The 55,229-nt window shown below is 58.9% G+C and carries 58 protein-coding genes (2 of these 58 only partly in view); 34 read left to right on the top strand and 24 right to left on the bottom strand.

Annotation, left to right across the window (positions count from 1 at the left end; translation table 11 throughout):
* Nucleotides 1–1,039: the 5' portion of an efflux RND transporter permease subunit gene (locus ACR0AI_RS05300; RefSeq protein WP_480672140.1), read on the bottom strand. Its footprint begins 2,753 nt before the window's first position; the window shows 1,039 of its 3,792 coding nt (coding positions 1–1,039); the start codon lies at nucleotides 1,037–1,039; its stop codon lies off the left edge, out of view.
* Nucleotides 1,036–2,268, bottom strand: coding sequence for an efflux RND transporter periplasmic adaptor subunit (locus tag ACR0AI_RS05295; RefSeq protein WP_480672138.1), 1,233 nt, complete (start codon nucleotides 2,266–2,268; stop codon nucleotides 1,036–1,038). The genes ACR0AI_RS05300 and ACR0AI_RS05295 overlap by 4 nt, the downstream gene beginning before the upstream one ends.
* 225 nt (nucleotides 2,269–2,493) lie before the next feature.
* Here ACR0AI_RS05295 and ACR0AI_RS05290 point away from each other — a divergent pair, with 225 nt between their 5' ends.
* From ACR0AI_RS05290 to ACR0AI_RS05270, 5 genes are all read left to right on the top strand, one after another.
* Complete coding sequence (locus ACR0AI_RS05290) at nucleotides 2,494–3,165, top strand: hypothetical protein (RefSeq protein WP_480672136.1); 672 nt, start codon at nucleotides 2,494–2,496, stop codon at nucleotides 3,163–3,165.
* A gap of 42 nt (nucleotides 3,166–3,207) precedes the next feature.
* The gene (locus ACR0AI_RS05285) at nucleotides 3,208–4,530 is read left to right on the top strand and encodes a PQQ-like beta-propeller repeat protein (RefSeq protein WP_480672134.1); all 1,323 of its coding nucleotides are present in this window, start codon (nucleotides 3,208–3,210) and stop codon (nucleotides 4,528–4,530) included.
* Nucleotides 4,531–4,578: 48 nt separating this feature from the next.
* Entirely contained in the window at nucleotides 4,579–6,042 is a 1,464-nt protein-coding gene (der, locus tag ACR0AI_RS05280; RefSeq protein ID WP_480672132.1) for a ribosome biogenesis GTPase Der, read from the top strand.
* A gap of 162 nt (nucleotides 6,043–6,204) precedes the next feature.
* Nucleotides 6,205–7,194: a fatty acid desaturase gene (locus ACR0AI_RS05275; RefSeq protein ID WP_480672130.1), complete on the top strand. Its 990-nt coding sequence runs from the start codon at nucleotides 6,205–6,207 to the stop codon at nucleotides 7,192–7,194.
* A gap of 72 nt (nucleotides 7,195–7,266) precedes the next feature.
* Nucleotides 7,267–7,893 carry a helix-hairpin-helix domain-containing protein gene (locus ACR0AI_RS05270; protein WP_480672128.1) on the top strand — a complete coding sequence of 209 codons (627 nt, stop codon included), beginning with the start codon at nucleotides 7,267–7,269 and terminating at the stop codon, nucleotides 7,891–7,893.
* A 60-nt stretch (nucleotides 7,894–7,953) separates the two neighbouring features.
* Here ACR0AI_RS05270 and serS read toward each other — a convergent pair whose 3' ends face one another.
* A complete protein-coding gene (gene serS, locus ACR0AI_RS05265; RefSeq protein ID WP_480672126.1) occupies nucleotides 7,954–9,246 on the bottom strand; it encodes a serine--tRNA ligase in 1,293 nt (430 codons plus the stop codon).
* 88 nt (nucleotides 9,247–9,334) lie between these two features.
* Nucleotides 9,335–10,849, bottom strand: a complete 1,515-nt coding sequence (locus ACR0AI_RS05260) for a mechanosensitive ion channel family protein (RefSeq protein WP_480672124.1) — start codon at nucleotides 10,847–10,849, stop codon at nucleotides 9,335–9,337.
* A 345-nt stretch (nucleotides 10,850–11,194) separates the two neighbouring features.
* Between ACR0AI_RS05260 and yajC the strand changes: the two genes are divergently transcribed.
* From yajC to ACR0AI_RS05210, 10 genes are all read left to right on the top strand, one after another.
* Nucleotides 11,195–11,482, top strand: a complete 288-nt coding sequence (gene yajC, locus ACR0AI_RS05255; RefSeq protein ID WP_449318587.1) for a preprotein translocase subunit YajC — start codon at nucleotides 11,195–11,197, stop codon at nucleotides 11,480–11,482.
* 33 nt (nucleotides 11,483–11,515) lie between these two features.
* Nucleotides 11,516–13,177, top strand: a complete 1,662-nt coding sequence (gene secD / locus ACR0AI_RS05250) for a protein translocase subunit SecD (RefSeq protein ID WP_480672122.1) — start codon at nucleotides 11,516–11,518, stop codon at nucleotides 13,175–13,177.
* A 2-nt stretch (nucleotides 13,178–13,179) separates the two neighbouring features.
* Nucleotides 13,180–14,148, top strand: coding sequence for a protein translocase subunit SecF (gene secF, locus ACR0AI_RS05245; protein WP_170374075.1), 969 nt, complete (start codon nucleotides 13,180–13,182; stop codon nucleotides 14,146–14,148).
* A complete protein-coding gene (locus ACR0AI_RS05240) occupies nucleotides 14,141–14,887 on the top strand; it encodes a TSUP family transporter (RefSeq protein WP_480672120.1) in 747 nt (248 codons plus the stop codon). The genes secF and ACR0AI_RS05240 overlap by 8 nt, the downstream gene beginning before the upstream one ends.
* 9 nt (nucleotides 14,888–14,896) lie before the next feature.
* Entirely contained in the window at nucleotides 14,897–15,250 is a 354-nt protein-coding gene (locus ACR0AI_RS05235; RefSeq protein WP_480672118.1) for an Mth938-like domain-containing protein, read from the top strand.
* A 145-nt stretch (nucleotides 15,251–15,395) separates the two neighbouring features.
* Entirely contained in the window at nucleotides 15,396–16,010 is a 615-nt protein-coding gene (gene ccmA, locus ACR0AI_RS05230; protein ID WP_480672116.1) for a heme ABC exporter ATP-binding protein CcmA, read from the top strand.
* Nucleotides 16,007–16,663 (top strand): heme exporter protein CcmB, encoded by a 657-nt coding sequence (gene ccmB / locus ACR0AI_RS05225; RefSeq protein ID WP_170676494.1) that lies wholly within the window; start codon nucleotides 16,007–16,009, stop codon nucleotides 16,661–16,663. Before ccmA ends, ccmB begins: the two co-directional genes overlap by 4 nt.
* Before the next feature lie 61 nt (nucleotides 16,664–16,724).
* Nucleotides 16,725–17,498, top strand: coding sequence for a heme ABC transporter permease (locus tag ACR0AI_RS05220; RefSeq protein ID WP_480672114.1), 774 nt, complete (start codon nucleotides 16,725–16,727; stop codon nucleotides 17,496–17,498).
* Nucleotides 17,495–17,653, top strand: coding sequence for a heme exporter protein CcmD (ccmD, locus tag ACR0AI_RS05215; RefSeq protein WP_170374069.1), 159 nt, complete (start codon nucleotides 17,495–17,497; stop codon nucleotides 17,651–17,653). The genes ACR0AI_RS05220 and ccmD overlap by 4 nt, the downstream gene beginning before the upstream one ends.
* On the top strand, nucleotides 17,646–18,185 hold the full coding sequence (locus ACR0AI_RS05210) for a DsbE family thiol:disulfide interchange protein (protein ID WP_480672111.1): 540 nt from the start codon (nucleotides 17,646–17,648) through the stop codon (nucleotides 18,183–18,185). The genes ccmD and ACR0AI_RS05210 overlap by 8 nt, the downstream gene beginning before the upstream one ends.
* On the opposite strand, the gene ACR0AI_RS05205 is transcribed toward ACR0AI_RS05210, so the two are convergent.
* Nucleotides 18,182–18,883: an SDR family NAD(P)-dependent oxidoreductase gene (locus ACR0AI_RS05205; RefSeq protein WP_480672109.1), complete on the bottom strand. Its 702-nt coding sequence runs from the start codon at nucleotides 18,881–18,883 to the stop codon at nucleotides 18,182–18,184. The two genes, ACR0AI_RS05210 and ACR0AI_RS05205, sit on opposite strands and share 4 nt — an antisense overlap.
* A 143-nt stretch (nucleotides 18,884–19,026) precedes the next feature.
* The gene (gene acnA / locus ACR0AI_RS05200) at nucleotides 19,027–21,717 is read right to left on the bottom strand and encodes an aconitate hydratase AcnA (protein ID WP_480672108.1); all 2,691 of its coding nucleotides are present in this window, start codon (nucleotides 21,715–21,717) and stop codon (nucleotides 19,027–19,029) included.
* A 222-nt stretch (nucleotides 21,718–21,939) separates the two neighbouring features.
* On the opposite strand from acnA, the gene ACR0AI_RS05195 reads away from it, so the two are divergent.
* Nucleotides 21,940–22,641 carry a DUF1223 domain-containing protein gene (locus ACR0AI_RS05195; protein ID WP_480672107.1) on the top strand — a complete coding sequence of 234 codons (702 nt, stop codon included), beginning with the start codon at nucleotides 21,940–21,942 and terminating at the stop codon, nucleotides 22,639–22,641.
* Here the strand turns inward: ACR0AI_RS05195 and ACR0AI_RS05190 are convergent, their stop codons facing one another.
* The 4 genes from ACR0AI_RS05190 to purB all read right to left on the bottom strand — a co-directional run bounded on the left by ACR0AI_RS05190 (nucleotide 22,642) and on the right by purB (nucleotide 26,840).
* Nucleotides 22,642–23,565 carry a lysophospholipid acyltransferase family protein gene (locus tag ACR0AI_RS05190; protein WP_480672105.1) on the bottom strand — a complete coding sequence of 308 codons (924 nt, stop codon included), beginning with the start codon at nucleotides 23,563–23,565 and terminating at the stop codon, nucleotides 22,642–22,644.
* Between the two features lie 84 nt (nucleotides 23,566–23,649).
* Entirely contained in the window at nucleotides 23,650–24,735 is a 1,086-nt protein-coding gene (locus ACR0AI_RS05185) for a flagellar motor switch protein FliG (RefSeq protein ID WP_480672103.1), read from the bottom strand.
* Nucleotides 24,736–24,812: 77 nt separating this feature from the next.
* Nucleotides 24,813–25,361, bottom strand: coding sequence for a tetratricopeptide repeat protein (locus tag ACR0AI_RS05180; protein WP_480672101.1), 549 nt, complete (start codon nucleotides 25,359–25,361; stop codon nucleotides 24,813–24,815).
* A gap of 174 nt (nucleotides 25,362–25,535) precedes the next feature.
* Complete coding sequence (purB, locus tag ACR0AI_RS05175; RefSeq protein WP_480672099.1) at nucleotides 25,536–26,840, bottom strand: adenylosuccinate lyase; 1,305 nt, start codon at nucleotides 26,838–26,840, stop codon at nucleotides 25,536–25,538.
* A 117-nt stretch (nucleotides 26,841–26,957) separates the two neighbouring features.
* Here purB and ACR0AI_RS05170 point away from each other — a divergent pair, with 117 nt between their 5' ends.
* From ACR0AI_RS05170 to ACR0AI_RS05155, 4 genes are all read left to right on the top strand, one after another.
* A complete protein-coding gene (locus ACR0AI_RS05170) occupies nucleotides 26,958–27,386 on the top strand; it encodes a DUF6314 family protein (protein WP_480672097.1) in 429 nt (142 codons plus the stop codon).
* Between the two features lie 72 nt (nucleotides 27,387–27,458).
* Nucleotides 27,459–28,046, top strand: a complete 588-nt coding sequence (locus tag ACR0AI_RS05165) for a biotin transporter BioY (RefSeq protein WP_170553029.1) — start codon at nucleotides 27,459–27,461, stop codon at nucleotides 28,044–28,046.
* 140 nt (nucleotides 28,047–28,186) lie between these two features.
* On the top strand, nucleotides 28,187–28,744 hold the full coding sequence (locus tag ACR0AI_RS05160) for a hypothetical protein (protein ID WP_480672095.1): 558 nt from the start codon (nucleotides 28,187–28,189) through the stop codon (nucleotides 28,742–28,744).
* Between the two features lie 9 nt (nucleotides 28,745–28,753).
* Nucleotides 28,754–29,098, top strand: coding sequence for a hypothetical protein (locus ACR0AI_RS05155; RefSeq protein WP_480672093.1), 345 nt, complete (start codon nucleotides 28,754–28,756; stop codon nucleotides 29,096–29,098).
* Nucleotides 29,099–29,110: 12 nt separating this feature from the next.
* On the opposite strand, the gene ACR0AI_RS05150 is transcribed toward ACR0AI_RS05155, so the two are convergent.
* Nucleotides 29,111–30,325, bottom strand: a complete 1,215-nt coding sequence (locus ACR0AI_RS05150) for a bifunctional alpha/beta hydrolase/OsmC family protein (protein WP_480672091.1) — start codon at nucleotides 30,323–30,325, stop codon at nucleotides 29,111–29,113.
* A gap of 216 nt (nucleotides 30,326–30,541) precedes the next feature.
* Between ACR0AI_RS05150 and ACR0AI_RS05145 the strand changes: the two genes are divergently transcribed.
* Nucleotides 30,542–30,733, top strand: coding sequence for a hypothetical protein (locus tag ACR0AI_RS05145; RefSeq protein WP_170553041.1), 192 nt, complete (start codon nucleotides 30,542–30,544; stop codon nucleotides 30,731–30,733).
* Nucleotides 30,734–30,737: 4 nt separating this feature from the next.
* Here ACR0AI_RS05145 and dddP read toward each other — a convergent pair whose 3' ends face one another.
* Nucleotides 30,738–32,081: a dimethylsulfonioproprionate lyase DddP gene (gene dddP, locus ACR0AI_RS05140; RefSeq protein ID WP_480672089.1), complete on the bottom strand. Its 1,344-nt coding sequence runs from the start codon at nucleotides 32,079–32,081 to the stop codon at nucleotides 30,738–30,740.
* A gap of 124 nt (nucleotides 32,082–32,205) precedes the next feature.
* On the opposite strand from dddP, the gene ACR0AI_RS05135 reads away from it, so the two are divergent.
* A complete protein-coding gene (locus ACR0AI_RS05135) occupies nucleotides 32,206–32,949 on the top strand; it encodes a heme-dependent oxidative N-demethylase family protein (protein WP_480672087.1) in 744 nt (247 codons plus the stop codon).
* A gap of 36 nt (nucleotides 32,950–32,985) precedes the next feature.
* Here ACR0AI_RS05135 and ACR0AI_RS05130 read toward each other — a convergent pair whose 3' ends face one another.
* The 5 genes from ACR0AI_RS05130 to ACR0AI_RS05110 all read right to left on the bottom strand — a co-directional run bounded on the left by ACR0AI_RS05130 (nucleotide 32,986) and on the right by ACR0AI_RS05110 (nucleotide 37,463).
* Nucleotides 32,986–33,882, bottom strand: a complete 897-nt coding sequence (locus ACR0AI_RS05130) for a hypothetical protein (protein ID WP_480540898.1) — start codon at nucleotides 33,880–33,882, stop codon at nucleotides 32,986–32,988.
* A 199-nt stretch (nucleotides 33,883–34,081) separates the two neighbouring features.
* The gene (locus tag ACR0AI_RS05125) at nucleotides 34,082–34,873 is read right to left on the bottom strand and encodes a lytic murein transglycosylase (protein ID WP_170676472.1); all 792 of its coding nucleotides are present in this window, start codon (nucleotides 34,871–34,873) and stop codon (nucleotides 34,082–34,084) included.
* 63 nt (nucleotides 34,874–34,936) lie between these two features.
* Entirely contained in the window at nucleotides 34,937–35,581 is a 645-nt protein-coding gene (locus ACR0AI_RS05120; RefSeq protein ID WP_480672085.1) for an MSMEG_1061 family FMN-dependent PPOX-type flavoprotein, read from the bottom strand.
* 103 nt (nucleotides 35,582–35,684) lie between these two features.
* Nucleotides 35,685–37,091, bottom strand: a complete 1,407-nt coding sequence (gene glnA / locus ACR0AI_RS05115) for a type I glutamate--ammonia ligase (protein ID WP_170374049.1) — start codon at nucleotides 37,089–37,091, stop codon at nucleotides 35,685–35,687.
* A 33-nt stretch (nucleotides 37,092–37,124) separates the two neighbouring features.
* Nucleotides 37,125–37,463, bottom strand: a complete 339-nt coding sequence (locus ACR0AI_RS05110; RefSeq protein WP_170325301.1) for a P-II family nitrogen regulator — start codon at nucleotides 37,461–37,463, stop codon at nucleotides 37,125–37,127.
* A 169-nt stretch (nucleotides 37,464–37,632) separates the two neighbouring features.
* On the opposite strand from ACR0AI_RS05110, the gene ACR0AI_RS05105 reads away from it, so the two are divergent.
* The 3 genes from ACR0AI_RS05105 (at nucleotide 37,633) to tig (ending at nucleotide 42,225) form a co-directional block, all read left to right on the top strand.
* A complete protein-coding gene (locus ACR0AI_RS05105) occupies nucleotides 37,633–39,276 on the top strand; it encodes an NAD(P)H-hydrate dehydratase (protein ID WP_480672082.1) in 1,644 nt (547 codons plus the stop codon).
* A gap of 308 nt (nucleotides 39,277–39,584) precedes the next feature.
* The gene (locus ACR0AI_RS05100; protein WP_480672080.1) at nucleotides 39,585–40,709 is read left to right on the top strand and encodes a porin; all 1,125 of its coding nucleotides are present in this window, start codon (nucleotides 39,585–39,587) and stop codon (nucleotides 40,707–40,709) included.
* A 184-nt stretch (nucleotides 40,710–40,893) separates the two neighbouring features.
* Nucleotides 40,894–42,225: a trigger factor gene (tig, locus tag ACR0AI_RS05095; protein WP_480672377.1), complete on the top strand. Its 1,332-nt coding sequence runs from the start codon at nucleotides 40,894–40,896 to the stop codon at nucleotides 42,223–42,225.
* Between the two features lie 94 nt (nucleotides 42,226–42,319).
* Here the strand turns inward: tig and ACR0AI_RS05090 are convergent, their stop codons facing one another.
* The 6 genes from ACR0AI_RS05090 to rpsF form a co-directional block, all read right to left on the bottom strand.
* Entirely contained in the window at nucleotides 42,320–43,174 is an 855-nt protein-coding gene (locus ACR0AI_RS05090; RefSeq protein WP_480672078.1) for an acyl-homoserine-lactone synthase, read from the bottom strand.
* 107 nt (nucleotides 43,175–43,281) lie between these two features.
* Nucleotides 43,282–43,983: an autoinducer binding domain-containing protein gene (locus tag ACR0AI_RS05085; protein WP_209253982.1), complete on the bottom strand. Its 702-nt coding sequence runs from the start codon at nucleotides 43,981–43,983 to the stop codon at nucleotides 43,282–43,284.
* A 220-nt stretch (nucleotides 43,984–44,203) separates the two neighbouring features.
* Nucleotides 44,204–44,689, bottom strand: coding sequence for a transglycosylase SLT domain-containing protein (locus ACR0AI_RS05080; protein WP_480672076.1), 486 nt, complete (start codon nucleotides 44,687–44,689; stop codon nucleotides 44,204–44,206).
* Between the two features lie 149 nt (nucleotides 44,690–44,838).
* Nucleotides 44,839–45,459, bottom strand: coding sequence for a 50S ribosomal protein L9 (gene rplI, locus ACR0AI_RS05075; protein ID WP_170640804.1), 621 nt, complete (start codon nucleotides 45,457–45,459; stop codon nucleotides 44,839–44,841).
* 12 nt (nucleotides 45,460–45,471) lie between these two features.
* Nucleotides 45,472–45,699, bottom strand: coding sequence for a 30S ribosomal protein S18 (rpsR, locus tag ACR0AI_RS05070; protein WP_005608650.1), 228 nt, complete (start codon nucleotides 45,697–45,699; stop codon nucleotides 45,472–45,474).
* 27 nt (nucleotides 45,700–45,726) lie between these two features.
* Nucleotides 45,727–46,080: a 30S ribosomal protein S6 gene (rpsF, locus tag ACR0AI_RS05065; RefSeq protein WP_068332653.1), complete on the bottom strand. Its 354-nt coding sequence runs from the start codon at nucleotides 46,078–46,080 to the stop codon at nucleotides 45,727–45,729.
* A gap of 284 nt (nucleotides 46,081–46,364) precedes the next feature.
* Between rpsF and ACR0AI_RS05060 the strand changes: the two genes are divergently transcribed.
* Both ACR0AI_RS05060 and ACR0AI_RS05055 read left to right on the top strand, forming a co-directional pair.
* Complete coding sequence (locus ACR0AI_RS05060) at nucleotides 46,365–46,883, top strand: hypothetical protein (RefSeq protein WP_170553073.1); 519 nt, start codon at nucleotides 46,365–46,367, stop codon at nucleotides 46,881–46,883.
* 130 nt (nucleotides 46,884–47,013) lie between these two features.
* The gene (locus ACR0AI_RS05055; protein WP_170374040.1) at nucleotides 47,014–47,586 is read left to right on the top strand and encodes a YceI family protein; all 573 of its coding nucleotides are present in this window, start codon (nucleotides 47,014–47,016) and stop codon (nucleotides 47,584–47,586) included.
* A gap of 60 nt (nucleotides 47,587–47,646) precedes the next feature.
* On the opposite strand, the gene ACR0AI_RS05050 is transcribed toward ACR0AI_RS05055, so the two are convergent.
* A complete protein-coding gene (locus ACR0AI_RS05050) occupies nucleotides 47,647–48,873 on the bottom strand; it encodes a cytochrome b/b6 domain-containing protein (protein WP_480672072.1) in 1,227 nt (408 codons plus the stop codon).
* 174 nt (nucleotides 48,874–49,047) lie between these two features.
* Here ACR0AI_RS05050 and fabD point away from each other — a divergent pair, with 174 nt between their 5' ends.
* From fabD to mltG, 7 genes are all read left to right on the top strand, one after another.
* Nucleotides 49,048–49,986, top strand: coding sequence for an ACP S-malonyltransferase (gene fabD / locus ACR0AI_RS05045; protein WP_480672070.1), 939 nt, complete (start codon nucleotides 49,048–49,050; stop codon nucleotides 49,984–49,986).
* A gap of 42 nt (nucleotides 49,987–50,028) precedes the next feature.
* Nucleotides 50,029–50,766 carry a 3-oxoacyl-[acyl-carrier-protein] reductase gene (fabG, locus tag ACR0AI_RS05040; protein WP_170374037.1) on the top strand — a complete coding sequence of 246 codons (738 nt, stop codon included), beginning with the start codon at nucleotides 50,029–50,031 and terminating at the stop codon, nucleotides 50,764–50,766.
* Nucleotides 50,767–50,975: 209 nt separating this feature from the next.
* Complete coding sequence (locus tag ACR0AI_RS05035) at nucleotides 50,976–51,209, top strand: acyl carrier protein (protein WP_008756330.1); 234 nt, start codon at nucleotides 50,976–50,978, stop codon at nucleotides 51,207–51,209.
* 138 nt (nucleotides 51,210–51,347) lie between these two features.
* Entirely contained in the window at nucleotides 51,348–51,887 is a 540-nt protein-coding gene (locus ACR0AI_RS05030; protein WP_480672067.1) for a GNAT family N-acetyltransferase, read from the top strand.
* Between the two features lie 124 nt (nucleotides 51,888–52,011).
* Nucleotides 52,012–52,755, top strand: coding sequence for a 1-(5-phosphoribosyl)-5-[(5-phosphoribosylamino)methylideneamino]imidazole-4-carboxamide isomerase (locus ACR0AI_RS05025; protein WP_480672065.1), 744 nt, complete (start codon nucleotides 52,012–52,014; stop codon nucleotides 52,753–52,755).
* Between the two features lie 188 nt (nucleotides 52,756–52,943).
* Nucleotides 52,944–54,209, top strand: a complete 1,266-nt coding sequence (gene fabF / locus ACR0AI_RS05020; protein ID WP_170458843.1) for a beta-ketoacyl-ACP synthase II — start codon at nucleotides 52,944–52,946, stop codon at nucleotides 54,207–54,209.
* Nucleotides 54,210–55,229 carry the 5' portion of an endolytic transglycosylase MltG gene (mltG, locus tag ACR0AI_RS05015; RefSeq protein ID WP_480672063.1) on the top strand. The gene runs 138 nt beyond the window's last position, so the window shows 1,020 of its 1,158 coding nt (coding positions 1–1,020); the start codon lies at nucleotides 54,210–54,212; its stop codon lies beyond the right edge, outside the window.

The following is a 55,229-nucleotide window of genomic DNA, read 5'->3' as shown; positions in this document are numbered from 1 at the left end:
CCAGCGCAATCGCCGTCAGGACCGAGCCCTCCAACTGGCTGACCATGGACCCAACGATCCGGCTTTGGTCGTTTGAGGTTCCCACGTCCACCGCCGCCTGCAATTCGGCAGGCCATTTGGTTTGCGCTTCGGCAATTGTGGCTTTGACCTGCTCGACCGTGTCGATCAGGTTGAAGCCCTTACGCTTTACCACCTGCAAAGCGACGGTTGGAACATTGTCGAACCGGGCCGTGCCCTCGCGGTCCTCAAACGTGTAGTTGATTTCGGCCAATTCACCCAGAGTGACGACCCGGTCGCCGTTGACCTTGATGGGCAAGCCATACACGTCCTGCGCGGTTTTGAAGGACGAGGGGATTTTGACCGAAAAGGCCCCTTGCGCGCTGTCCACTTCGCCCGCCGCAATCAACTGGTTGTTGTTTTGCACAACCGTAATCAGCTCATTGGCAGTGACGTTGTACGCCTCAAGGCGCAGAGGGTCGATGATGACCTCAAGCAGCTCATCCCGGTTGCCAGCGATTCCGGCCTCAAGCACGGAATCAAGCGCTTCGATGTCGTCCTGCAGGTCCTTGGCGATACGCGCCATGGTTCGTTCGGGCACCGCGCCGGTCAGGTTCACGATGACGATGGGGAATTCGGAGAAGTTCAGCTCGCTCAGCGAATATTGCTCGGCACCGTCCGGGAACTCGGCCTGTGCGCTGTTCATCGCATCGCGGACATCGGCGGTGATTGCTGTCTTGTCCCAGCCGAATTCGAACTCAAGGAACAGGCCTGCATAGCCCTCGGCAGCGGTGGCGGTCATCTCTTTGAGACCATCCAGATCTGCCAGCTCGGTCTCCATCGGTTTGACCAGCAGGTTCTCGGAATCCTCGGCTGAGATTCCGGGGAAGACGACCGATACGAACAGGGCTGGGACCTCGATATCCGGCTCGCCCTCTTTCGGCAGGTTGACATAGGCGAACCCGCCAATGACCAGCGAAATCAGGATGAAGGCCAGAACCATGCGGGCCCGGTCGGCGGCCCAGCTGACGATACCCGTCATTGCATGACCTCCTGATAGGTCGGGTTCACGGTGACGCCCTTGACGACGAACTCTTGCCCCACCACGATGATGTCCGTGGTTTCAGGCAGACCGTCGATCCAGACGCCTTCAGCCGTGTCACGCAACACGCGAACCGGCATGAAATCGACCACATCGCCCGCGCCGACGGTGCGCACGCCCAACTGCCCTTCATTGCTGAGGGTCAGCGCCGATTGCGGCAGCAGATGCGCCTTGGCCCCTTCGGCCGAGATACGGATTGTCGCTGTCTGGCCGTCGCGAATGGTCAGGTCTTCGTTCGGCACGGTGATCTCGACCTCAAAGGTGCGGGTCGTCTCATCTGCCGAGCGGCTGAGGAAGGTTACGCGGCCTTCGACCTGACGACCGGTGACCAGCTGCGCCGAGGCCAGCGCCCCGACCTGAACGCGGTTAACTTCGGTTTCGGGCACGAATCCAACAAGCTTGATCGGGTCCAGCTGGATGATCGTGGCGCAGAGCGTTCCCGGCTGCATCAGGCTGCCCAATTCAGCGGTGTCGCTTTCCAGCAGGCCCTGAAACGGAGCTTCGATCGTCAGCCGATCTATTTCACGTTGGGCGGCTTCGACCTCTGCCGCGGCGGATTCGATGCCGGCGCGGGTGGCTTCCAGCCCGGCTTCAGCCGATTTGATACCTGCCTCGGCGCTGCTCATCGCGGCCTCGGAGGAGACGCGGCGGGTCTCCGAGCCAAAGCCCGTCTCTGACAGTTTGCGGGCCGCTTTCAGGTTGATATCAGCCTCGGCCACAAGGGCATGTGCTTCTTCCAGACGCGCCTCGGCCTCGGGGATGCGGCTTTCGGCCTCAAGCTTGCCTGCCTTCGCTTCGGCTAGGCTGGCGGGGCGGGTGCCGGGATCAAGCTCACACAGCAGATCGCCCGCCTCAACAAAAGCACCGCGGCGCATAGGTTCTGAGATCACGGTCGAGGTCGTCTCGGCCAGCACTTCGACCTGACGGTTGGCTTTTGTTTGGCCGCGCAGCAGGACGGCGCTGTCAATCTCGCGCGCGACCGAGCGCAGGGCAACCACGCGAACAGCATTTTCATTGGCTAGCGAAACCACCGCCTCTTCGGTCTCTGATGGGGTGCTTTCCTCTACGTCACCTCTGCCTGCAAAGGCGAACAGCGCGTCACGCTCAAAAACAAGGAAATACAGCGCGACAATCACCAAGGCGGCATTGATGAATGAAATCAGACGCATAAAGCTGGTCTCCTTAAAAAATTCGCCGGCTTAGACCGGGGTAGTATAGTGAAAGATGGGCGTCGGCTTGTGTATTTTCTACGCTAAACTGATTAGTTCGGTTTATTTTTTTTCGCAAGGGCGCATGCAGTCAGCGGAATTGTGCAAAATCCGGCCCTTGGCTTGGCCGTGGTGCCGGGGTATGACATGGCCCACCAAGACAGGATACACAGCCCGGGGGCAGGTATGAGCGATACCGACAGTTTCATTGATGAAGTCACAGAAGAGGTGCGCCGCGACCGGCTGTATCTGCTTTTGCGGCGTTGGGGCTGGGTCGGTGTTGTTGCCGTCGTGCTGATCGTCGGTGGGGCCGCCTTCAACGAATACCGCAAGGCGCGGGACACGTCGCAGGCTCAGAAGCTGGGCGATGACATTCTGGCCGCGCTGGCGGAAAACGATACGACCGCACGCGTCGCTGGCCTCGAGCAGGTGGATGTACTGACGCCGGGTGGTGAGGCTGTGCGCAACATGCTTCTGTCGGCTTCACAGCTCGATGCTGATTCCCGGCAGGATGCAGTCGACAGTCTGAATGCTGTGGCCGTTCAGGGCGATCTGCCCGAGATTTATCGTGCCATTGCAAGCTTCAAGGCACTGCTGCTTCAATCCGACACAATGCCCGCTGCAGATCGGCGACAACAGTTCGAGGCTTTGGCCGCCCCCGGCGCCCCGTTGCGCCTTCTGGCCCAAGAGCAACTGGCCCTGATCGACATCGCCGAGGGCGAAGTAGACGCCGCGTTGGAGCGATTGCAGGCGCTGCGTCAGGACGCAGAGGTCAGCGTGGATCTGCAGCAGCGCGCCGCGCAATTGATTGTTGCACTGGGCGCTGAGCCCGAGCCATTGGTCGCTCAGCAGGGCTGATCGGGCGGAACACAGGTTAATGACAGGCGAGTTCGGATTAAAATGGTAACAAGACTTTTCTCTCGCGTGGGACTGCCGATTGTGGCGCTGGCCCTGACCGCTCTGGCCGCTTGTGAAGAACCCGAACAGATTTTGCCGGGCGTGCGCGAGGATATCCGACCTGCCTCAGACCTTGAAACGGTTGCCAAAAGCGGCTCGCAACCCATTAGCCTGCCATCGCAGAGCGCAAATGCAAGCTGGCCCCAAAGCCCGGGAACGCCCGCCTTCCGGACGTCAAATGCTTCGCTGCGTGCGACACCTCAACGTGTTTGGTCGGCCTCTATCGGGGATGGCGATTCACGCAAACAACGAATCACGGCCGACCCGGTTGTCGCGGGGGGGCTGGTCTACACGCTTGATGCGGGGGCGACGGTTTCGGCGGTGACACCGCAGGGACAGGTCGCCTGGAGCACTAATCTGATTCCAGCAACCGACGGGGATTCGGATGCTACAGGTGGCGGCATGGCCTATTCGGGGGGCATTCTCTATGTCTCCTCGGGTTTTGGCCGTCTAACAGCGCTGGATGCCAAGACAGGCGCGATCCGTTGGCAGAAACGCCTGAACGCAACTGGCAGCGGCGCGCCTTTGGTGAGTAACGGACTGTTGTACCTCGTCGCTGGGGATGAGACCGGTTGGACCGTCGACACCAAGGATGGCCGCATTCAATGGCAGATCGAGGGCACCCCTAGCGTCGGCAACGTTCTGGGCGCACCTGCGCCGGTTGTGACCTCGGATCTGGCTGTCTTTGCCTTTGGTTCGGGTGATATCGCGGCGACATTCAAGCGGGGCGGGATCAGCCGATGGAATGCCTCGGTGGCCGGTGGCCGCCGCGGACGCGCCACAGCTCGGATTGTCGATGTGACTGGTAGCCCGATGGTGGTGGGCGACACCATCTTCATCGGTAACCACTCTGGCCGTACCGTTGCGTTTGACGCGGGAACAGGTGAGCGCCGCTGGACTGCAGATGAAGGCGCGGTCGATACTGTCTGGCCCGCAGGCAACAGCATCTTCCTGATCAGCGATCGCAGCCAGCTGGTCCGCTTGAACAGCGCCGATGGTTCGGTGATCTGGGCGCAGGACCTAGCGGGCTTTGTAAAGGACAAACCAAACCGTCGCGGTCCGATCGTGGCCCACTATGGCCCGATCCTGGCCGGAGGGCGCATTGTGATCGCCTCGAATGACGGGTTCCTGCGGTTCTTCAACCCGGTGAACGGGGCGCTTGTGCATCAGGTCGAAGTCCCCGGAGGCGCGACCACCGCGCCTGTCGTTGCCGGACAAACACTGTATGTCGTGTCGACCAAAGGTGATCTACACGCTTTCCGTTGACCAAAAGATGCGCTAAAGGGCGCGTCTGAGTCTTGAAAGTTGAGTATCATGTCGCTGACCCTCGCCATCGTGGGCCGCCCGAACGTGGGCAAATCCACATTGTTCAACCGCCTCGTGGGCAAACGTCTGGCCTTGGTCGACGACCAGCCCGGCGTGACGCGCGACCTGCGCGAAGGTGAAGGACGGCTGGGCGATCTGCGGTTCACCGTGATCGACACGGCAGGTCTTGAGGACGCGACCGACGACAGCCTTCAGGGTCGCATGCGCCGCCTGACTGAGCGCGCGGTGGATATGGCCGATGTCTGCCTATTCATGATCGACGCGCGTACCGGCCTCACTCCGACCGATGAGATGTTTGCCGAGATTCTGCGCAAACGCTCCAAACACGTAATTTTGGCTGCCAACAAAGCCGAAGGGTCGGCTGCTGATGCTGGTGTTCTGGAGGCCTATAACCTCGGCCTCGGCGAACCTGTCCGCTTGTCGGGCGAGCATGGCGAGGGGATGACCGACCTTTACGCTCAGCTGATGCCACTGGCAGATGCGGCCGAGGAAGAGGTCGAAGACGACGCCCCCATGGTCGATATCGAGCTGGACGAGGATGGAGAGGGCGAAACCCCTCTGATCACCGCAGCCAAACCGTTGCAGGTAGCCGTCGTAGGTCGACCGAATGCAGGTAAATCCACCCTGATCAATAAAATCATGGGTGAAGACCGCCTTCTGACCGGCCCCGAGGCTGGGATCACCCGTGACGCGATCAGTCTTCGGGTCGATTGGGCCGATCCGGATGGCGAAAGCACTCCGATGCGGATTTTCGACACTGCGGGCATGCGCAAAAAGGCGAAAGTTCAAGAAAAGCTCGAAAAGCTCTCGGTCTCGGACGGTCTGCGTGCTGTGAAATTCGCCGAAGTGGTTGTCGTCCTGCTGGATGCGGCAATTCCGTTCGAGCAACAAGACCTACGCATCGCCGATCTGGCCGAGCGGGAAGGCCGTGCGGTCGTGGTCGCGGTCAATAAATGGGACGTTGAGGAAAACAAGCAGGAGAAGCTGCGAGACCTCAAAGAGTCCTTCGACCGGCTGCTGCCGCAACTGCGGGGCGCACCTCTGATCACCGTGTCGGCCAAAACGGGCCGGGGGCTGGAACGTTTGCGCGCCGCCATCTTGCGTGCGCATGATATCTGGAACCGCCGGGTACCCACCGCCGCGCTGAACCGCTGGCTGACCGCCATGCTCGAGCAGCACCCGCCGCCAGCCCCGCAAGGCCGCCGCATCAAGCTGCGCTACATGACCCAGGCAAAAACGCGCCCGCCGGGCTTTGTCGTTATGTGCTCGCATCCCGACAAGATGCCGGCCAGCTATACCCGCTATCTGGTCAACGGCCTGCGTGAGGATTTTGACATGCCCGGTACGCCGATCCGCCTGACGTTGCGCGGGCAAGGTGACAAGAACCCTTACAAGGGGCGGCGCAAGAAAAACGCCGGTGCCTTGGCCAAACACCTCAAGGGACGCGCGTAACTGCGCCAATTTTCAGCATTTTCAGCGCAAGGGCGTGACAGCGCCCTTTCTGCACGCTAGCATTCAGGAGCGTGCATTTGTTTCCTGTGCGCGGTCCGTCCTGCGGCGGGTCTGAATTCCTTTTGCTTCTCATTTAACCGGGCCATCGTGGGAGAGGGCTTGATGAATCTCAGAGACTACACGCGGCAATACGCGGTTCAGGACAACAGGCTTGCAGCCCTGAGCTATTTCGGAACCTTCGCCGTCTATTTTGCCTCGCTGGCCTTGGCGATTGTGAACGTGGACCACTGGTATGTCATGGTCCCAGCCGGGATTGTTTTCGCGTTTTCCGCAGTGCGACTTTACGTGCTGCAACATGACTGTGGCCATCATTCCCTGTTCGAAACGCGCCAGCAGAATGAATGGGCGGGGCACGGCCTGTCGCCTTTCACCTTTGCCCCTTTCGAGGTGATGAAGCAGAACCACAATCTGCACCATGCGGGCATTGGCAACCTCGAGCATCGGGAGACCGGAGAAATCCACACCATGACCCTGCGGGAATGGAACGAGGCGGACTGGCTCAAACGTCTTGTCTATCGCCTCTACCGCAACCCGTTCATTCTGGTGCCGGTGGGCGCTCTGTTCACGTATTTCATTCGCTACCGGTGGCCCAAAAACACGGTGCGGTTTGGTGTTAAGGGCGTTGTTCTGCACAACCTCTCGATCGTCATTTTTCTCGGGCTGCTTTACCTGATCGCCGGGACGACCGGTATTCTGGTCTGGCTAGTGTTTTCCTTGTTGGGTGGGATGCTGGGCGTATTCCTCGTCTACCTACAACATAATTTCGAGGACACATATTGGGATCGTCGCCCGGAGCTGGATCCGCAGATCGCGGCGCTTCAGGGCTCGTCAGCGCTGGATTTCGGTTGGTGGTTCGACAATGCGGTGGCCTGCATCACCTTGCACGATATTCACCATTTCAACGCCCGTATCCCGTCCTACCGGTTGCGTGAATGCCACTATAACCTGCCGCCCGAATACACGCCGCGTCGGATCAAGTTCCCCGAAGCCGTGGCAGCGTTGAACCTGAAACTATGGGACGAAGACGCCAAACGGCTGGTGCCATTTCCGAAAAAAGGGCAGACTGCTGACTTGGCCCATGGATCGTCATAGGCATAGCTCCGCTTGAAGAGCGTATATCCTGTGTATATACAGGAAACCAGGGAGACAGAGAAAGGACCCAGAATGACCGCATTGACCGAGATAAAAGGCGTTGGCGATACGCTCGCCAAAGGTTTGGCCGAAAATGGTTTGAAGACCGCCGAAGCCGTTGCGAAAGCGAAACCGGACGATCTGGTCAAGGTCCCCCGTGTCGGTGTGGCGCGCGCAGCCGTACTGATTGCCGCAGCAAAAGAGGCGACCGCTGCGAAACCGGCGGCTGCCAAACCAGCCCCGCGCCGTGCTGCGACTCGGAAACCTGCTGCCCGCAAACCCGCTACGCGTAAACCAGCGGCTCGACGCCCCGCTGCGCGCAAGACAGTTGTCGCCGCCGCTGCCGAGAAGCGCGCCGCCGAAGCTGCCCGCAAAGCCGCAGAGGAAAAAGCCGCTGCAGAAGCCGCAGAGGCGAAGGCCAAGAAGAAAGCCAAGGCAAAAGCCAAGGCTGAAAAAGCTGCGAAAAAGCGGGCCGAGATGGAGGCCGCGTTCTCAAAAGCCAAGGACAAGGTTAAAGCCAAGTCCAAGAAGGGGAAGAAATCCAAGAAAGACGACAAGTCCAAAAAGGCCGACAAGAAGAAAGACGCTGGCAAAAAAGATGCCAAGAAGTCGGACAAAAAATCTGACAAGAAGAAGGATAAGAAAAAGGCGAAGAAGTAGCCTTTCTTCGCCCTTTCAAGTGTTTCGGACCGGCACCGCGCAACGCGGATGCCGGTTTTCTTATACCAGCGTGCCGTCCGGTTGCAGCGTCAGCTTGCCACCCAGATAGGGGGCAAGGACATCGGGTAGGGTGACGGTGCCGTCTGCGTTCTGACCGTTTTCAAGCACGGCAATCAGGCAGCGACCCACCGCAAGGCCAGAGCCGTTAAGCGTGTGGACGTATTCCGGTTTACCGCCACCTTCGGGCCGGAAACGTGCATTCATGCGGCGGGCCTGAAAATCGCCGCAGGTCGAGACCGAGCTGATCTCGCGATAGGTGTCCTGACCGGGCAGCCATGCCTCGATGTCAAAGGTACGGCGGGCGCCAAAGCCCATGTCGCCGGTACACAGGATAACGGTGCGATACGGCACGCCCAGCTTTTCCAGAATGCCCTCGGCGCAGCGCACCATGCGTTTTTGTTCGTCATCCGAGGTCTCGGGATGGGTGATCGAGACCATCTCGACCTTTTCGAACTGATGCTGACGCAGCATTCCGCGGGTGTCTTTGCCCGCCGAACCGGCCTCGGACCGGAAGCAGAGCGAATGCGCGGTATAACGGCGGGGCAGATAGCTTTCCTCGATCATTGTGTCATTGACGATGTTGGTCAGCGAAACCTCGGAGGTCGGGATCAACCACCAGCCTTCGCGGGTCTGATAGCTGTCCTCGCCGAATTTCGGCAGCTGTCCGGTGCCCTGCATCATCTCGGACAGAACCAGAACCGGGCCGTTGACTTCGGTCAGGCCGTTTTCGTTGATATGCGTGTCCAGCATGAACTGGGCCAGCGCACGGTGGATGCGCGCAACGCCGCCAGACAACAGCACAAAGCGCGAGCCAGAGAGTTTCGCTGCGGTTTCGAAATCCATGCCGTTTTGAACAGCCTCAATCTCAAAATGCTCTTTCGGAGCAAAGTCCAGTTCGCGCGGGGTACCCCAACGGCTGACCTCGACGTTGTCTTTCTCGTCGGCGCCTTCTGGCACATCCTCGGCGGGCAGGTTGGCAATACGGATCAGTTGGTCCGCCAGCAAAGCGTCTAGATCCTTGGCCTCGGTCTGCATCCGGGCGATTTCGGCCTTCTTTTCGGCCACGAGTGCGCGCAGGCGTTCAAACTCGGCCTCATCACCGCGGGCTTTGGCCGCGCCGACCTCTTTGCTGGCCTTGTTCTGTTCGGCCTGCGCCGTTTCAGCGGCCAAAATCTTGGCGCGGCGGCTTTCGTCCAGCCGCAGCAGGTCTGACGACACCGGCGCGTCCCCACGGCGCGCGAGTGCGGCGTCGAAAGCGGCTGGGTTTTCGCGAATGGCGCGGATGTCGTGCATAGTTCAGATCCTTGAATGCAGTGAATCACTGCGACTGCTTATGCACCATATATCTCGGAGGGTGTAGCGCTGGTTAACCAAACTGCGCCTAACTGTCCGGTTCCTCATCGTGATGAGCCAGATGTCCGTCCCATTCCCCGGGCGGGATCTTTGGTTCGGGCGGATCAGCGATGTATGAGGGGGTCATGATCTGCACGTTATTCTCGTTGAATACGGCCACAATGTTGCGATGCAGGTCCGAGCGGATCTTGGGAATGATACTGCCCCGGGTCGTGTATCCGTTGATCTGGTAGTTGATCGCGTAGTCTGCCAGCGCGGTCCACAGGACAAAGGGTTCAGGCTTGGACTTGATCCCTTTGGTGCGATTGGCGGCCTCGATCAGCATCGCCTCGATCTTTTCGGGTGGCTCTTCATAGCCGATCCCTACTGTTGTGTGCAGCAACAGCCCGCTGCCATCTGTCTTCTTCGAGAAATTCACCACGTCCGAATTCATCAGCTGCGCGTTGGGGATCGAGATCAGCTCGTTCTTGATGGATTTCAGGTGTGTCTCCATCAGCTTGATCTGCACCACGTCGCCGATGTGGTCTCCGATCTGAATACGGTCCCCGATCGAGGTCGAGCGGCGATAGATCACGAACAGCCCGGCCAGCATATTCGACACGACCGAGTTCGCGCCTAACGACAGCATCGCACCGACCAGAATGGTCAGGCCCTGAAACGCCGCCGAATCCGAGCCTGGAATGTAGGGAACGGCAAAGACCAGTGCGATCAGGATCACGACAACTCGGGCGATGTTGAAGGTGGGGTTAACCCAATGCTTCTCAAAATCCCCCATATCGAACGATCCGGCTTCGACTGCGTCGAAGAAGACCCGCATGCCCTTGATAATATACATAGTTACCCATGCGATCAGGCCAAGCATGATCATGTTCGGGATATAGCTGAGGATGCCTTGGAAGATCAGAAGGACCGGCTCGGTCAGATAGGTCAGCAGCAATTGCGCGAAATACCGGGTTTCGGCAAAGGCCAGTAGGACAAAAGACAGGTAGTAGTAGAAACCCAGGAAGAAAATCACCAGCAGAGCGAAATTCAGACCGTAACGCACCAAGGCTGCAATGGCCTCGGCTTGAACGCTCTTGGCCGTGGCGGTTTCCACGTCCTTCAGGTAGCGCTTCACGAATCTCAGTGTCCGCCGCCGGATTCTGCGGTGAAGCCAAAAGATGACAACGACAAAGACAACGAAGCCCAACGTCCAAGCTGCGGCTTCGATAGCGCCAGAAACCCGCGCCTGTTCAGTTCGATTTAAACGGTAGGCCTCAATAGCCTGTTTGATCGCATTGCCGTGCAGAACGCTGACAACGCTGAGTTCCATCTGGTCCAATTCGGCATCGGCTTCGGTGACGATGGAAACCCGCTCACCATCAACCAGAACCCAGGTGCCGAACTCGGTTTCCTCAAAGCTGATCGTGACCTCAGACGCGTCCGACGCTTCGGCGATTTCTATGATCTTGTCTTGAACTTCTTCGGCACGCTCGGGGGCGGGTAGTGCGCTTGAGCCTCGAACCTGAAACAGAACGTCCCCGTCTATTATAACTGGGGCCATAAAAGTTTCTGATTCTGCAGCTTCTGGTGCAGGTGCATCCGTCGGTGACTCTTGTGCGTGGACAGGTTGGCTTAGCCAAAGGGCTGCCGCGGTTGCAGTGAGCAAATAACGTAGCAAATGGAAGGGTTTGAATTGCCGTGCCATGTGTCCCCCTTGTTTGGAACTATACCCGGTTTAAACAGTGTTCCTAGGGCATATCTGCAACGTTTTGACGGTTCTTATGGTGGCAGGTGTGCGTTCAGGTGGGTCACGCTGCCGCCATTGCTTGCAAACACGCATATCAGCGCATAGGTTCCCGCCAAATTTGCGGAACGGTGCCGCAGGTCAAAGAAAAAGGAATATCCCATGGAAGGTGGCGCAATCGCCCAGTTTCTCCCGCTGATCCTGATCTTCGCGATCATGTATTTCCTGCTGATCCGTCCGCAGCAAAAGAAGATGAAAGAACATCAGGCCATGGTCGAGGCCGTGCGTCGCGGTGATCAGGTCGTCACGCAGGGCGGGATGATCGGCAAGGTGTCCAAGGTCAAGGAAGGCGACAACGAGATCGAGGTCGAGATCGCCGAGGGCGTTAAGGTTCGAGTGGTCAAATCGACCATCGCTCAGGTTCTGAACAAGACCGAACCTGCGAAGTAACTTCGCCTTACAATTCCTTGAAAAGGCAGGGTTATGCTGCAAATTGATACCTGGAAGCGGGTTCTGATCTGGCTGGTCTGTGTGACCGGCCTGCTCTTGGCTCTGCCAAATGCGTTCTACACGCGGGTCGAACAATCTAATGACGCCAAAGCCGCGATTGAGCTTGGCGCGGATACGCCCGAAAATCAGGCCGAAGCGGCGCTGTGGCCGAACTGGCTGCCGTCCTCCTTGGTCAATCTGGGCCTCGATCTGCGGGGCGGTGCGCATCTGCTGGCCGAGGTCAAGGTCGAGGATGTCTACGAATCCCGGATGGAGGCGATGTGGCCCGAAATCCGCGACGCCCTGCGGGATGAGCGTTCCACCGTTGGCACGATCCGCCGTCAGGATTCAGACCCCGATCAGATTCGCGTCCGCATCAGCCAGCCCGAGGGGATGTCTCGTGCGCTCGAAACCGTTCGTGGTCTGGCCCGTCAAGTGCAGACGCTGACAGGTGTAGGTGCGACCGATATCGAAGCTTTTGCCGATGGCGATACAATCGTTGTGCAGCTCTCCGAGGCGGAGAAGCTGGCCTCGGATGATCGCACCGTGCGTCAATCGCTTGAGATCGTGCGCCGCCGGATTGACGAGGTTGGTACGCGTGAACCCACCATTCAGCGCCAAGGTGCAGACCGTATCCTGATTCAGGTTCCAGGGATCGGAAGTGCAGGCGAGCTGAAAGAGATCATCGGTACCACGGCGCAGCTGACCTTCAACCCTGTTGTCGGCCGTGGCTCGGACCCGGATGCCGCTGCAGGTATTGGTGAAGAAGTGGTGCCGTCGATTGACGAAAGCGGGGTGTACTACACTCTTGAATCCTCTCCGGTCGTCACAGGTGAAGAACTGGTTGATGCGCAGCCCTCGTTTGATCAGAACGGACGTCCCGCCGTCAGTTTCCGGTTCAACACGTCGGGCGCGCGGAAATTCGGTGACTATACGCTGGAAAACATCGGCGCGCCTTTCGCGATCGTGCTGGATGATGAGGTGATCTCGGCCCCTGTGATCCAAAGCCACATTCCCGGCGGCTCAGGCATCATTACAGGCAATTTCACGGTCGAGGAGAGCACCAACCTTGCTATCCTGTTACGGGCAGGGGCCTTGCCTGCCGAGCTGGAGTTCCTCGAAGAACGTACCATCGGCCCTGAATTGGGTCAGGACAGCATCGACGCCGGTAAAGTCGCCACTATGGTAGCTTTTGCCGCGGTGCTGGTGTTCATGGCGCTCAGCTATGGTTTGTTTGGCCTCTTCGCCAACATTGCCTTGATCATCAACGTGGGCCTCTTGTTCGGTCTGCTGTCGCTGATCGGCGCAACGCTGACCCTGCCGGGCATCGCGGGTATTGTTCTGACGGTCGGTATGGCCGTGGATGCCAACGTGCTGATTTTCGAACGTATCCGAGAGGAACTGAAATCCGCCAAAGGCCCCGCGCGTGCGATTGAGTTGGGTTATGAAAAAGCCCTGTCGGCCATAGCGGATGCCAACGTGACCACCTTCATCACGGCGGTGATCCTGTTCGCCATGGGCAGCGGTCCTGTGCGCGGGTTCGCCATCACTCTGGGCCTGGGCATCCTGACCTCGGTCTTCACCGCGATCTTCGTGACGCGCCTGATGGTCGTCATGTGGTTCGAGCGCCGCCGTCCGAAAACGATCGAGGTTTGATCATGAGACTGAAACTCGTACCCCAAAGCACCTCGTTCGATTTCTTCAGCCGCTGGAAGCTTTGGCTGGGCATTTCGGCCCTCATGATGGTTGTGGCCTTCGCCTCATTCATGCTGCAGGGCCTGAATTTCGGCATCGACTTCCGGGGTGGCACAACGATCCGCACCGAAAGCACGCAGCCGATTGATGTGGGTGTCTACCGTGACGCGATTGCTCCGCTGGAGCTGGGCGACGTCTCAATTACTGAGATTTTTGATCCGACTTTTGGACCGGAAGACAACGTCGCAATGATCCGCATTCAAGCGCAGGCAGATGCGGAAGCTGTCGAAGCCTCGACCATCACAGCTGTTGAGGGCGCGTTGCAGGCCGTGATCCCCGATATCCAATTCGTATCGGTGGAATCGGTTGGCCCGAAAGTCTCGGGTGAGCTAATCCAGACAGCCGTGATCGCCATCGTTTTGGCCATCGGAGCGGTGCTCGTCTATATCTGGCTGCGGTTCGAATGGCAGTTCGCTCTTGGCGCGGTCGCGGCGCTTGTGCATGACGTGATCCTGACCATCGGCATCTTCTCGGAGCTTCAAATCCGCTTCGATCTGGCCATCATCGCGGCGCTTCTAACCATCGTGGGTTACTCACTGAATGACACCGTGGTCGTGTTTGACCGGGTGCGTGAAAACCTGCGGAAGTACAAGAAGAAAGACCTCAAAGAGGTTCTTAACATCTCGATCAACGAAACCCTCAGCCGGACGGTGATGACCTCGGTCACAACCCTGCTGGCGCTGATCTCGCTCTATGTGCTGGGCGGTGACGTGATCCGAGGCTTTGTCTTCGCGATGATCTGGGGTGTGATCGTGGGGACTTATTCGTCAGTCTTCGTGGCCTCGACCATCCTACTGTGGCTGGGCGTCAAGCGTGACTGGTCCAAGCCGTCCAATAACGCGGGCAACCAGTTTGCCAACGTAGATGCCTGAGATCTTCGGCCAGTCCCCACAGGGTCTGGCCGTCGTCTTATTTGCGGCCTTTCTTGGGGGCGTCGTTCGCGGCTTCTCGGGGTTTGGCACCGCTTTGGTTTTCCTGCCTATCGCGACCCCTTATCTCGGCCCGTTCGGAGCGCTGATCGGCCTGACAATCATGGATATCTTTGGCCCTCTGCCTAATCTGCGCCGGGCATGGGGTGCCGTGAACAAGGGCGATCTGACACGCCTACTGCTTGGCTGCGCACTGGTCCTGCCGCTGGGACTGTGGGTGCTGACGCAGGTTGCGCCCGAGGTTTTCCGCTATGCGGTCAGCGGTCTGGCCCTTGCGATGCTGACCATTCTGATCCTCGGCCTGCGCTATCACGGTCATGTCAGCCGCGTGATGGTCACGGGTATTGGCGGAGCCGCCGGGTTTCTTGGCGGTGTCGCAGGGCTACCTGGTCCGGCCGTCATCCTGTTCTACATGTCGCGCCCACTACCGGTGGACGTCATTCGCGCGACGATTCTGCTGTTTCTGTTCGGGTTCGATTTCCTGCTACTCGGCTATCTTACCGGCATGGCGCAGGTCACCCTCGCCGCTGCCGGGCTGGGGCTTCTTCTGGCGCTCCCCAACCTGCTGGGCAATTGGCTGGGCGGGTGGCTTTTCCGCCCGGACCGAGAAGGCCTCTACCGCGCGGCCGCCTATCTGGCGATTGCACTGGCGGCCTTGTCCGGCCTGCCGCTTTGGAGGTAAATACAGCGCATGCGATTGAATGAGATCAACTATACCAACGCCGAACCTGTGGACGGGTACGGCCCCGATTTTTTCCGGATCGGAGGGCGTGTTCATCACGGCGCCGTGCTGACCGGCCCGGCGGGAACGCGAGCGTGGGGCGGATACGCAGACGACGCGCCACTGCGCGACCTGTCCGAGGTGATCGACGTCCTGTTCATCGGAACCGGAGCAGAGCTTGCCCATATCCCGCCCGAACTGCGCCAAACTCTCGAATCCGCTGGGATCGGCGTCGAGATCATGAACTCCCCCGCCGCCTGCCGTACCTACAACGTCCTGCTATCCGAAGGTCGCCGCATCGCGCTCGCTCTGATCCCCGTCTGACGGGATCCCCTTCATCTGGCCAAAAATATCCCGGGGAGCGCGAGGGGCAGCGCCCCTCGCGTTCTAGCACCCCAGATGCGCCACCTTCATCCCCTGCGTCAAATCCAACCTTTTGCCTGCGCCCCCAATCGGATAAGCGAGTCTCATGACACTATCCGTTTCCGATCTGACCATCACCCGCGGTGGCGTGCCCGTGCTGGAGGGGTTGAGCTTCAAGCTCACCCCCGGTCAGGCGCTCATTTTGCGTGGGCCAAACGGAATCGGAAAAACAACACTCCTGCGCACTCTGGCAGGGCTACAGCCTGCTTTGGCGGGACAGATCGAAGGGGCAGAGGACCAGATCGCCTACGCCTCGCATTCCGATGGTTTGAAGCCAACGCTGACAGTGGTCGAGAACCTCGCCTTCTGGGCGTCGGTCTTTGGGACTCATGACATCCAGCCGGCTCTGGACGCCTTTGCGCTGAATGACCTGTCCGACCGCCATGCGGGCAACCTGTCGGCAGGCCAAAAGCGCAGGCTGGGCCTTGCGCGGATGCTGGTCACGGGGCGGCCGATCTGGATGCTGGACGAACCAACCGTCTCGCTCGACAAAAACGCCGTTCAGATGTTCGCCGATGCCGTGCGCAGGCATCTGGGGCAGGGCGGCTCGGCCCTGATTGCAACCCATATCGACCTCGGCCTCGACGGAGAGGTTCTGGACGTCGGCCCCTACAAAGCGAAACCGCAACCCATCGACGACTTTGACGGAGGCTTCCTGTGATCGCCCTGTTGCTGCGCGACCTGAAGCTGGCCTTCCGCGCAGGCGGAGGGTTTGGTCTCGGCCTGGCCTTCTTCCTGATTGTCACGGTTCTGGTGCCCTTTGCCGTCGGCCCGCAATCGTCGCTACTCTCGACCATCGCGCCGGGAATTCTGTGGTTGGGTGCTTTGCTTGCCTGCCTGTTGTCCCTCGACCGCCTTCTGGCCCTGGATTGGGAGGACGGCTCTCTGGACCTTCTGGCCACCGCGCCTCTCCCGCTTGAGGCTGTAGTTTCTATCAAAGCTCTGGCGCATTGGATCACGACCGGTTTGCCTCTGGTTCTTGCGGCACCGTTTCTGGGCGTCTTGCTGAACCTTCCCACGCCGGGCTTCTTCTGGCTGGTGATCTCGCTCTTGCTCGGCACCCCCGCCATGAGCGTCATCGGCACCTTCGGCGCCGCTCTGACCGTCGGGCTGAAGCGCGGTGGCCTGCTGTTGTCACTGCTAGTTCTACCGCTCTACGTCCCAACCCTGATCTTCGGCGCAGAAGTCGCCCGCCGAGGTGCCGTCGGGATGGAGACCCAAACCCCACTTTTGATGCTGGCGGGGATCACGATGGCCACGATCGCTCTGCTACCCTTCGCCAGCGCGGCGGTCCTGCGCATCAATCTGCGGTGAAGCGCCACAACTTTGAGCAAGGTCAATTGAGAATGAACCCGAGTCAGACTAAATAACGGCCATGTCTATCGCAGCCAAAGCCAACGCTCTCTGGGAATATGCCAACCCGCGCAAGTTTCTTGCCACCAGCGAGCGTGTCTTGCCCTTTTTCTGGATCACCTCCGCGGTTTGCATTGTGGTAGGGCTGGTCTGGGGCTTCTTCTTCACCCCCGATGACTTCCGACAGGGCTCGACGGTTAAGATCATCTACCTGCACGTCCCATCGGCCCTTATGGCGATCAATTGCTGGCTGATGATGCTGGTGACCTCGTTGGTCTGGCTGGTCCGCCGCCATCACGTCAGCGCTTTGGCCGCGCGCGCCGCCGCACCTGTGGGCATCGTGATGACCCTGATCGCACTGGCGACCGGAGCGATTTGGGGCCAGCCGATGTGGGGCACATGGTGGGCTTGGGATCCGCGCCTGACCTCATTCCTGATCTTGTTCCTGTTCTATCTCGGCTACGTCGCCCTGTGGGAGGCGATCGAGGACCCGGACACCGCCGCCGACCTGACCGCGGTCCTGTGTCTGGTGGGGTCGGTCTTCGCGATCCTCAGCCGCTATGCGGTGAATTTCTGGAACCAGGGGCTGCATCAGGGCGCCTCGGTCATGCGGGCCGGAGCGGTCACGGGAACGGATACCGAAGAGAAAGTCAGCAACGTGTTTTTCTATCCATTGCTGACCTGCATCATTGGCTTCGTTCTGCTGTTCATTGCATTGGTTCTGTATCGCACCGGCACCGAGATCCGCGCGCGTCGGGTCAAAGCGCTACTGGCACGTGAAAGGGTGGGCGCATGATGCCTGATCTTGGAAAATACGCGGACGCTGTCTTGTCGTCCTACGCTGCTTCGATCCTGCTGCTCGTGGCGCTGGTCGTCTTTAGCGTGATCCGGGGACGCAAAGTGCGGGCCGAGATGGAGAAAATCGAACAAAGGATGTCGCGCAATGGCTAAGATTTCGCCTTTGATGGTCGCACCGCCTTTGATTTTTGGTGCTTTTGCCGTTCTGGCCGGGATCGGTATGTTCCGAGACGACCCCAACGCTCTTCCATCTGCCCGCGAAGGGCAACCCGCCCCTCCGGTCGTCCTGACCGAGTTTCCGGGCAAAACGCCTTTCGACGACGCGACCCTGCGGGACGGGCAGGTCAAGCTGGTCAACTACTGGGCCAGCTGGTGTGCCCCCTGTCGGGCAGAGCATCCAAACCTTGAGGCGCTGTCGAACGAAGGCATCCCGGTCTACGGCGTCAACTACAAAGACAAGTTGGACAATGCCGAAGGCTTCCTGACTGAATTGGGCGATCCCTATACCGGCATCGGTCGCGACGAGCAGGGCCGCATGGCTTTGGATTGGGGGCTTTACGGCGTTCCCGAAACCTATGTGATCGACGGGGAAGGCACCGTGATCCTGCGTTTCGCTGGGCCGATCACCCAACGTGTTATCGAAAGCACGATCCGCCCGGCGCTTGAAAAAGCGGCTGGCGGTTAGAGCCTGTAGCCACCGGTCACAGCCAAGGTCTCACCCGTGATGAATGCGGCGTCGTCTGACGCCAAGAACCGTACGGCCTTCGCGATATCTTCGGGTCGCCCAATCCGCCCTACGGCTGTGTTCTCGACGAACAAGGCGGTCAAGTCTTCGGGGCGCGGGTCTTCGGGGATGTTAATCGCCCCCGGTGCCACGGCGTTGACCCGGATACCCTGAGGCCCAAGTTCCTTTGCCATCCCGCGTGTCCACAGGTTGAGGGCCGCCTTGCTTGCCCCATAAATCACCGCGTCTTTCGGTGGCAAATCCGCGTTCATCGAGGAAATGCTGACAATCGCCGAGCCCGGTTTCAAATGAGGTAGAGCAGCCGCCAACAAAGCAGCTGGGACCAGCAGGTTCAAATCTAAAATGGCGCGATGATCTTCCCGGTCAAAATCCTCTTTCGGAGTGGACCTGACCAAACCTGCATTGTTCACGATCACGTCCAACCGCCCGAAACGTTCCACAACGAGGCGTATAACCGCTTCAGGCTGTCCGTCCTGCGTCAGATCGGACCGTATCGGTTGCAAACTTTCCCCTTCCAACACCGGATCAGGTTCGGTTGACAGCCATGTGAAAGCAACTCGATGATCGCGCCGTAGGTCTTCAACGATGGCGCGCCCGATCCCCCGCGCGCCGCCGGTTACCAAAGCCACTTTATCCATACCAACCTCCTGCGCACGGTTGATAGTCCACTTAGGGCACAATCAACTTCTTCTGTTCACAAATACCTCGGAGCGCGAGGCAGAGCCTCGCATAAAAAAGGACGCCGACCGGCGTCCTTTTCAGTCTGTGGATCAACACCACATCAACCCGCCTTCGCGAGATTGCGCAGTACATAGTGCAGAACACCGCCGTTCTCGATGTATTCGATCTCAGGGGCTGTATCTATTCGGCATTTCAGGGTGATGGTCTTCTCGGTCCCGTCGCCATAGGTGATGGTGCAGGGCACCTCCTGCAGCGGCTCAATCGTGTCCAGACCGTGGATCGAGACCGTCTCATCCCCCTTCAACCCAAGCGTTTTGCGCGTGTCTCCACCGGTGAACTCAAACGGAATCACGCCCATGCCAACGAGGTTTGAGCGGTGGATGCGCTCAAAACTTTCGGCAATCACGGCTTTGATACCCAGCAGAGCGGTCCCCTTCGCGGCCCAGTCACGGGAAGAGCCCGCGCCATACTGCTCACCGCCAAAGACGACCAGAGGGGTGCCATCCGCCTGATAGGCCATCGACGCGTCATAGATCGAGGTTTGCTCGCCGTTCGGCCCTTTGGTGTATCCGCCTTCGACACCATCCAGCATCTCGTTCTTGATGCGGATATTGGCGAAAGTGCCGCGCATCATGACCTCGTGGTTGCCCCGGCGCGAGCCGTAGGAGTTGAACTCACGCGGCTGAACCTGCCGGTCCATCAGATACTTGCCCGCAGGCGAGGTTGTGGCAAACGACCCGGCCGGTGAGATATGGTCGGTTGTGACCATATCGCCCAAGATCGCCAGCACCTTGGCCCCTTCGATGTTCGAGATCGTGCCCGGCTCAGCCCCCATGCCCTGAAAATAGGGCGGGTTCTGGATATAGGTCGAGGTCGGCGGCCAGTCATAGGTTTCCTGCTGTGGAACCTCGACCTCCCGCCACTTTTGATCGCCCTTGAAGACGTCAGCGTATTTGGACTGGAACGCCTCGCGGGTGACGGTTGCCTCGACCAGTTCGGCGATTTCGCTCTGGCTGGGCCAGATGTCTTTCATGAAGACATCATTGCCGTCCCGATCCTGACCGATGGGTTCGGATGTCAGGTCGATATCCATGGTTCCTGCCAGCGCGTAAACAACGACCAGAGGCGGCGAGGCCAGATAATTGGCGCGCACATCCGGCGAAATCCGCCCCTCGAAGTTGCGGTTACCCGACAGAACTGAGGTGGCGACCAGATCGCCCTCGGCAATCGCTTCGCTGATTTCTCGCTGAATCGGGCCAGAGTTGCCGATACAGGTGGTGCAGCCATAGCCCACAAGGTTGAACCCGATCTTGTCCAGATCGTCCTGAAGACCTGCGGCCTCAAGATAGGCCGAGACCACCTGCGAACCTGGCGCTAGCGAGGTCTTCACCCACGGCTTGCGGTCCAGACCCAGCGCGGCGGCCTTGCGGGCAACCAGACCCGCTCCGATCATCACATAGGGGTTCGAGGTGTTGGTGCAGGAGGTGATCGAGGCGATCACGACCTTGCCCGATTCCATACCGTAATTCTCGCCCTTGACTTCGACCTGCTTGCCCATCGGACGCTTGAAGGTCTTCTCCATCTCGTTCAGGAACGCGGCCTTCGCTTCCGTCAGCGCCACATAGTCCTGCGGACGTTTCGGCCCCGAGATGGCAGGAACGATGGTGCCCATATCCAGCGACAGGGTGTCGGTATAGATCGGCGCGTAGTTCTCATCACGCCACAGCCCGTTTTCCTTGGCATAGGCTTCGACCAGCGCAAGACGGTCTTCGTCGCGCCCGGTATTGCGCATATAGCGCAGGGTTTCGCCGTCGATTGGGAAGAAGCCGCAGGTTGCGCCATATTCGGGGGCCATGTTGGCGATCGTGGCACGGTCTGCCAAAGGAAGGCGATCCAGACCTTCGCCATAGAATTCGACGAATTTACCCACCACGCCCTTTTCCCGCAGCATCTCGACGACTTTCAGCACAAGGTCCGTACCGGTCGTGCCCTCGACCATCGCGCCGGTCAGTTCAAAACCCACAACCTCAGGGATCAGCATCGAGATCGGCTGGCCGAGCATCGCTGCCTCTGCCTCAATCCCGCCGACGCCCCATCCCAGAACGGCCATGCCGTTGACCATAGTGGTGTGGCTGTCGGTGCCCACGAGGGTGTCGGGATAGGCAACCTCTTCGCCATTCTGATCAGTATCCGTCCAGATGGTTTGGGCCAAATATTCAAGGTTCACCTGATGGCAGATGCCGGTGCCGGGCGGTACGACGCGGAAATTGTTGAAGGCGTTCTGACCCCATTTCAAGAATTGGTAGCGCTCCATATTGCGTTCGTATTCGCGGTCCACATTCATCTGAAACGCGCGCGGGTTGCCGAACTCGTCAATCATGACCGAATGGTCGATGACCAGATCCACCGGGTTCAGCGGATTGATCTTTTGCGCATCACCGCCCAGAGCTTTGATCCCGTCGCGCATGGCCGCCAGATCGACCACGGCAGGCACACCGGTGAAATCCTGCATCAGCACGCGGGCAGGGCGATAGGCGATCTCGCGCGGGTTCTTACCTCCGTTCTCGCCCCATTCCGCAAAGGCCTTGATGTCGTCGACCGAGACAGAGAACCCGTCATCCTCGAACCGAAGCATGTTTTCCAGCACCACTTTCAGCGCGGCGGGAAGCTTAGAGAAATCTCCCAGACCGGCCTCTTGGGCGGCGGGGATGGAATAGTAGGAAATGGTTTTGCCATTCACGCTCAGGCTGCGGCGTGTTTTGGCGGTATCCTGTCCGGTTTTGATAGGCATCCTGTGGCCTCCCTTTCAAATGACTTGGAAAATGGGATTCGCTGCGGTTTATCTTGATCACGTTTGTCCGGGGTTCAAGCGTCAGTTACTGACAAGATGAAAGTGTATACTGTGGTATGCAAAATCAAGGGCAGGGAACCGCCTCGTCTCAAGAAACCTTGATTGGAGCTTGAAGAGCAAAACGTTTATCCGTTTTGCATGATTTTCAAGCCGAGGGGACTCATGTTCAAATCTGCCCTGGCAGCCGCCATTCTATCCGCCTGTGCCGCCTTTTCAGTATCGGCGCAAGAGGATCCGGTTGTGATCGAGCTGTTCACCTCTCAAGGGTGTTCGTCCTGCCCCCCGGCGGATCGGCTTTTGCACGAGCTGATCAAGCGCGACGACGTGATTGGGCTGGCGCTGCATGTGGACTATTGGGATTACATCGGCTGGAAGGACGAATACGCCATTTCTGATCATACCTCGCGGCAGCGGGCCTATGCCCGCAATGGTGGCCGGTCGATGATCTACACGCCTCAGATGGTGATCAACGGGCAGCACGACGTGGTGGGCGCGAAGGCGCAGGAATTGGATCGGCTGATCAAGGCGCATCTGACCGCTGCGCCCACAGCCGCAGTGCAGGCTGAGCGTTCGGGGCAAGAGGTGACGGTGCGCGTGACGCCGATCGACTTGCCAGTTGGGGATATCTACGACGTGCGGATCGTCCAGTACACGCCGCTGCGCCATGCCTCGATCCGGCGTGGTGAGCTTGCGGGCCATGAGCTCGATTATGCCAATGTGGTGGAAAGCTGGCAGATGGTCGGGCGCTGGGATGGGGTCAATAAGCAGGCGTTTTCAGCGCAGTTAGATTCCGACCTGCCAGCGGTTGTTTTGGTGCAGCAGGCAGGTCACGGGCCAATCATCGCGGCCGCACATGTGAAGTGATCAGGGCATATCTTCGGGCTGAACACCTAGCCCGTTCCAGGCCTTCCAACGGCGGTGAATCCAGAACCATTGGCCCATATGCTGGCGCACCATCTGCTCCAAATCGTCATTGATATATTGGGTCATGGTCTTGGGATCGGAATGCGGCACCGGGTCGTGCATCACGATCTCAAAATCCAGGCCATTGGGTTGGCGCACCGCGTAACAGGGGATCATGACCGCATTGAACTTCATCGCGAGTTCGGCGTTCAGAACGGATGTGACGGCGGGCTTGCCAAAGAACATCAACTCCTCGCCGCCGTGAACATGCAGGTCTGACACGATGGCGATCATTTCACCGCCTTTGAGGGAGCGCACCATCTCAACCATTCCGCGCCGACCTTGTTCGAACATGGGCGAGCCGGTTTTGTAGAAGGCTTCGACATAGGCTTCATTGAAATAGGGGTTAGCCATACGACGGTAGAGGCAGCCCAGGGGGCGCCCGCTGCGGGCCTGCAGCGCGATCCGCGTTGCGAGGTAGTGGCCGAAATGCGCGGCGATAATCATGACCGGTCGTCCTTCGGCGGCAGCGGTATCAAAAGCGGCGACACCGGGGCCGGACAGCTTGGCGTTGCGTTGGCGCGCTGTAAACCCTTCGGGCGAGAAGTGCTCCATCATGGCCCGACCTGCATTGTCCGAGACCTCAGCCGAAATACGGTTGATCTCACGCTCTGACAGCTCGGGGCAGGTGAGTTTCAGGTTGTTTCGGACCCGTTTGCGAAACCCCACCAGCGGAGCCAATCCGCGCACCAAGGTCCCCATTGCCGCGATGCGGGTTCCATAGGGCAGCAACCGCATGCCACCGATCACGCCTTTCAGGAACAGACTGGCGACATAGTATTTCCCAAGCTCAAACCGGCTGAGCTCTGACTTTTCGACAGGCATGGAGGTGTCTCACGGCGTGTTGCGTTTTGCTGGGTCAGACATACAGGCCCGGCCCGGCAAGCTCAAGCACTCAGCCGGTTGAGGTCAGTCTTCGTCTTCTTCCGGCTCGACCAATGTCATCGTGCCATCTCCCACCAAGGTGCGGATTGCACCTACGATCTCGGTCATCGCTTCTTCGGCCTCGGACTGTTTCACTCGCCCTCGCTCAGCCATTTCTTCGCGAAGATTGTCCGCCATACGAGAAGATATGTTGGAGAGGATAAACTCGACCGAGGCCTTGTCATCATCGGCGGCGGCGCCGGTCAACGCGGTGACAAGGCTGGCCTGTTCGACTCCGCGCAGAATGGTGGGCACATCGCGCGTGGCGATACGGGTCGGGATGTGCGCGAAGGTGAAGATGGATTGACGCACGATATCCGCGAATTCGGCATCCTCTTCGTTCAGGGCTGTCAGCAACCCATCGCGGGTCGAGGCTGCCGATTGGTTCAAGATGGCCCCCACGCGCGCACCGGGGCCATCGGAGAAGGCCTGCGACGGGCGTTGATCCAGTTGAGCAGCCAGCGACCAGCCGATCCGATCCACCGCTTCAGGGGTCACATTGGCCGTTTTGGAGATCGCATAGGTGATGCGTCGCGCAATGGGGCCAGACAGGTGCCCCAGCAGTTGCGCTGCTTTGGCCGTGTCGAGCTTGGACAGCATCACGGCGGCCACCTCAGTGCTTTCTGCCTGCGCCATCTGGGCCAGATCCTCGGCCGAAATTTCTCGCAGTCTTTGCCACGGATCACCAATCTGACGCACGCCGGCGATCTTGCGCAATCTCGCTGCGGTGGCGGGGGCAATCTTGCCGTTTACCGCATCCAGCGCACCGGCGAGGCCATGGGGGAAGGACAGGCCCACGCTATCCAGCGCATCGCCAAATTCCTGCGCCACGGCGCCCAGCGTCACACGGTCCACAAGCCCCATCTGACCCAGTTGATGCGTGAGAGTTTCCTGTAAATCGTCGGGCAGTTCCTCTAGTGGAATGTCCGCCCCTTCATTCAGCAACAGACGCACCACGATAGCGGCCTTTTGACGATTGCTGAGTGTGCGTGGGACGACGCGAGGCGCGTCGTCCGCCTGACCTGTGCCCGAGGGCTGCGCCCCCGGTGCCACCTGAACCAAAGTATTCATGTCCTGCATCTGCCTGCGGTGCCAAAGTTCCGTTCCGCAGGCAGATTAGCGGGAATCAGGTAAAGAAAGGCTGAACCTCAGTAGTTATAGGTCAGCCCGGTCTTGATGGCCTCGCGCAGAGACGCCTCGGCCCAGGTGCCTTCGCCGCCGCGGGCCTTGATTTCGCGCCATTGGGCGATGGCCAGATCAGTTTTCCCTTCGGAAACAAAGCCCTGAGCCATATAGCTGCGCGCCAGAAGGTTGTCGGGATTTGTCGCGATGGCTTGTTCGTAATAGGCATTCGCCAGCTCAATGTTGCCCATCTTGCGGTGTGTGAAACCCCAGTAGGTCAGAACGCGGTCATCATTTTGATCGCTCATGACGCGCAGGATGTTCTGGGCGTTTTCCAGCTGACCGTCATAGGCCAGCTCGCGAACGGCCTCATAGAGGTCCTCATCGGTGAAATTCGTCGCGCTGGGCTTAACGCAGCGCCCGCGGTCTTCGCTCCAGACCCGGCCGAACAGGCATTTCTTGGTCGTGTTGGTGGGCTTGGGGGGATTGGCACCGCCACCACCGGCCGCGTGGGCTGCGATCGGGGTAAAGGCGAAAGAGGTCAGTGCAATCGCGGATGCAAGAAGAATGCGCATAGTTTTAACTCCGTGGTCAGGTCTGCTCATTGAAATCATAGTGTGATCTTCAAAAAAGCTAACACCGGAGCTTTTCGATTTATTCACAAAGCAGACAGAATTTTTGTTCACGAAGTGCGTGATGATGCAAAAAGCGCCCGGTCGGTGAGGGACCGGGCGCTTTTCTGGGATGGTTTATTCGCCGAAGACACGCTCGAAAATCGTGTCGACATGCTTGGTGTGGTAGCCCAGATCGAATTTCTCTTCGATCTCTTCCACGCTGAGGGCAGCGGTCACCTCGGCATCGCCCAGAAGTTCGGTTTTGAAGTCCTTGCCTTCTTCCCAAACCTTCATCGCGTTGCGTTGCACCAGACGGTAGGCATCTTCGCGGCTGACACCGGCTTGGGTCAGGGCCAGGAGCACGCGCTGGCTCATGACCAGACCGCGGAACTTGTTCATGTTGGCCAGCATGTTTTCCGGGTAAACGACCAGCTTGTCGATCACGCTGGTCAGGCGCGACAGCGCGAAGTCCAGAGTGACGGTGGTGTCGGGGCCGATGTTACGCTCGACCGATGAGTGCGAGATGTCACGCTCATGCCACAAGGCCACGTTCTCCATCGCGGGGACGACGGCCATACGGACCAGACGGGCGAGACCAGTCAGGTTTTCGGTCAGAACCGGGTTGCGTTTGTGCGGCATCGCCGAGGAGCCCTTTTGGCCTTTCGAGAAGAACTCTTCGGCCTCAAGAACCTCGGTCCGCTGCATGTGGCGGATTTCGATGGCGATGTTCTCGATGCTGCTGGCGATGACGCCCAGAGTGGCAAAGAAGGCCGCGTGGCGGTCGCGCGGGATGACCTGAGTGCTGATCGGCTCGGGCACCAGCCCCAACTGGTCGCAGACATGCTCTTCAACGCGCGGGTCGATATTGGCGAAGGTACCGACCGCGCCGCTGATCGCGCCGGTGGCGATTTCGGCACGCGCGTCGCGCATACGGGACAGGTTGCGGTCCATCTCGGCGTAGAAACGGGCAAAGGTCAGGCCCATGGTTGTCGGCTCGGCGTGGATGCCATGGCTGCGGCCGATGCGGACTGTGTTCTTGTGTTCGATCGCGCGCCGCTTAAGGGCGGCCAGCAACCCTTCGAGGTCTGCGATCAGAATATCGGCGGCGCGTGTCAGCTGCACGTTGAAGCAGGTATCCAGAACGTCTGAGCTGGTCATGCCCTGATGCACAAAACGGGCTTCTTCGCTGCCCACATGCTCGGCCAGGTGAGTCAGGAAGGCGATGACGTCGTGCTTGGTGACGGCCTCGATTTCATCAATGCGGGCCACGTCGAATTCCACGTCCTTGGCTTTCCACACCGCGTCGGCGTTTTCACGCGGGATCACGCCCAGATCAGCCATGGCTTCGCAGGCATGCGCCTCGATCTCGTACCAGATGCGGAACTTGGTTTCGGGCGACCAGATGGCAACCATCTCGGGGCGGGAATAACGAGGAATCATTGGCAGCAGGACCTTATTGTGATTTGGCAGAGAGCGTTGCGGCGGGGTTTAACGCCGCAGGCGTATGGGAACAAGGCATGAGTGCCCGATTGCGGCGATCTGGCCGGGATAGTGGAAATGACGACCTTACCGACAACATTGTCCGATTTCGAAGGGCGCTGGCGCCTGACGCGCACGATCCACGATGCGCGAGCCGGGCAGGTCGTGCAGGCTGAGGGAGAGGCCCAGCTGCGGCGATCCGAGGACGGGCTGATCTACACTGAAGAGGTGACGCTCGACATCCCCGGACAGCCTCCGATGAAAGGAACCCGCAAGTATTTATGGCGCGACGGCGGACATCGCGTGTTGATCCATTTTGACGACGGGCGGTTTTTCCATGCCTTGACGCTGGGCGCGCAAAACGCCTCGGACCACCATGATTGTGCGCCTGACAGTTACGATGCGGTCTATGATTTCCACGACTGGCCCCGCTGGTCGGTGCAATGGACGGTGAATGGGCCGCGAAAATCCTACGAAATGACCACAGACTATGCTGCGGTAGCGTAATCATGTTGCAGTTTAAGCGCTGACAAGGCATTGCTGGTGCAGAAATCTTGGTCCGAATTGGGAGAAGTTAAGATGAATGTAAACGTTCTGGCCAATGCGTTTGGCCCGCGTGAAGGTACGGCGCTGCTTGTAAAGCAGGTTGTACTGGTCGTTCTGGGCATCGTGGCCCTGGCGGTTGCTGCGAAAATCAAAGTGCCGATGTGGCCTGTTCCGATCACCATGGGCACCTTTGCCGTCCTGACCATCGGCACGGCCTATGGCGCACGTCTGGGTCTGATCACCATGCTGGGCTACCTGCTGGTCGGCGCGCTGGGCTTTGACGTGTTCGCAGGTTCCTCGGCCGAGAAGTTCGGTCTGACCTACATGATGGGCGGCACCGGCGGCTATCTGGTCGGCTACTTGATGGCGACCGTTCTTCTGGGTGCTCTGGCCGCGCGCGGCTGGGACCGCTCGGTTACCAAACTGGCGCTGGCGCTGTTGCTGGCCAACGTTCTGATCTACGTACCGGGCCTGCTCTGGCTGGGTCAGCTTTACGGTTGGGACAAGCCGATCCTGGAATGGGGCCTGACACCGTTCCTGCTGGGCGACGCCATCAAGCTGGGTCTGGCGGCCCTGCTGATCCCCGCCGTTTGGAAACTGGTCGGAGACGCGCGCAGCTAAGCGCCTAGACCTGCCGAAATTCAAACCCGCGCCCCGAGATCCGAGGCGCGGGTTTTTTCTTTTCCGGGCAAGGCGGTGCTGGACAAGACCAGCCGCGACGGGCCAATCTGCGGACAGTGAAATAATTAGGCAATTGAGATATGCTTATTCGTTTAAAGACGGCTCTGGCGGCCTGCGCGGCCCTTTGGGTCGGGGCGGCTGTGCCAGCTGCCGCAGATACTCCGGTGACTTATACGGACGCCGGGCGGGCGCTCTTCAGCTTTGCGGTGCCGGATTTCTGGGTTCTGCGTACAGGCGGGCCACGCGATATTGAAGACACCGAGCTTGGCGACGCCCGCGCGGTGGCGCGTGTGATGGGGTTCAAACCGGTCACGGATGACTCGGTCTGGATGGGCTTTGTCTCGCCGGCCGGAGTTGCCAGTATTCAGGATGGGCTGCGGTATCTGGATGATATCGACAAGTTTCTGGTGAATGATCCCACGGTCACCAGCACCAGCGACGCTCGGATTGCAGGGCTGCCCGCCAAGGTGATCCGGGGCACCGGCACGCGAGACGGAGGCGTGAGTTTCACCGCCACCATTATTGATCTGCCCCGTGGGCGCGTTGCGATTGCCGTGACGATCCTGCGCAATGGGGCCGATCCAGCCTATGTGGATGATCTGAACGCCGTGTTCGCGTCGTTCCGGTCGTTGCAATAGGGGGCTCAGATGACACGTAAACTGATGAAACGATCCGTTCTTGTTTTGGGTCTGGGGATTTCAAGTCTGACGCTGGCGGCCTGTGACGGCGTCAGCGTGGGGGTCGGATATGGGTATGATCCCTTCTACGATTCAATGCTGTGGAACGATTACTACCACGACGTGGATGTGGATATCGATATCGACCGCCCGGACAGGCCGGACCGGCCGCCGGTCAACAGACCTCCGGCACGCCCGACGCCACCGATCGCGAAGCCGCCGACGCGGCCACGGCCTCCGGTTGCGCGGCCTCCGGTTGCGCGACCGCCAGCGGCGCGGCCTCCAATCCATCGGCCCGCGCCTCGTCGGGGCTGAGCATCGTCACACTCAGGGGAGGAGTTCGGTCGTGATATGTGCCGAACCCTCCAAGGTGCGATGCACCGGGCATTTGTCGGCGATTTCCAGAAGGCGGTCGCGCTGTGCCTGATCCAGTGGCCCTTCAAGCCGAATCTTGCGGCGAAACAGATCGACCTTGGCGTCCCCGTTCAACCCGGCATCCTGCGCGTGGACCTTGTTGTGGCATACATCCACCGACACACTGGTCAGCGGCCACTTTTTGCGCCGCGCATACATGCGGATCGTCATAGACGTACACGCTCCAAGCCCCGAGGAGACAAATCCATAAGGCGACATGCCCCGATCCGTGCCGCCATATGAGGCGGGCTCGTCCGCGACGACATGATGGCGCGGTCCGGCCTGGATGTCTTGCAGGAAGCCATTGGGATCGGCCTCGGTCACCCGGACAACACCTTCGGGTGCGCCCGGAGGCGGGGCAGGTGGGCGGAGGTCGATATAGCGCGACACCCACGCCGAAATGACGTCAGCCGCATATTCTGCATCGCTTGCCCGCGTGATCAGGTGATCGGCATCGTCGAGCGTCACGAAGCTTTTGGGATGTTTGGCTGCCATAAAGAGCGTGCTGGCATTGTCGATGCTCACCGTCTCATCCCGCGGCGCGTGCAGGATCAAAAGCGCGGCCTTCAGGTCGGCGACCGAGGGGGTCAGCGCAGCCTCCGAGATATCATCGACAAAGGCCTTGCCAATGCGGAAGGGGCGACCGCCCAGAGAAACCTCGGCGCTTCCCTCGTGTTCGATCTCAGGCAGGGCCTGTTCGAAATGGTGCGAGACGTGTCCCGGATCGGCCGGTGCCCCAAGCGTTACCACCGCCTTGACCGAAGGAATGCCCGCCCGCGCGCGCAGAACCGCAGCGCCCCCCAGCGAATGCCCGATCAGCAATGCAGGGGCCATATCTCGGCCCGCAAGGTACTGCGCGGCCGCGATCAGGTCTTCGACATTCGAGGTAAAGGTGGTGTTTGCGAACTCGCCCTCGGAATGGCCCAGCCCTGTGAAATCAAAACGCAAAACGGCAATGCCCATTGCCGCCAAACGGGCCGAGATCCGACGCGCGGCAGGAATGTCCTTAGAGCAGGTGAAGCAATGCGCAAACAGAGCGGTCGCCAGGACGGGTCCTTCCGGCATGTCGAGTCGCGCGGCCAGACGGCCACCGTCGTGACCGGCAAAAGTGATGCGTTCGGTGGGCATGGCAGTTCCTTGGATTTCGGTATGGGATCAATAGTGTGCAGTTGTGCCGGATGTCTCAACCCCATTGTAGGAAGCGTCACGGGAAGGTGAGCAAAAACCAGTGAATATTTCGGTATTCACGAAATGTGATGATACACACATCAAATATTCGTTTTCATAATTGATCTCTTCCCCCCATCTTGCAGCTGTCACACCAAGCAAGACAAGGAGACCGAGATGACACATACGGCATGCACCCCGCGCCAGCCTAACCTCCGCGCTGATCTGCTGATCCTTATCGCGCTCAGCGGGGTATTGGGCTTTTCACTGGGTCAGAATTGGGAAAGGGCGACCCCGACCAGTGTCGAAGCCGCCCTTCCATCCGAGGATTGGCACGGGAATGTCCGGCGCTCGACCTGGCCGGACTGAGTGCTTACTCCAGGCCCATCAAGCGGGCATCAAACGGGTATTTGGTCAGGTTCTCATAGCCGTCTTCGGTGATCAGAACCTGATCTTCCAGCTTGATCGAAAAGTCCCCGCCGACCTCACCAACAGCGGCCTCGACGCACAGGACCATGCCAGGTTCGAGCGCGTAGTCATAAGCGCCCGCGACCGCTTTGTCCGGATAAGCGACCAGAGGCCATTCATCGCACAAGCCGACTCCATGCATCAGGCAGCCGTATTTCTGGGCCTGGAACTTGTCATCCAGCTTGTGCGCATTTGCGGTAAGTTCAGGGATCATGACGCCGGGTTTCAGCATCTCCATGTTGGTCATGATATGCTCATGCGCGTGCTGCATGGCGTAGATCATGTCAGGGCGCGGCTTCTGGTCACCGATCCACCAAGTGCGTGAGATGTCGATGCAGATCCCGTAAGAGCCTACCAGATCAGTATCAAAGGCGATGATCTCGTTCTGTTGGGTGATGCGTGGGCCGCACTCCTGGAACCACGGGTTGGTGCGCTGGCCCGAGGCCAGCAGGCGGGTTTCAATCCACTCGCCACCGCGACGGATGTTCTCGGCGTGCAAAACCGCCCAGATGTCATCTTCCGAGGTCTTGCCATCCCCAACATTTGCGCGGGCGAATTTCTCCATCTCGGCCACGGCTGTTTCGCAGGCGTGGCTTGCGCAGCGCATGGCCAGGATCTCATCCGGGCCTTTGATGGCGCGGGTTTTCTCGGTCAGCTCTTCGCCTTCCATCACCTCGAAACCCTGCGCCTCAAGCGCGCGCAGACCGTGCAGCATGATCTTGTCGACGGCCAGACGCTTGTTGCCGCCGCTATGTTCCTCGATCAGGACCCGCACCTCGTTCGAGAACACATCCGCCGCGACATCCACCTTGTCGCCTCGGTCGAAATAGAACAGGTCCGCGCCCGAGCGCTGCTCGCGCACCAGCGGGTTGAATTCGGACAGGAAGGGTGAGTTCTTGTAGTCCCAGATCACCATATACCCGTCAGCGCACAGCAGAACGGCGCGGAATGGGTTGTGGGTATTCCACAGCTGCATGTTCGTGCTGTCGGTTGCATAGCGGATGTTGAGCGGGTCAAAAATCAGAAGCCCGCCATAACCACGATCCACGACGGCTTGGGTCAGACGCTTCCAGCGATGCTCGCGCATACGCTCGAGCTTGGGCAGGGCCAGCCCAGCCGAGGCCCATTCCTCAAAGGCAAGCTGTGTGGGCCCGATTTCAATTCGGTCATTGTCATTCGGCGTACCATCGCCGAGCGTTGCTCCTCGGGTCGGATCGATTTTACGCGTGTCGCGGTAGTGCTGGTTCATGACTGGCCTCTGCTGGTTCACCCGAGAGGTATCAAACTTCGGTCTGGGGTGTCCCAGAAGAATACGACGGATTCTTGGTCGCTTTTTTACCGACAGTCGGTCGGGCAGATGGTAAGTGGATGGCATGGTTGCCATTTTACAGTCCAGTATCCCATACGATCCTAGCCAAACCCGTGCCTTGCCAGGCATTCAGCCCATCGGTATGTCGGAATGGTTGCACCAGGACGATGCCTTCGCCGCGCAGATGGCACACCGCGCTACCCTGTTGAAAAACCAGCGGGACGATGTTCTGGCCCTGTCCCCCGAGGCGGAGCCAGCCGCACAGGAGTTGTTACAGCTTGTGCTGCGTCAAACCTACCCAGAGGCGACTGAGTGCGCCTTGCGCCCGGATGGTGTTCGTGTGCCGATTGATTTTGCAAACCCGTTGGATACGCTGTGCAATCTAGTGCAAGAGGATTTCTGCATCCTCCAGAAGCACGGGGATGAGCATGTTCTGACCGGTGCGATCCTGTGCTTTCCGGCTAGTTGGCTCTTGCGTGAAAAATTCATGCGGCCGTTGGTTGGAATTCATGTGCCCGTGGACAGCTATGATGACAATATCGCTCGTCGTGTGCAGCGCCTGTTTGACGGGATACAACCGGGGCGACCGCTCTGGCGGTTCAATGCCCTCTGGTACGACGACCCCGAGCTGCACCAGCCCCGTAGTGCCAGCGATCGGCGTGAAATCCGCGATCATGGTCGCGCCCCATATTTGCGTAGCGAACGTCAGACCCTTCTGCGCCTGCCGGAAACGCGGGCAGTGGTGTTTTCGATCCATACATACGTTCTGGCCGCAAACCAGGTGCCAGAAATGGAAAACCCCGCCTGATGGCGGGGCCTCCAAGGAGGGTCTTCGGTAGTTGGGTTACATGCCGAGCGCGGTGGCGACATCGGCAAATGCATTGCTGGCGTTCAGCGCCACGATGGCAAAGGTAAAGACCAGAACCTGAGTGTTCAGGCGGAAATCCTCACCCCTGATCAGGTTGACCGCGGCCATCGACACAGCAATCGGAGCGGACATGCTGGCGACGACCCCCGTCAGGCACCAGCTGCTCAGCCGTAGGGCGTCGCTGGGACGATCGGAAGTGTCCTCTTGCGGATCAGGCGTTGCCTGCGCCACCGGGTCATCTTCGGTGCGAAAGGCGATGCTCAGCAATTGCTCATCGGTCAGTTGGATGGGGCGGGGGGTAGGTTTGGCAATCTCGGACTCTTCGGGTTCTGGAAAGTTCAAACCTGCAAACTGTCCGCTGACCGACTGAAAGATCTGTTTGCGATTTCTGGGTTTGGTCGGCGCGAGCGTATCAAAGGCGCTCATGAATTGCTCGACGGTCAGAACCGTGTGAGGCGACAGCCACTCCACCCGTTGGGATGAGCAGATGTCGACCATGCGATACAGGATAACGACCAGCATCAGCTCCGAGATTTCGGAATCATCCAGCAAGGGGGACACTGGGGAGATGTTGATAACCAAACGGTTGCGAGGACGCGACGCAGACGGCCTAACCAAGGTCTTCAGGCCGGCGGCACGATCCAGGCGCTCATGCCGGTCGTCGGGCTGCAGCTCCTCGGTCTCGAGCGTCAAACGAACGAGATACTGGCTGCAGACGATACTGGCCTCTGTGTTGCTTAGCAGGGCCTTGCGCTCAACGAGGTGGCCGTAGTCTTCTAAGGTCGCAGCGACAATTGTTCCGAAACGCTCGACCGCGCCGTCGGTGTCGCCTGCAAACTGCAAGCCGCCATGATAGCTGTGCTTTTTGGTCACTGCGCATTCCTTTGCCGCAAGTCGTCTTGGGCATCATTCTAAAGCGCGATGTGGGGCAGAATTTGACGAAATTGCAAAAAAAACGAAATTCTGATGGATTGACTACGCTTTGGAAACCAAGCGATTGAGGCTTTTCCCGTGCAACTATGGCGATATTGTGGCTGAACTGTGAGGGGCGCGCGGCGGGAACGCGGCCGGGCTATCCATCGATTCGGGCAGCCATAATAGCGATAGATTGCTGGTAGACCGAGGCTGCGTTCCACTGCTGGATAACCTTGAAATTTGGCTGCCCCGGCTGGTAGCCGCGACCGGGTTTCCAGCCCTTCTTGCGCAGAAAATTGGCGGTTGAGGCCAGCGCATCCGTCATGTTGTAGAAGTCCACACGTCGGTCCCCCGTGGCATCGACACCATAGGTCAGCGCGTTGCCGGGCAGAAACTGCGTATGACCTAGTTCGCCATGTTTTGCCCCCTTTGTCGCCATGGTGATACTACCCTGATCGACCAGTTTTAGTGCCCCAATTGCATGGGGAATAAAGAACTCGGATCGGCGACAATCATAGGCCAAAGTGGTTATTGCTGACACAACCTGACTGTCGCCCATAAAACCCCCAAAGCCGGTTTCCATACCGTGGATGGCGATCAAAACCCCGGCTGGAACTCCATATTGACGTTCTAACGCGGCGTAGAATTCCGGGTTTCTGGCCTTCCTTTTGCGGCCCTGCGCTACGATGGTATCGGCACCGCGCACGCGCATGAATTTATCCAGCGAGTATTTGAAGCTTTTCTGGTTTCGATCCGCGGCAATGGTTCCGGTCGCATATTGCGTCTGTGCTAGGGCTTGCAGGCCCTTCTTCTTCACTCCGGATTTCTTGGCCTGCTTTGCGAAATCAGCTTTCCAGGCCTCGAACCCTGCACTGGTGTTCCCACAGGGGGCCGCGAGACTAAGCGTCGGTGCAGACAGGGCGAGCGTCAGGGTTAGAATGCGCAACATCAGGTCAATTCCTTCATACAATCTGCTCCAAGGCTAAACGCCAGTTCTTGCTTCGCAAAGGGTTTAATACAGGTCCAACTCACCTGCTTGCTTGAGGTCTTCGAACCATTCATCAGGCGTTCTGTCGATCTTGGCGTGTTTGACCATCATCGCGTTCATATTCGGCAGATCCGAGGAGTCAGGCCAGTTCTCCGGCTGCCAGAGGTTGGAACGGATGATGCATTTGGGGCAGTGGGCGAAGGCGGTTTCGACATGGACCAACAATGCCAGCTTAGGAGCTTTGCCTTTGATGGCCATGGTCCTCAAGAGCGTTTCATCGGCACAGATACGTGCCGTACCGCGAAGGCGCAGCGTCTCCATCTTGCCGGGGACGAAGAAGATCACACTGACGCGTGGGTCTTTCAGAACGTTGTGAAAGGTATCGACGCGTTTGTTGCCGGGGCGGTCTGGGATGGCGAGCATCTGGTCCGAGATGACATGCACGAAGCCTTCGGGGTCGCCACGCGGAGAGATATCGAGATACCCGTCCGGGTTGGCTGATGCGATCAGGCAGAAAGTGGACCTGTCGATGAAGTCCCGGCACATCTGATCCAGAGCCGACAGTTCCTTTGCGATGATCTGAGGCAATGGCGCGCCGGTGATGCCTTCAAGCTGTTCCGCCGAGGTCACATATTCGGTGAATTGCGCGAACGGGTCATCGGGTGACATGCTCTTTCTCCCAACCTGTTTTGACAACCAGTTTGAAAGATCACGCCATATGAGACAAGGGCGCCCGAATGGACGCCCTTGAAATGGTAGGTCTGCAACCGGCTTAGCAGCTGTAGTACATGCCGTATTCTACCGGGTGCGGTGTGTGCTCGTAGGTTTCGACCTCTTCCATCTTCAGTGCGATGTAGCCGTCGATTTGGTCTTTGGTGAACACGTCGCCCTGCAGCAGGAAGTCGTGATCGGACGCCAAGGCTTCCAGAGCCTCACGCAGCGAACCGCAAACGGTCGGGATGTCGGCCAGTTCTTCGGCAGGCAGATCGTACAGGTTCTTGTCCATGGCTTCGCCCGGATCGATCTTGTTCTTGATGCCGTCCAGACCAGCCATCAGCAGTGCAGCAAACGCCAGGTAGGGGTTCGCGGCTGGGTCAGGGAAGCGAGCCTCGACGCGCTTTGCTTTCGGGCTTTCGGTCCACGGAATACGGACACAACCCGAACGGTTACGGGCCGAGTAGGCGCGCAGAACAGGTGCTTCGAAGCCCGGGATCAGGCGCTTATAGCTGTTGGTCGACGGGTTAGTGAATGCGTTCAGAGTCTTCGCGTGCTTCAGAACACCGCCAATGAAGTAAAGCGCTTCGTCCGACAGGTCGGCGTATTTGTCGCCAGCGAACAGGGGTTTGCCGTCTTTCCAGATCGACATGTTCACGTGCATCCCGGTGCCGTTGTCACCTGCGATCGGCTTCGGCATGAAGGTGGCCGATTTGCCGTAGGCATGTGCAACGTTGTGGATGACGTATTTGTACTTCTGCAGCTCGTCGGCTTGCTTGGTCAGGCTGTCAAAGATCAGGCCCAGCTCGTGCTGACAGGACGCAACCTCGTGGTGGTGCTTGTCAACTTTCATGCCCAGACGCTTCATGGTCGACAGCATTTCCGAACGCAGGTCTTGTGCTTCGTCAACTGGGTTCACGGGGAAGTAGCCGCCCTTGACGCCGGGACGATGGCCCATGTTACCCATCTCGTACTCGGTGTCGGTGTTCCACGATGCGTCGGTTGCATCAACTTCGTAAGATACCTTGTTGATACTGTTCGAGAAACGGACATCATCGAACAGGAAGAATTCGGCCTCTGGGCCCATGTAGGCTACATCACCGATGCCCGAGGATTTCAGGTAAGCTTCAGCTTTCTGAGCGGTGCCGCGCGGGTCACGCTCATAGGCTTCGCCTGTGTCGGGCTCAACAATCGAGCAGTGCAAGCAGATGGTCTTTTCCGCATAGAACGGGTCGACATAGGCGCTTTCGGTGTCGGGCATCAGTTTCATGTCCGACGCTTCGATCGACTTCCAGCCCGCAATGGACGAACCGTCGAACATGAAGCCTTCTTCCAGGAAGTCTTCATCGACCTGGTCGGCCATGATGGTTACGTGCTGAAGTTTGCCGCGCGGGTCGGTGAACCGGATGTCGACGTACTCTGCGCCTTCTTCCTTGATCAGCTGAAGAACTGCGTCCTTGCTCATTCTCTTGTTTCCTCTGAGTTGAAGATGGGTGTGTTACAGGGCTTCCGAACCGGTCTCGCCGGTACGAATGCGAATGGCTTGCTCGACAGGCGAGACAAAGATCTTGCCGTCACCGATCTTGTCGGTTTTCGCGGCCGAGACGATGGCTTCGATCGCGGCGTCAACCTGATCGTCGTCCAAAACGACCTCAACTTTTACTTTGGGCAGAAAGTCGACGACATATTCTGCGCCGCGATACAGCTCGGTGTGACCTTTCTGGCGGCCAAAGCCTTTGACTTCGATCACGCTTAGACCCTGGACACCAACGTCCTGCAGTGCCTCTTTCACTTCGTCCAGTTTGAACGGCTTGATGATCGCTTCGATCTTTTTCATTCCGGCTCACCTTGCATGGTTGTCTGAGGTGCAGTGATCACGTCTAAAGGGATGCAGCAATCCGATTGCGCGGTTCGGCGTGATCTGATGCATCGAAAAAAGGCGGCTGGTTAAATTTTGATCGGTTTGCGCAAAAAGTAATCGAAATTGAATCGCGTGAGGATTTGAGATGGTTGATTTGCTGACGGCTGCGCAGATGGGTGCGCTGGAACGGGCGGCCATTGACTCGGGCGAGGTGACCGGGCTGGAGTTGATGGAGCGCGCCGGTCAGGGCGTTGTGGACGCGATCTTCGAGGAATGGCCAGAGCTGAGGGATCGAGGGGCCAGCCCCTCGAGCTCCCCGGGATATTTAAGGCCAGATGAAGGGGATCCCTTGCGAGCCATGGTGCTGTGCGGGCCTGGGAACAATGGAGGCGACGGATTTGTGGTGGCGCGGCTGCTTCGACAACGGGGGTGGGCGGTTGAGGTGGTCTTGTTTGGCGACCCGTCAAAACTGCCTGAGGACGCGCGGACGAACTATGAGCGGTGGGGTGGACCAAAACGCGCGGCGGCGGATTTGGGGGGCGAGGATTTGCACCACCCGGATGTGTCGATTGATGCGCTGTTTGGGACCGGGTTGGCCCGGCCAATCGACGATCCTGCGCTTTGGGAACACCTTTGGGCGCATGATGATGCAGCAGATGCCTGGGCTTTGCGGCAGCAGGGGTGCGGTACAGATATCGTGCCACCGCGGACGGTCGCGATTGATCTGCCCTCGGGGCTTTGCTCGGATTCGGGGAAGGTATTGGGGGGTGCGTTTCCGGCACATGGTCGGAGGTGTGCCCACTCGGCCCTTACGGTCACGTTTCATTCGCGCAAACTTGGGCATGTACTGGAGGATGGGGCGTCCTATTGCGGGAAGCTGGTCGTTAAGGATATCGGGCTAAGGGTCGAGCCGAGCGCGTCCGAGGTGGTGATAGCGGTTCAGCGGCCGTCTGGCGAGGAGTTAGGGAAGGGGGCGCCAGGCCACAAATACGCGCATGGGCATGCTTTGATTCTGACGGGTGGGTTTGGAAAAACCGGAGCCGCGCGACTTTCGGGGCGGGGGGCGTTACGGATTGGGGCAGGGTTGGTGACATTGGGTGTTCCGCCCTCAGCGCAGATGGAGGTGGCCTCTCAGATCACGGCCCTTATGATGAAGCGGGTCGAAGGGAGCGACGACCTGCGCGAAATTCTGACGGATCATCGACTTAACGCTGTGTGTCTTGGTCCTGGAATGGGTGTTGAGCGGGCGGCGGAGCTGGCGCCTGTTGCCCTCGCGGCGCAGCGCGCAACGGTGTTGGACGCGGACGCGCTAACGGCATTTGCCGAAGACCCCTCGGCCTTGTTCCCTCAGCTACATGAGGCGTGTGTTCTGACGCCTCACGGCGGCGAGTTTGCGCGGCTGTTTCCTGATATTGCGGAGAAGCTCTCGGCCCCTCCGACCCGAGGACCGGCGTTCTCCAAGGTCGATGCAACGCGTGAGGCTGCAAAGCGCGCCGGCTGTGTCGTGCTGTTCAAAGGGCCAGATACGGTGATCGCCGCCCCTGACGGGCGGTGTTCGGCCCACTCGGCGCAGTATGAGCGCGCGGCCCCTTGGCTGGCGACGGCTGGGTCCGGGGATGTGTTGGCCGGTTTCGTCACCGGATTATTGGCTCGGGGGTTCGACGCGATGGGCGCGGCGGAGACGGCGGCGTGGCTTCATGTGGAATGCGCGCGTCGGTTCGGTCCCGGATTAATCGCTGAAGACCTGCCTGAGGTCTTGCCTGATGTTTATAAGTGTATGAATATGTAAGCGCGTCTTGCGCGATCGGGATGCGAAAATCACATCTGATCGCGCGTTCGTTACAGGAATTTCCCTGTGCGCATAGCGGCTATTTGCTGCGCTCATGAGAAGCTGTCGGATTTTTCTTGGGGGCAGCCCGTTGTTTTTGCGGGAAGGCAGTTAGGTGATTGAATTAAAACAACTTATCTTGATTGAACCAAGATATTCTGTTGCGGATTCGTCACCTTCTTTCGGCGTAGGGCGCGCCCCATTGGAACGGCTCGGTGTGGTGAACATGTGAGCAAGACCTAATAACTAACCCTTTCAAGGTGAGTGACATGACCCTTAACCTGAAAACCTCGTCTGTTGCGGCGCTTTTGGCGGCGACAACGGCCATTCCAGCTGCGGCTGAGCTGAAATACGAAAACAATAGCGGCGGATATGTAGAGCTCTACGGGCAGTTCAACCCGGCGCTGATCTCTGTTGACGACGGACAAGACACCGAGACACGTTTGCTGGACAACGACCTGTCCAACAGCCGTGTCGGCTTGCGCCTTATGCAGCCCTACGGCAGCAACGAATTTACGTTTCGGCTCGAAACCGGACTAGGGCTGCCAAACTCGAGCGAATGGAACCAGCTGGGCACGGATTTCAGCGGCTGGACGCGGGAAGACATCCGTCACGTGGATTTTGCGCTGAAGGGAGGCTACGGCAAGTTCTCGGCGGGGCAGGGCAGCATGGCTTCGGACGGGGCGGCTGAGACGGACTTGTCTTATGTTGGAACGGCGCTCTATTCGTTCACCAACGATGAAAACTCGGGCTTCTTCTATCGCGGAACCGATGGGGTACTCAGCGACATTACGGTCGGTGACTCCAGCAGCAACTTTGACGGTGGCCGCCGGACGCGCGTGCGCTACGATACGCCTGATTTCAACGGGTTCAGTGCAGCTGTCGCCTATGGTGAAAACGCGCTCTCCAGCAGCGACGATGACACGTATTACGACTTTGCGATCGCGTACAACAACACCTTTGCCGGTGGCGTCGAGTTTGCTGCCAGCGTGGCCTATGCCGTGCGAGATTTCGACAATGTATCGGGTGAGCGCAAGGATACCATAGGGTCTGCCTCGGTTCTGCTGCCCAGCGGATTCAGCTTTACCGCTGCTGCAGGGTCGCGGGACGACACTGCAAGTGGCGCATCGGATCCGAGCTTCTGGTACGCAAAAATAGCATACGAGGGCGACTGGGTGGCCTGGGGTAAAACCGGTGTGGGCATCGACTACTACGATGGCTCAGACTTCAACAACGATGGGTCGGACACCAAAGCATGGGGTATTGCTGTCGTGCAGCGGATCGACTCGATCAACACGGATGCATACCTGAAATACCGCAACCACGATTTCGAAGATGGGACGTCGTTCGACAAGAACGAAGCCTGGGTCTTGGGCGCGCGCTGGCAGTTCTGATCAGCGATAGATGTTTCACAAAACGCTCCGGTTCCAGCTGGGGCGTTTTTTTGCTGTTGAAGACGGTAAAACCGGGGTGATCCGGGCATTGCCCCCTTGCACGTGGGCGGCTGGGCAAATAGAAGGCGTCAAATTTGCCCGGCGCGCCGTTTTGCGCGCCCCGAATCCTATGGGGACTACCATAATGCAGGTTACCGAGACGCTGAACGAAGGTCTGAAACGCGGCTACAACATCGTTGTGACCGCAGCCGAGCTGGACGACAAGGTCAACGAGAAGCTGACCGAAGCGCAGCCCGAAGTAGAGATGAAGGGTTTCCGCAAAGGCAAAGTGCCGATGGCGCTGCTGAAAAAGCAGTTTGGCCAGCGTCTGCTGGGCGAAGCCATGCAGGAAACCATCGACGGTGCGATGAACAAGCACTTTGAAGACAGCGGCGACCGCCCTGCGCTGCAGCCCGAGGTCAAGATGACCAACGAGGACTGGAAAGAAGGCGACGATGTCGAGGTCGCGATGTCCTACGAGGCGCTGCCTGAAATCCCCGAGGTTGACCTGAAATCGGTTGAGCTGGAAAAGCTGGTCGTCAAAGCAGACGACGCAGCCGTAGAAGAAGCGCTGAACAACCTGGCTGAAACCGCGCAGGACTTCAAAGCGCGCCGCAAGGGTTCGAAAGCCAAGGATGGCGACCAGATCGTGTTCGACTTTGTCGGTAAGGTTGATGGCGAAGAATTCGAAGGTGGCTCGGCCGAAGACTACCCGCTGGTTCTGGGCTCCAACAGCTTCATCCCTGGTTTCGAAGAGCAACTGGTTGGTGTGAAAGCCGAGGAAGAAAAAGACGTCAACGTTACCTTCCCCGAGGAATACGGTGCCGAGCATCTGGCCGGTAAAGAAGCTGTCTTCACCTGTACCATCAAAGAAGTGAAAGAGCCGGTTGCAGCCGAGATCAACGACGAGCTGGCAACCAAATTCGGTGCCGAGGATCTGGAAGCTTTGAAGGGTCAGATCTCCGAGCGTCTGGAAGCCGAATATTCCGGTGCCGCACGCGCTGTCATGAAGCGTGGTCTGCTCGACGCGCTGGACACCAAAGTGTCGTTCGACCTGCCTCCGTCGCTGGTTGAAGCCGAAGCCAAGCAAATCGCACACCAGCTGTTCCACGAGGAAAACCCGGATGTGGAAGGTCACGACCACGGCGAGATCGAGCCTTCGGATGAGCACAACAAACTGGCCGAACGCCGCGTGCGTCTGGGCCTGCTGCTGGCAGAGCTGGGTCAGAAGGCCGAGGTAGAAGTTACCGATGCTGAGATGACTCAGGCGATCATGAACCAGGCGCGTCAGTACCCGGGCCAGGAGCGTCAGTTCTTTGAGTTCGTTCAGCAGAACGCTCAGATGCAACAACAGCTGCGCGCGCCTATCTTCGAAGACAAGGTCGTCGACTACGTGTTCGAACTGGCTCAGGTCTCTGACAAAGAAGTCAGCAAGGACGACCTTCAAAAAGCCGTTGAGGCACTGGAAGAGGAATAATCCTCTTGCCCCCTTTCGGGGCGCCAAAATAGAAGCGGAGCCGCCTGATCAGGGCGACTCCGCTAGGGTGGCTTTGTACTATGAGGTGAGGGGGTCAGGCCTCATGAGCAAAAGCACGGGGGGTATGTAACAGAGCGGTCTTCTGCTCTGGCGTGAAGGTGTTGGAGAGCGTCTCGATGAGCCTCAGAACGTCTTGCCGTTCAGCCTCATTCCGCGCTGCGTTCATCTGCTCCACAAAGTATTTCTCAAGCTCTGTGAGCGGCTTGTGGTCGCGATTTGCAGGGTTCAGATCTACCTGCTTCTTGCTGTTGAACAGCTCGAGCGCCTTGTCTTCTTCCAGGAAGACATCGGTTTTGATGCCGGCAAAGTCCCGAATGGCGTCGATGCGTTCGTCGGTGCAATCCAGAAGGGCGGCAAGGGCCGAGACTTTACCCATGGGCACGGTTTTACCCACATAGTCGTACGGCGCACAGTTCGAGCGCTTTAGCACCCGATCCATGATTGGATCAATCACTGTGATGATGTCCTGAATACCGGCGTTCTTGGCATATTCCAGCGAGCCGATCATCAGCTCACAGGTTGCGTAAGAAACCGAGTTCTTGTCTTTGCCGCGGTTCAGGCGTTGGGTGTCGACGCAGAAGCGGGTGGATTCCCACATGGTCGCGCTGCGGATCGGGGGTTCGCCATCCAGAATGGCCGAGAACACGTCCGACAACATGTGCGGTCCGGTGGTCTGCAGTGCACGCACGGCTGCGACGACATTCCCCCCGTCGTCGAGGCCGATTACGTATGCAGGATCCAGATGGTCGAATTCATCAATCTCTTTGCCGTCTTCGATTTTGACGTCCCAGCCCAAGCGATCGCCGAAAACGCGCGCGCGCAGTTCAAACATTTCGTCAAGAACGTCGCTGAATTGGTGTCTGTTCAGCCCATCTACTACGATGATCATGGTTTCCCCCTTCGAGTGGTTGTTCGGTAAACCGATCGTTACCTGTTTGAAGGGAGATTTCTATTGGGGGTTTCCCGTATTTTGGCCGAATTGTGTGATTTTTGTGTTTATCCCGGGGTGATAAGCCCGATCGCAATCGCTCGTCCAACGGCCTGTGGCGTCGTCAAAGCGCTGAGTTTTTCGCGGCTGGAGCGCAGGTGAACCTCGACCGTGCGGTGCGAGATCGACAGGATGTCGCCAATATCCTGCTGTGATTTCCCGGCCGCGACCCATTGCAGGATCTCGGCCTCGCGGGTCGAGAGGTTGGGATGATAGAGCGCACCTGTCAGCTCATCCGAGGTCACCACGTTGTCATGGATATGCACGGCCATGGACTGAAGATCGCTAATTACATGGGTGTACAGCTTGCGCCATTCTTCCTTGGAGCAATCCCTTGTCGCGCTTAGGAACCCGATATCCCCGTAAGGGCCGCGAACCGGTATTGTAACGCCCTGATTTGACAAGCCAAAATCATGCGCATCGCGGAACACCCGTTGGAAGTCGGGGCTGCGTTCGAGACGGCTCCAATCAACGGGGGCGATGCTGCGTTTCGCCATGTGAAGTGTCGGGTCAATCATGACCAGACCTTGTTTCTGGTAATGCTCGTTCCAGGCATCATCATAGGTAACGAAACCAGCAACTGTGCCAGCAGCGGGGTTCATTCCAGCATAGGCGGCGTGATCCATATCGTGTTTTTCGCACACCTGCTTTAGAAACTCGGTGTACCGAGTTTCTGAGTCCGGCAGAGTGCTCAGATCAACGATCTCCATCTTTCGCCTACGACCTGCGGCTTATCTTGAAGTCCGGTGGTGTGGCCGGACTTGCAATTTACCTAGAGTGGAACCCAACTTACCTCACGGCAATCAGGACATCACATAATTCAAAACATGACAAGTCAATGCAGGAAATGTCTGAGCTTTTGGCGTGTTGTTTCAGACTGTAGAGCATTTTTGTCACTATTTTGCCCAAACTGCTAACAGCGCTCAGGGCCTAGGGCGCGGCTCGTAACCCCGTTTCAACAAGCATGCCGCGCGCCTTTGCTTCGGGGTAAAACCCTTTGGCGTAAAGGAAAATCGCGCGTTGTTGATCTCCGTCCGCCAGCATCCAAGCACCTTTCAGGTACTTGCCCGCGTATTCAAGATTTGTGTCTGCGTCCAGCAAACCTTGGGCATTTCCCTTGTATCCCATCGAACGTGCGGTAGCGGGCAGGATCTGCAAAAGCCCGTAATACGGCCGGTTTACAGCCCATGGCCTGTGCGTGCTTTCGCGTATCGCAAGTTTGTGGACCAGCTCTCGGGGGAGTTCGTAGTGATCGGCCCATTTGTTGATAGAGGCCCTTAGCTCGGGCGTTTCGTTGGGGTAGAGCGGCGGATCGTAGGGATCGGGGTCACCGCGTGATACCTCGGCACCGCTGCACGCGGCGAGGGTAGACAGGGCAAGGAAAGCGATGATGCTGCGACGAGAGAATAGGGCCATCAAACTACTCCGAACTTCAGGTGGCGATCATATGGATCACGGGTCTTGCTGCAACCTTAGCTTTAAAATTTGGCTGAATTTTGCTGGTTCCGATACGAAAAAGGGCCGCGCGAGTGGCGCAGCCCTTCAATCTTGTTGCGTCAGCCAGATCAGGCTTTGGCTTCGTCTTCGTCCGCCGGAGCGGCCTCGGGCGCCAGATCTTCGTCTTCCGACGCGGCCGAGCCGATGTCGTCAAACAGTTCGGCGATTTCGAATTCAGCAGCGGCTTCTTCTTCAGCAGCCAGTTCCTGAATCGATTTGCCCGATGCCTGCAGCTCGGCTTCTTCTTCCGAACGAGCAACGTTCATCTTGATCTCGACTTCAACCTCGGGGTGCAGGCGAACTGCAACCGCGTGCAGGCCCAGTTCTTTGATCGGAGCGACCAGAACGACCTGTTTCTTGTCGACGGTGAAGCCCGCTTCGGTCGCTGCGTCTGCGGCGTCACGCGGAGTGACCGAGCCGTACAGGGCGCCAGCATCCGATGCCGAGCGAATCACGATGAACTGCTGACCGTCCAGCTTTTCAGCCAGGGCTTCAGCTTCTTTCTTGGTTTCCAGGTTGCGAGCCTCAAGCTGCGCTTTCTGGGCTTCGAACGACGCGATGTTGGCGTTCGATGCGCTCAGGGCTTTGCCTTGGGGCAGCAGGAAATTGCGGGCGTAGCCGGGCTTGACGTCAACGACGTCGCCCATCTGACCCAGTTTCGCAACGCGTTCCAGAAGGATAACTTGCATGTCAGTCTCTCCTTACTTCACAGCGTAGGGCAGCAGGGCGAGGAAGCGGGCGCGCTTGATAGCACGGGCCAGTTCACGCTGCTTTTTCGCCGAAACGGCGGTGATGCGCGAAGGTACGATCTTGCCGCGCTCAGAGATGTAGCGCTGCAGCAGACGGGTGTCTTTGTAGTCGATTTTCGGCGCGTTCTCACCCGAGAACGGGCAGACCTTGCGGCGGCGGAAAAATGGTTTTGCGGCCATGGTTTATGTCCTTTCGTCAGGCGTTGATCAGCGGCGCTCGCGGCGGCCTTCGCGCTCATCGCGCTTCTGCATCTGGACCGAGGGGCCCTCGGCATGCTCGTCGACCTTGATGGTCAGAACGCGCATAACGTCATCATGCAGGCGCATCAGGCGTTCCATTTCCTGAACCGCACCCGAAGGGGCATCGGTTTTCAGGAAGGCGTAGTGGCCTTTGCGGTTCTTGTTGATCTTGTAAGCCATCGTCTTGACGCCCCAGTACTCGCTTTCGACGACGTTGCCGCCGTTGTCAGCCAGAACGGTGCCGAAGTGTTCGACAAGGCTTTCTGCCTGCGCGTTGGACAGATCCTGACGCGCGATCATTACATGCTCATACAGTGGCATGTGCACTCCTGTTTATATCAAGGCGCATTTCAAAGGCGGGGCCATCTGGTCCTTCGCGACCCTGCCACGAGAGGCTGCGCGATTCATATCTCCTGCGAAGGATGGCCCCGTATACACGTTTGAGCGGGCGGGGCAAGCCCTGCCACATATGCCTCTGTGAAGTCGCCCAATTTCCACTGCTGCGCCCAATTCCTGACGCTTTTGGCCCCGAAGTTGATAAGCAACCCGGAAATAACCGGATAGCACAGACTTACGACGGTAACCTTAATAAGGGTATGGATGTTATGACCGCGATTCAGACAAATACGCTCGACAATAAAGCGACAGGTACGAGCTTTGAGCACTCCGTTCCGGTCATGATCACATTCAAAGCGAACTGGCAAGCGCGGCTGGTTCTGGCGCGTGCCGTCGGAGCCTTCCTGATCGTTTCCGCCTTTTCGATGTGGCTGATGCCCGGTTCGATGTTGGGGGCCGAGGTTTGGCCGATCAAAATGGTGGCCTCGATGGTGTTTCTGATCGTTGGCGTAAGCCTGTTGACGATCGAAGTTATGGATAGCCGCCCGGATGCCTATTTTGATCCGATCCGCCGCGAGGTGCGCGTGCTGCAGAAGAATGAAAACGGACGCCCTCAGACCGTTCTGCGTCGCAGCTACGACAGTCTGGGTGGTGCAAAGTTCGAGGATGACGAGGTGCAGTTGTTCGATGTTGACGGCAGCCTGCTGATGAAACTGCCACTGCAATCGGCGGATGTCAGCCGAGCGCTGAAAGGGCAACTCAGCCAAAGTGTAACAATTTTCGCCTGAGATTTATTCTGTTCAACCAAGCACAGAAATTGTGAATCAAAAAGACTTGTGTGCTGCCCTTAGGCAGCACATTTTTGTTTCCGAGCAAACGCACTATGTTTGCGTATAGTCCACAAACCCGGAGACAGTCATGAAATCCACCCTCCTTGCTGCCGCGCTTGCCCTTACGGCAACCACTGCTTTCGCCAGCGCCGAAAAATACGTTCTGGACTCTAGCCATAGCCAGGTGCTTTTCAGCTACGATCACCTTGGTTTCTCGACCACTTACGGCATGTTCTCGGGCTTTGAAGGCGAGATCATGTTCGATCAGGAAGACCCCGCCGCGTCGAGCGTTTCGGTCTCCATGCCGGTTTTGGAGATGTTCACAGGCTGGAAGCCGCGTGAAGATCACTTCATGACCGAGGATTTCTTTGGCGCCGCCGAAGGGGACCTTATCACGTTCACCTCGACCTCGATCGAAGTGACCGGCGAAAACACCGCAAACATCACCGGTGACCTGACCATGAACGGCGTTACTAAATCGGTCGTTCTGGATGCCAAGTTGAACAAGGCTGACAACCACCCGATGGCAAACAAGCCTTGGGCCGGCTTCGACGCAACAACGACACTAGTGCGCAGCGAGTTCGACCTGGGTCAGTTCGCGCCCTTCGTTAGCGATGAAGTTCAGGTACAGATCTCTGTCGAGGCTCAGAAAGCCGAGTAAATCTGCGCTGATCCTTTGGATCACAACCGCCGGGGGCCAAAACTCCCGGCGGTTTCTTTTTTATTCAGAACGTTTCGCCGTCAGGTCAACGGAGACCGTAACGTTGAAGCCCAGAGACTCCTCGGTCGGTTGGGATGTGCCGACATCGAACGCCATGCGGTTCAGTTCTAATGTGCCGGACATGGTTGCCGTGTTGTCCTCGAGTTGCAGGGAGAAGGGCAGTATGACGTCCACCGATTTGTCTCGGATGGTCAGAGGGCCTCGGGCCTCGTAGCCTGTATCTGTCTTGAACAGGTCGGCTTTGAACTGGGCCGTTGGGAATTGCGCGCTGTCGAAGAAATCAGCGCCCATGGCTTGGTCCGTGACTGTCCCGAGGCTGAGCGACGCGATGGCGATGGTCACATCCACCGATCCCGCAGGGCCCGGTTGGGCGGGTTCTTCAAACGCGATTGCCGCCGTCCATTCGTTGAAACTGCCGGTGACGGGGCTGCCCAACTGCGAGATAGTGATCGACAGGGTGCCTTCCTCCACGTTCCAGTCGGATTGCACATCGCCAAGCTCGGCCGCATCCACGGCGCCTTTTGCGTGATCCTCGAACACTCCGATGGACCAGCCACCGACCAGAACGGCGCCCCAAATGGCCAGGGCTGCAAATGCAGGTACGGGTGAGTGGTGTTGCGTTGGAGGCTCGGGCGCGTTAGTGCGTCCCGGTAGCATCCGCCGCAGGGTGCTGTCCTTGTCCACGACATGATGTTTCAGCGCGCCCGCGATGTGCAGCGCCAGCGACCCGGCAAGAACCCAGATGAACAGCCAATGCAGGTTTGCCGTCACCTCGGACAAATAGAGGGATTTGGGCACGAAGGGCAGGTTTTGGCCGAAGGGCCACCAGATGGGCGCAAAGCCTTCGGTCGCGGCGTGGTGTATCCAGCCGGTCAAGGGCACCAGAACAAGCGAGGCGTAGAGCATCCAGTGAACGGTCTCAGCAGCGAACGCCTCGGGCTTGTTGTCGGCATTCAGCAGGCCGGGCTTTGTTTGGGTCAGCGCCCAGAGGATACGCGCCAGAGCCACGAGGAACACGGTGACCCCGATCGTTTTATGCAGGGAAAACAGTGTTGCGGCCCGCGCGATATCGGATTCGCTGGTTGGGATGTTCGGGTCGTAGATGGCATGCGCCAGATCATTGGCAAACCAGCCCAAAGGCAGGGCGGTCAGGATCAGCAGGGCGGTCAACCAGTGGAAGGTTTTGGTCACGCTGCCATAGCTTGAAAAGGTATTGGTCGAGGGCATCTCTTGCACGCTCCGGATTCGATTGTCTGACTTGAACCTAAAGCCAGACGGATTCGGCACAAGCCCGACCCGCGCACAGATATGGTGCCCGAATGCAGAGCGCAGCCCCTACTTGTGCCGCGTCCTCACACGGTTTACACCCCGCCGCAACCTAACGTCATCCAAGAGGTTGCAATGACACGCGCGTTCGTTTTCCCAGGGCAGGGTGCCCAGACCATCGGCATGGGCAAGGCTCTGGCCGAGGCATACCCGGCAGCTCAGGCCATCTTTGACGAGGTGGACGACGCGCTTGGCGAGAAGCTGAGCCAGCTGATCTGGGAAGGCGATATTGCCGATCTGACCCTCACGCAGAACGCGCAACCGGCGCTGATGGCGACCTCGATGGCGGCGATGCGCGCGTTGGAGGCCGAGGGCGTCTCGGTCACCGATGCTGCCTTTGTGGCCGGGCATTCATTGGGTGAGTATTCCGCGCTGGCTGCGGCAGGGGCGTTGACGGTAGCTGATACCGCTCGCCTGTTGCGGACCCGTGGGCAAGCCATGCAAAGCGCCGTGCCGGTGGGAGAGGGCGCGATGGCGGCCATCCTTGGGCTGGACCTTGAGGCCGTGCGCGCCGTGGCCGAAGAGGCCGCGCAGGGTGAGGTTTGTCAGGCGGCCAATGACAACGACCCGACTCAGGTTGTGGTGTCCGGCGCAAAAGCTGCCGTGGAACGCGCGGCTGAGATTGCCAAAGAAAAGGGCGCAAAGCGTGCGGTTATGCTGCCCGTCAGCGCTCCGTTCCATTGCGCGCTGATGCAACCCGCGGCGGATGCTATGGCCGAGGCCCTGGCCGCAGTTGAGATCAAGGCGCCAGCTGTTCCTCTGATCGCCAATGTGCGGGCCGAGGCTGTCGCAGACCCGGATTTGATCCGCCAATTGCTGGTCGAGCAGGTCACAGGCTCGGTCCGGTGGCGGGAAAGCGTACAATACATGGCGACGCAAGGTGTCACCGAGACTTGGGAAATTGGCGCAGGCAAGGCTCTGTCTGGTATGATCCGAAAGATTGACCGGGCAATTGCGGGCAAGGCCATCGGCACGCCCGAGGATGTTCAAAAGGCCGTTCAGGCCGAATCGTAAGCATAGAACGCGGCCTTCGGGGCGCCTCACGAGGGAAATAGAATGTTTGATTTGACAGGTAAGAACGCGCTTATCACCGGCGCTTCGGGTGGTATCGGAGGCGATATCGCACGGGCCCTGCACGGCGCGGGTGCCTCGGTCGGTCTGTCCGGCACGCGGGTTGAACCGCTGCAGAAACTGGCCGATGAACTGGGCGAACGCGCCCACGTGCTGCCGTGCAACCTGAGCGATTCCGAAGCCGTCGAAGCCCTGCCGAAACAGGCAGCTGAGGCGATGGGTTCGGTCGATATCCTGGTCAACAACGCGGGTATCACACGTGACAACCTGTTCATGCGCATGTCCGACGAGGAATGGCAGAGCGTGATTGACGTGAACATGACCTCTACCATGAAGCTGTGCAAAGGCGTGATCCGCGGCATGATGAAGGCGCGTTGGGGCCGGATCGTGAATGTCTCGTCCGTTGTGGCTGCGATCGGCAATCCGGGGCAGGCGAACTATGCGGCCTCCAAGGCGGGGATGATCGGGTTCTCGAAAGCGTTGGCGCATGAGGTCGCAACGCGTGGGATTACGGTGAACGCAGTGGCCCCCGGCTTTATCACGACGGCGATGACGGAAAAGCTAACGGACGAGCAGAAAAAAGGTCTGTTGCTGAAAGTTCCGGCTGGTCGCATGGGTGACCCAGAGGAAATTGCGGCAGCTGTTCTGTACCTGTCCAGCCCCGAGGCCGGATATGTGACCGGAACAACCTTGCATGTGAACGGCGGCATGGCCATGTTGTGAGCGCAACCAAGGCGGTGCGAAAGCGTTTGCCTTGCGCGTCGACTATGCTATAGGCGGCGCATCTATGCTGGGGCCGGTCGTTTTGGTCGGCCCTCGACTTTCCCGGACAGCCGGGAGCCAAACCGCCCGGAACGGGCAAAACAAGTCCATCCCGAGCGGGCAAGGGCAGAACCGGGCGGATCGCCCTGAAGAAAGAATGAGGAATAGACATGAGCGACGTCGCAGATCGCGTGAAGAAGATCGTTGTTGAGCACCTGGGTGTTGAAGAAGACAAAGTAGCGGAAAACGCTTCGTTCATCGACGACCTGGGCGCAGACAGCCTGGACACCGTTGAACTGGTCATGGCCTTCGAAGAAGAGTTCGGCATCGAAATCCCCGATGACGCAGCCGAGACCATCCAGACCTTTGGCGACGCCGTCAAATTCATCAGCGAAGCGTCATAAGCGTATCGTACTGATAAAAAGCGGCGCTTCCGGGCAACGGAGGCGCCGCTTTTTTGTGCCTGCGTTAAATTCAGGGTTGCACGAGGCGATTTCGATTCGCACTGTTTCCACTGAGGCACAATTCAAGGTGGGCAGGACATGATAAGATCCACCCCGATGATAAATACGGCGCGTCTGACACTCTGTGCGATGCGCCCTGAGGATTTTGAACGGTTCGCCGAGATCTGGCGCGACCCTTGTGTAACGCGCCATATCGGTGGCACCCCGCGGTCGCGCGGTGAGGCCTGGGACTCGTTTCTGCGCAATGCAGGGCATTGGCAGATGGCCGGGTTCGGGCAATGGGGTGTGCTACAGCAATCGAATCGCAAGCTGATTGGGCAGGCCGGATTCTTCTATGGAAACCGAGCACTAGGCGAGGATTTCGACACCTATCCCGAAGCCGGTTGGGTTCTGGCCCCCGAAGCACAGGGGCTGGGTCTGGGATATGAGGCCGCGCAGGCCGCACATGATTGGTTTGATCGGATCATGCCGGGCCGATTGGTGGCGATGGTGAACGCAGCCAACGCTTCGTCGCAGAAGCTTGCGAAAAAGCTGGGCTATGTCGTGATGCGCGAGGCCGAGTACAACGGCATCCCTGTTCATCTTCTTCGCCGCAATGGTCCCCCGGCGCGGGCGTAATACCGCCAACACACAGCAATGCCGCAAACGGCGCAAACAATGCCGATCCTGGTCGCAGCAGGCTCGGAGGTGAGCGTGTATGTTACTATGAGACTTTAGGGCGCTTGGGCGGAGGAGAAAGCTCATGAGAATCTACCCCACAATGGAACTTCAGAACGGTCGCTGCGTCACCTTGGACAAAGGGCGTCTGGAGGATGCGATGATCTGGCACGTGAACCCGGTCGAAACCGCGCGGGGTTGGGCCGAGGCGGGGGCCGAGTGGATGCATCTGACAGACTTCGATGCCGTAGAGGGCCGCGACACTAACCACGAACTGGTGGAAGAGATCATTCGGTCGGCCGAGATCCCCGTGCAACTGGCTGGGGGTATGCGCACGCGCGAGCAGGTCGAATACTGGATCGACAAGGGCGCAGGCCGCGTTGTGATCGGGACGCTAGCGGCACGGGACCCCCATCTGGTGAAGGAACTGGCGAAACTCTACCCGGATCAGATCGTTCTTGCAGTCGATATCTGGCAGGGGTTTGTCATGACCGACGGTTGGCGCAGCCAAAGTGCGTTCACTCCCGAGGCGTTCATTGACGCCTTCGACGGTACGCCTTTCGCAGCCATCGTCGTGACCGATATCGACAGTGACATGGAAGACGTCGAAGCGCAGTTGGGCCTGATCTCTGGCGTGGCGCAGCATTCGCGGACGCCGGTCATTGCCAGTGGCGTGGTGCGTACCGCCGACGATATCTCGCGTCTGTCCTACATCCCGAACATTGCGGGCGCGATTGTCGGCCGAGCTTTGTTCCGGAAAACAGTCGATCTGTCAGATGCTCTGGGCGTAGCAGCTGGCGCGCATGAGCCAGTGGCGCAGTTCCAGTAACGGAACCGAATTGAAACTCTCTCGCCCTGCGATGTCAGCAGGGCGAGAGGGATTTGCAGGCGTGGGATCGCGCAAAATCAAGCTGAAACCGCAAGATGCAGACGGGGAATGGAGCGTGGCCCTTGCCCCCGCACCCCGGGCCGGGGTATGAGCGGTTCGCATAACAGTAAGCAGGCAAGAGGCACTTCATGCGCAGAGTCGTCGTAACCGGTCTGGGGTTGGTCACTCCTTTGGCCAGCGGAGTCGAGGAAACCTGGTCGCGTCTGCTGGACGGAGAGTCCGGCGCAGGGCCAATCACACATTTCGATGCCGAGGCAAGCGGGGTCACCACGACCTATGCCTGCGAGGTGCCGCGTGGGGACGGAACAAACGGAACGTTCAACCCCGATGACTGGATGCCTCCGAAAGAACAGCGCAAGATCGAAGACTTTATCCTTTACTCGATCGCTGCAGCGGAAATGGCGTGCAAGGATGCAGGCTGGACCCCTGAGGGCGAGGAAGATCGCCTGCGCACTGGCGTTCTGATCGGCTCTGGTATTGGTGGGCTGGGCTCGATTGCGGATACGGCCAATCTGATCCGTGACAAGGGTCCGCGCCGCGTGTCGCCCTTCTTTATTCCCGGCGCACTGATCAATCTGGCGTCCGGTCAGGTGTCGATCCGGTTTGGGTTTAAAGGGCCGAACCACTCGGTCGTGACTGCGTGTTCGACTGGTGCCCATGCGATTGGGGACGCCAGCCGCATCATCCGCGCAGGCGACGCCGATGTCATGGTGGCCGGTGGCGGCGAGGGCTGCATCTGCGAGATCGGCATCGCGGGTTTCAACGCCTGTAAGGCGTTGTCGACCAAGTATGCAGACGATCCGAAGAAAGCCAGCCGCCCCTACGACGTTGACCGCGATGGTTTTGTCATGGGTGAAGGCGCCGGCATCGTCATTCTGGAAGAATACGAACACGCCAAAGCGCGTGGCGCGAAGATCTATGCCGAGGTTCTGGGCTACGGCATGTCGGGCGACGCGTATCACATCACCGCACCGTCCGAGGATGGCGACGGGGCCGAGCGTTCGATGAAAGCCGCGCTGCGCAGCGCCGGGCTGGAGCCGAAAGATCTGGACTACATCAACGCGCATGGCACCTCAACCATGGCGGATACGATCGAGCTGGGTGCTGTTGAGCGTCTGCTGGGTGACCATGCAGCGAATGCCACCATGACTTCGACCAAATCGGCCACGGGGCACCTGCTGGGTGCTGCGGGCGCGATTGAGGCGATCTTCTCGATCCTTGCGATCCGCGATCAGGTGGCGCCTCCGACCATCAACCTCGACAATCCGGCGGTTGAAACGCCGATTGATCTGGCTCCGAACGAAAAGCGCGAGCGTGAGATCAACGTGGCCCTGTCGAACTCATTCGGGTTCGGCGGCACCAATGCCAGCGTGATCTTCGGAAAGGCCAGTTAAATGTGGCGGGCCATTGCATCGAACGCGCTGACCATCCTGGTGGTCGGCCTGTTTCTGGTGGGAGGTCTGATCCTTTGGGGTCAGACCCAGTATCAGTCGGAAGGCCCGCTGGAAACCGCGATCTGCCTGCGGGTGGAAAGCGGTTCGAACATGACGCGGGTCAGCCGCGAGCTTGAGGATCAGGGCGCGATCACCAACGCCACGATCTTTCGCATGGCCGCCGACTACACCGACCGCGCACAGCAGTTGAAAGCAGGCAGCTTTCTGGTGCGTGAAGGCGCGTCGATGGAGCAGATCATCGACGAGATCACCAGCAGCGGTGCCAGCACCTGCGGCTCGGAGATCGAATATCGCATCGGCGTGACCCGCGCCCAGACCCGCGTGCGCGAATTGAACCCAGCCACGCTGGAATTCGACGAAATCGCCGAGTTCGACATGGCCGAGGAAGAAACCCCGGCGGCCTATCAGGAGAAGCGCCAAGAGGCAGACACGCGCTACCGTGTGTCGCTGGCCGAGGGCGTGACCTCATGGCAGGTGGTTGAGGCTTTGAAGGGTTTTGAAGCGCTGAGCGGAGAGATTGCCGAAATCCCCGCTGAAGGCTCGCTTGCGCCCGACAGCTACGATGTCGCTGCCGGTCAAGACCGCAACGACATCCTGAAAGCGATGCAGGACAAGCAACAGCTGCGCATCAATGCGGCTTGGGAAAACCGCCAGGAAGGTCTGCCGCTGGAAAACCCCGAGGAAATGCTGATCCTTGCCTCGATCATCGAAAAAGAAACCGGCGTTCCCGGAGAGCGGGGCCAGGTTGCCAGCGTCTTTGTGAACCGTCTGAATCAAGGCATGCGCCTGCAGACCGACCCGACGGTTATCTACGGCGTCACCAAAGGGCAGGGCACTTTGGGACGTGGCCTGCGGCGCAGCGAGCTGAACCGGCCAACACCTTGGAATACCTATCAGATCGACGGGCTTCCACCGACGCCGATCGCGAACCCCGGTCTGGCGAGCCTCGAAGCAGCCGTT

It is taken from the genome of Ruegeria sp. BG3 (assembly GCF_056538485.1).
Note: the sequence above shows the minus strand (reverse complement) of the source record. Positions and strands in the feature narration are given on the sequence as shown.

Bases quoted from the DNA above. Each gene is read 5' to 3' on its own strand.
- ACR0AI_RS05295 (WP_480672138.1), bottom strand. From the start codon at position 2,268: ATGCGTCTGATTTCATTCATCAATGCCGCCTTGGTGATTGTCGCGCTG.
- ACR0AI_RS05290 (WP_480672136.1), top strand. From the start codon at position 2,494: ATGAGCGATACCGACAGTTTCATTGATGAAGTCACAGAAGAGGTGCGC.
- ACR0AI_RS05285 (WP_480672134.1), top strand. From the start codon at position 3,208: ATGGTAACAAGACTTTTCTCTCGCGTGGGACTGCCGATTGTGGCGCTG.
- der (WP_480672132.1), top strand. From the start codon at position 4,579: ATGTCGCTGACCCTCGCCATCGTGGGCCGCCCGAACGTGGGCAAATCC.
- ACR0AI_RS05275 (WP_480672130.1), top strand. From the start codon at position 6,205: ATGAATCTCAGAGACTACACGCGGCAATACGCGGTTCAGGACAACAGG.
- ACR0AI_RS05270 (WP_480672128.1), top strand. From the start codon at position 7,267: ATGACCGCATTGACCGAGATAAAAGGCGTTGGCGATACGCTCGCCAAA.
- serS (WP_480672126.1), bottom strand. From the start codon at position 9,246: ATGCACGACATCCGCGCCATTCGCGAAAACCCAGCCGCTTTCGACGCC.
- ACR0AI_RS05260 (WP_480672124.1), bottom strand. From the start codon at position 10,849: ATGGCCCCAGTTATAATAGACGGGGACGTTCTGTTTCAGGTTCGAGGC.
- yajC (WP_449318587.1), top strand. From the start codon at position 11,195: ATGGAAGGTGGCGCAATCGCCCAGTTTCTCCCGCTGATCCTGATCTTC.
- secD (WP_480672122.1), top strand. From the start codon at position 11,516: ATGCTGCAAATTGATACCTGGAAGCGGGTTCTGATCTGGCTGGTCTGT.
- secF (WP_170374075.1), top strand. From the start codon at position 13,180: ATGAGACTGAAACTCGTACCCCAAAGCACCTCGTTCGATTTCTTCAGC.
- ACR0AI_RS05240 (WP_480672120.1), top strand. From the start codon at position 14,141: ATGCCTGAGATCTTCGGCCAGTCCCCACAGGGTCTGGCCGTCGTCTTA.
- ACR0AI_RS05235 (WP_480672118.1), top strand. From the start codon at position 14,897: ATGCGATTGAATGAGATCAACTATACCAACGCCGAACCTGTGGACGGG.
- ccmA (WP_480672116.1), top strand. From the start codon at position 15,396: ATGACACTATCCGTTTCCGATCTGACCATCACCCGCGGTGGCGTGCCC.
- ACR0AI_RS05220 (WP_480672114.1), top strand. From the start codon at position 16,725: ATGTCTATCGCAGCCAAAGCCAACGCTCTCTGGGAATATGCCAACCCG.
- ccmD (WP_170374069.1), top strand. From the start codon at position 17,495: ATGATGCCTGATCTTGGAAAATACGCGGACGCTGTCTTGTCGTCCTAC.
- ACR0AI_RS05210 (WP_480672111.1), top strand. From the start codon at position 17,646: ATGGCTAAGATTTCGCCTTTGATGGTCGCACCGCCTTTGATTTTTGGT.
- ACR0AI_RS05205 (WP_480672109.1), bottom strand. From the start codon at position 18,883: ATGGATAAAGTGGCTTTGGTAACCGGCGGCGCGCGGGGGATCGGGCGC.
- acnA (WP_480672108.1), bottom strand. From the start codon at position 21,717: ATGCCTATCAAAACCGGACAGGATACCGCCAAAACACGCCGCAGCCTG.
- ACR0AI_RS05195 (WP_480672107.1), top strand. From the start codon at position 21,940: ATGTTCAAATCTGCCCTGGCAGCCGCCATTCTATCCGCCTGTGCCGCC.
- ACR0AI_RS05190 (WP_480672105.1), bottom strand. From the start codon at position 23,565: ATGCCTGTCGAAAAGTCAGAGCTCAGCCGGTTTGAGCTTGGGAAATAC.
- ACR0AI_RS05185 (WP_480672103.1), bottom strand. From the start codon at position 24,735: ATGAATACTTTGGTTCAGGTGGCACCGGGGGCGCAGCCCTCGGGCACA.
- ACR0AI_RS05180 (WP_480672101.1), bottom strand. From the start codon at position 25,361: ATGCGCATTCTTCTTGCATCCGCGATTGCACTGACCTCTTTCGCCTTT.
- purB (WP_480672099.1), bottom strand. From the start codon at position 26,840: ATGATTCCTCGTTATTCCCGCCCCGAGATGGTTGCCATCTGGTCGCCC.
- ACR0AI_RS05170 (WP_480672097.1), top strand. From the start codon at position 26,958: ATGACGACCTTACCGACAACATTGTCCGATTTCGAAGGGCGCTGGCGC.
- ACR0AI_RS05165 (WP_170553029.1), top strand. From the start codon at position 27,459: ATGAATGTAAACGTTCTGGCCAATGCGTTTGGCCCGCGTGAAGGTACG.
- ACR0AI_RS05160 (WP_480672095.1), top strand. From the start codon at position 28,187: ATGCTTATTCGTTTAAAGACGGCTCTGGCGGCCTGCGCGGCCCTTTGG.
- ACR0AI_RS05155 (WP_480672093.1), top strand. From the start codon at position 28,754: ATGACACGTAAACTGATGAAACGATCCGTTCTTGTTTTGGGTCTGGGG.
- ACR0AI_RS05150 (WP_480672091.1), bottom strand. From the start codon at position 30,325: ATGCCCACCGAACGCATCACTTTTGCCGGTCACGACGGTGGCCGTCTG.
- ACR0AI_RS05145 (WP_170553041.1), top strand. From the start codon at position 30,542: ATGACACATACGGCATGCACCCCGCGCCAGCCTAACCTCCGCGCTGAT.
- dddP (WP_480672089.1), bottom strand. From the start codon at position 32,081: ATGAACCAGCACTACCGCGACACGCGTAAAATCGATCCGACCCGAGGA.
- ACR0AI_RS05135 (WP_480672087.1), top strand. From the start codon at position 32,206: ATGGTTGCCATTTTACAGTCCAGTATCCCATACGATCCTAGCCAAACC.
- ACR0AI_RS05125 (WP_170676472.1), bottom strand. From the start codon at position 34,873: ATGTTGCGCATTCTAACCCTGACGCTCGCCCTGTCTGCACCGACGCTT.
- ACR0AI_RS05120 (WP_480672085.1), bottom strand. From the start codon at position 35,581: ATGTCACCCGATGACCCGTTCGCGCAATTCACCGAATATGTGACCTCG.
- glnA (WP_170374049.1), bottom strand. From the start codon at position 37,091: ATGAGCAAGGACGCAGTTCTTCAGCTGATCAAGGAAGAAGGCGCAGAG.
- ACR0AI_RS05110 (WP_170325301.1), bottom strand. From the start codon at position 37,463: ATGAAAAAGATCGAAGCGATCATCAAGCCGTTCAAACTGGACGAAGTG.
- ACR0AI_RS05105 (WP_480672082.1), top strand. From the start codon at position 37,633: ATGGTTGATTTGCTGACGGCTGCGCAGATGGGTGCGCTGGAACGGGCG.
- ACR0AI_RS05100 (WP_480672080.1), top strand. From the start codon at position 39,585: ATGACCCTTAACCTGAAAACCTCGTCTGTTGCGGCGCTTTTGGCGGCG.
- tig (WP_480672377.1), top strand. From the start codon at position 40,894: ATGCAGGTTACCGAGACGCTGAACGAAGGTCTGAAACGCGGCTACAAC.
- ACR0AI_RS05090 (WP_480672078.1), bottom strand. From the start codon at position 43,174: ATGATCATCGTAGTAGATGGGCTGAACAGACACCAATTCAGCGACGTT.
- ACR0AI_RS05085 (WP_209253982.1), bottom strand. From the start codon at position 43,983: ATGGAGATCGTTGATCTGAGCACTCTGCCGGACTCAGAAACTCGGTAC.
- ACR0AI_RS05080 (WP_480672076.1), bottom strand. From the start codon at position 44,689: ATGGCCCTATTCTCTCGTCGCAGCATCATCGCTTTCCTTGCCCTGTCT.
- rplI (WP_170640804.1), bottom strand. From the start codon at position 45,459: ATGCAAGTTATCCTTCTGGAACGCGTTGCGAAACTGGGTCAGATGGGC.
- rpsR (WP_005608650.1), bottom strand. From the start codon at position 45,699: ATGGCCGCAAAACCATTTTTCCGCCGCCGCAAGGTCTGCCCGTTCTCG.
- rpsF (WP_068332653.1), bottom strand. From the start codon at position 46,080: ATGCCACTGTATGAGCATGTAATGATCGCGCGTCAGGATCTGTCCAAC.
- ACR0AI_RS05060 (WP_170553073.1), top strand. From the start codon at position 46,365: ATGACCGCGATTCAGACAAATACGCTCGACAATAAAGCGACAGGTACG.
- ACR0AI_RS05055 (WP_170374040.1), top strand. From the start codon at position 47,014: ATGAAATCCACCCTCCTTGCTGCCGCGCTTGCCCTTACGGCAACCACT.
- ACR0AI_RS05050 (WP_480672072.1), bottom strand. From the start codon at position 48,873: ATGCCCTCGACCAATACCTTTTCAAGCTATGGCAGCGTGACCAAAACC.
- fabD (WP_480672070.1), top strand. From the start codon at position 49,048: ATGACACGCGCGTTCGTTTTCCCAGGGCAGGGTGCCCAGACCATCGGC.
- fabG (WP_170374037.1), top strand. From the start codon at position 50,029: ATGTTTGATTTGACAGGTAAGAACGCGCTTATCACCGGCGCTTCGGGT.
- ACR0AI_RS05035 (WP_008756330.1), top strand. From the start codon at position 50,976: ATGAGCGACGTCGCAGATCGCGTGAAGAAGATCGTTGTTGAGCACCTG.
- ACR0AI_RS05030 (WP_480672067.1), top strand. From the start codon at position 51,348: ATGATAAGATCCACCCCGATGATAAATACGGCGCGTCTGACACTCTGT.
- ACR0AI_RS05025 (WP_480672065.1), top strand. From the start codon at position 52,012: ATGAGAATCTACCCCACAATGGAACTTCAGAACGGTCGCTGCGTCACC.
- fabF (WP_170458843.1), top strand. From the start codon at position 52,944: ATGCGCAGAGTCGTCGTAACCGGTCTGGGGTTGGTCACTCCTTTGGCC.